47 protein-coding genes (1 of these 47 cut by a window edge) are annotated in these 57,671 nt (G+C 65.3%); 10 read left to right on the top strand and 37 right to left on the bottom strand.

Annotation, left to right across the window (positions count from 1 at the left end):
* Positions 1–148: 148 nt before the first annotated feature.
* On the top strand, positions 149–421 hold the full coding sequence (locus tag U8330_RS01120; protein ID WP_323103289.1) for a hypothetical protein: 273 nt from the start codon (positions 149–151) through the stop codon (positions 419–421).
* A gap of 113 nt (positions 422–534) precedes the next feature.
* Here U8330_RS01120 and U8330_RS01115 read toward each other — a convergent pair whose 3' ends face one another.
* Positions 535–2,067 (bottom strand): YifB family Mg chelatase-like AAA ATPase, encoded by a 1,533-nt coding sequence (locus U8330_RS01115; protein WP_323103288.1) that lies wholly within the window; start codon positions 2,065–2,067, stop codon positions 535–537.
* Between the two features lie 154 nt (positions 2,068–2,221).
* Positions 2,222–3,169 carry a glutathione synthase gene (gshB, locus tag U8330_RS01110; RefSeq protein ID WP_323103287.1) on the bottom strand — a complete coding sequence of 316 codons (948 nt, stop codon included), beginning with the start codon at positions 3,167–3,169 and terminating at the stop codon, positions 2,222–2,224.
* 257 nt (positions 3,170–3,426) lie between these two features.
* Between gshB and U8330_RS01105 the strand changes: the two genes are divergently transcribed.
* On the top strand, positions 3,427–3,957 hold the full coding sequence (locus tag U8330_RS01105; RefSeq protein WP_323103286.1) for a hypothetical protein: 531 nt from the start codon (positions 3,427–3,429) through the stop codon (positions 3,955–3,957).
* A 9-nt stretch (positions 3,958–3,966) separates the two neighbouring features.
* Here U8330_RS01105 and U8330_RS01100 read toward each other — a convergent pair whose 3' ends face one another.
* From U8330_RS01100 to U8330_RS01075, 6 genes are all read right to left on the bottom strand, one after another.
* Positions 3,967–4,941 (bottom strand): YbhN family protein, encoded by a 975-nt coding sequence (locus U8330_RS01100; protein ID WP_323103284.1) that lies wholly within the window; start codon positions 4,939–4,941, stop codon positions 3,967–3,969.
* Positions 4,942–5,093: 152 nt separating this feature from the next.
* Positions 5,094–6,491, bottom strand: coding sequence for a dipeptidase (locus tag U8330_RS01095; protein ID WP_323103282.1), 1,398 nt, complete (start codon positions 6,489–6,491; stop codon positions 5,094–5,096).
* 124 nt (positions 6,492–6,615) lie between these two features.
* Positions 6,616–7,047: a MarR family winged helix-turn-helix transcriptional regulator gene (locus U8330_RS01090; protein ID WP_323103280.1), complete on the bottom strand. Its 432-nt coding sequence runs from the start codon at positions 7,045–7,047 to the stop codon at positions 6,616–6,618.
* A gap of 332 nt (positions 7,048–7,379) precedes the next feature.
* The gene (locus tag U8330_RS01085) at positions 7,380–7,763 is read right to left on the bottom strand and encodes a hypothetical protein (protein ID WP_323103279.1); all 384 of its coding nucleotides are present in this window, start codon (positions 7,761–7,763) and stop codon (positions 7,380–7,382) included.
* Between the two features lie 37 nt (positions 7,764–7,800).
* On the bottom strand, positions 7,801–8,100 hold the full coding sequence (locus U8330_RS01080) for a hypothetical protein (RefSeq protein ID WP_323103278.1): 300 nt from the start codon (positions 8,098–8,100) through the stop codon (positions 7,801–7,803).
* 118 nt (positions 8,101–8,218) lie between these two features.
* Complete coding sequence (locus U8330_RS01075; RefSeq protein WP_323103276.1) at positions 8,219–8,431, bottom strand: hypothetical protein; 213 nt, start codon at positions 8,429–8,431, stop codon at positions 8,219–8,221.
* Between the two features lie 221 nt (positions 8,432–8,652).
* Here U8330_RS01075 and polA point away from each other — a divergent pair, with 221 nt between their 5' ends.
* Positions 8,653–11,664, top strand: coding sequence for a DNA polymerase I (polA, locus tag U8330_RS01070; RefSeq protein WP_323103274.1), 3,012 nt, complete (start codon positions 8,653–8,655; stop codon positions 11,662–11,664).
* 23 nt (positions 11,665–11,687) lie between these two features.
* A complete protein-coding gene (locus tag U8330_RS01065; protein WP_323103273.1) occupies positions 11,688–12,671 on the top strand; it encodes an isopenicillin N synthase family dioxygenase in 984 nt (327 codons plus the stop codon).
* Between the two features lie 3 nt (positions 12,672–12,674).
* Here the strand turns inward: U8330_RS01065 and U8330_RS01060 are convergent, their stop codons facing one another.
* From U8330_RS01060 to dut, 4 genes are all read right to left on the bottom strand, one after another.
* Positions 12,675–13,289, bottom strand: coding sequence for a TetR family transcriptional regulator (locus U8330_RS01060; protein WP_323103272.1), 615 nt, complete (start codon positions 13,287–13,289; stop codon positions 12,675–12,677).
* A 78-nt stretch (positions 13,290–13,367) separates the two neighbouring features.
* On the bottom strand, positions 13,368–16,508 hold the full coding sequence (locus U8330_RS01055; protein ID WP_323103271.1) for an efflux RND transporter permease subunit: 3,141 nt from the start codon (positions 16,506–16,508) through the stop codon (positions 13,368–13,370).
* Positions 16,509–16,517: 9 nt separating this feature from the next.
* Positions 16,518–17,864, bottom strand: a complete 1,347-nt coding sequence (locus U8330_RS01050; RefSeq protein ID WP_323103270.1) for an efflux RND transporter periplasmic adaptor subunit — start codon at positions 17,862–17,864, stop codon at positions 16,518–16,520.
* A gap of 300 nt (positions 17,865–18,164) precedes the next feature.
* Positions 18,165–18,629: a dUTP diphosphatase gene (gene dut / locus U8330_RS01045; protein ID WP_323103268.1), complete on the bottom strand. Its 465-nt coding sequence runs from the start codon at positions 18,627–18,629 to the stop codon at positions 18,165–18,167.
* A 159-nt stretch (positions 18,630–18,788) separates the two neighbouring features.
* Between dut and U8330_RS01040 the strand changes: the two genes are divergently transcribed.
* Complete coding sequence (locus tag U8330_RS01040; protein ID WP_323103266.1) at positions 18,789–20,372, top strand: peptide chain release factor 3; 1,584 nt, start codon at positions 18,789–18,791, stop codon at positions 20,370–20,372.
* On the opposite strand, the gene U8330_RS01035 is transcribed toward U8330_RS01040, so the two are convergent.
* From U8330_RS01035 to U8330_RS00990, 10 genes are all read right to left on the bottom strand, one after another.
* Entirely contained in the window at positions 20,351–21,616 is a 1,266-nt protein-coding gene (locus tag U8330_RS01035) for a glycosyltransferase (protein WP_323103264.1), read from the bottom strand. The genes U8330_RS01040 and U8330_RS01035 overlap by 22 nt on opposite strands.
* Positions 21,617–21,718: 102 nt before the next feature.
* Positions 21,719–23,092: an alpha,alpha-trehalose-phosphate synthase (UDP-forming) gene (otsA, locus tag U8330_RS01030; protein ID WP_323103262.1), complete on the bottom strand. Its 1,374-nt coding sequence runs from the start codon at positions 23,090–23,092 to the stop codon at positions 21,719–21,721.
* 116 nt (positions 23,093–23,208) lie between these two features.
* Positions 23,209–23,985, bottom strand: a complete 777-nt coding sequence (gene otsB, locus U8330_RS01025; protein ID WP_416236789.1) for a trehalose-phosphatase — start codon at positions 23,983–23,985, stop codon at positions 23,209–23,211.
* Between the two features lie 77 nt (positions 23,986–24,062).
* Positions 24,063–24,758, bottom strand: coding sequence for an HAD-IA family hydrolase (locus U8330_RS01020; RefSeq protein WP_323103260.1), 696 nt, complete (start codon positions 24,756–24,758; stop codon positions 24,063–24,065).
* Positions 24,759–25,006: 248 nt separating this feature from the next.
* Positions 25,007–25,411, bottom strand: a complete 405-nt coding sequence (locus tag U8330_RS01015; RefSeq protein ID WP_323103259.1) for a GFA family protein — start codon at positions 25,409–25,411, stop codon at positions 25,007–25,009.
* A gap of 41 nt (positions 25,412–25,452) precedes the next feature.
* Positions 25,453–26,259, bottom strand: coding sequence for a 5-deoxy-glucuronate isomerase (iolB, locus tag U8330_RS01010; protein ID WP_323103258.1), 807 nt, complete (start codon positions 26,257–26,259; stop codon positions 25,453–25,455).
* A 57-nt stretch (positions 26,260–26,316) separates the two neighbouring features.
* Positions 26,317–27,231, bottom strand: coding sequence for a myo-inosose-2 dehydratase (gene iolE, locus U8330_RS01005; RefSeq protein WP_323103257.1), 915 nt, complete (start codon positions 27,229–27,231; stop codon positions 26,317–26,319).
* A gap of 11 nt (positions 27,232–27,242) precedes the next feature.
* Positions 27,243–29,093 (bottom strand): 3D-(3,5/4)-trihydroxycyclohexane-1,2-dione acylhydrolase (decyclizing), encoded by a 1,851-nt coding sequence (gene iolD / locus U8330_RS01000; protein ID WP_323103256.1) that lies wholly within the window; start codon positions 29,091–29,093, stop codon positions 27,243–27,245.
* 58 nt (positions 29,094–29,151) lie between these two features.
* Positions 29,152–31,086: a bifunctional 5-dehydro-2-deoxygluconokinase/5-dehydro-2-deoxyphosphogluconate aldolase gene (locus U8330_RS00995; RefSeq protein WP_323103254.1), complete on the bottom strand. Its 1,935-nt coding sequence runs from the start codon at positions 31,084–31,086 to the stop codon at positions 29,152–29,154.
* A gap of 81 nt (positions 31,087–31,167) precedes the next feature.
* Positions 31,168–32,031 carry a MurR/RpiR family transcriptional regulator gene (locus U8330_RS00990; RefSeq protein WP_323103253.1) on the bottom strand — a complete coding sequence of 288 codons (864 nt, stop codon included), beginning with the start codon at positions 32,029–32,031 and terminating at the stop codon, positions 31,168–31,170.
* 204 nt (positions 32,032–32,235) lie between these two features.
* Here U8330_RS00990 and U8330_RS00985 point away from each other — a divergent pair, with 204 nt between their 5' ends.
* Positions 32,236–33,063: a class II glutamine amidotransferase gene (locus tag U8330_RS00985; RefSeq protein WP_323103252.1), complete on the top strand. Its 828-nt coding sequence runs from the start codon at positions 32,236–32,238 to the stop codon at positions 33,061–33,063.
* A gap of 3 nt (positions 33,064–33,066) precedes the next feature.
* On the opposite strand, the gene coaBC is transcribed toward U8330_RS00985, so the two are convergent.
* The 7 genes from coaBC to ubiE form a co-directional block, all read right to left on the bottom strand.
* A complete protein-coding gene (coaBC, locus tag U8330_RS00980) occupies positions 33,067–34,299 on the bottom strand; it encodes a bifunctional phosphopantothenoylcysteine decarboxylase/phosphopantothenate--cysteine ligase CoaBC (protein WP_323103251.1) in 1,233 nt (410 codons plus the stop codon).
* 101 nt (positions 34,300–34,400) lie between these two features.
* Positions 34,401–36,941, bottom strand: a complete 2,541-nt coding sequence (locus U8330_RS00975) for an HWE histidine kinase domain-containing protein (protein WP_323103249.1) — start codon at positions 36,939–36,941, stop codon at positions 34,401–34,403.
* Complete coding sequence (locus tag U8330_RS00970; protein WP_323103248.1) at positions 36,931–37,461, bottom strand: biliverdin-producing heme oxygenase; 531 nt, start codon at positions 37,459–37,461, stop codon at positions 36,931–36,933. Before U8330_RS00970 ends, U8330_RS00975 begins: the two co-directional genes overlap by 11 nt.
* A 125-nt stretch (positions 37,462–37,586) precedes the next feature.
* Positions 37,587–39,530: a MacB family efflux pump subunit gene (locus tag U8330_RS00965; RefSeq protein WP_323103246.1), complete on the bottom strand. Its 1,944-nt coding sequence runs from the start codon at positions 39,528–39,530 to the stop codon at positions 37,587–37,589.
* A 9-nt stretch (positions 39,531–39,539) separates the two neighbouring features.
* Positions 39,540–40,850 carry an efflux RND transporter periplasmic adaptor subunit gene (locus U8330_RS00960; protein WP_323103245.1) on the bottom strand — a complete coding sequence of 437 codons (1,311 nt, stop codon included), beginning with the start codon at positions 40,848–40,850 and terminating at the stop codon, positions 39,540–39,542.
* A gap of 114 nt (positions 40,851–40,964) precedes the next feature.
* The gene (gene ubiB, locus U8330_RS00955; protein ID WP_323103244.1) at positions 40,965–42,539 is read right to left on the bottom strand and encodes a 2-polyprenylphenol 6-hydroxylase; all 1,575 of its coding nucleotides are present in this window, start codon (positions 42,537–42,539) and stop codon (positions 40,965–40,967) included.
* 45 nt (positions 42,540–42,584) lie between these two features.
* Positions 42,585–43,361 (bottom strand): bifunctional demethylmenaquinone methyltransferase/2-methoxy-6-polyprenyl-1,4-benzoquinol methylase UbiE, encoded by a 777-nt coding sequence (gene ubiE, locus U8330_RS00950; RefSeq protein ID WP_323103242.1) that lies wholly within the window; start codon positions 43,359–43,361, stop codon positions 42,585–42,587.
* Positions 43,362–43,575: 214 nt separating this feature from the next.
* Here ubiE and mutM point away from each other — a divergent pair, with 214 nt between their 5' ends.
* The 3 genes from mutM (at position 43,576) to dnaA (ending at position 47,427) form a co-directional block, all read left to right on the top strand.
* Positions 43,576–44,469, top strand: coding sequence for a bifunctional DNA-formamidopyrimidine glycosylase/DNA-(apurinic or apyrimidinic site) lyase (mutM, locus tag U8330_RS00945; protein WP_323103241.1), 894 nt, complete (start codon positions 43,576–43,578; stop codon positions 44,467–44,469).
* Positions 44,470–44,687: 218 nt separating this feature from the next.
* The gene (gene rpsT / locus U8330_RS00940) at positions 44,688–44,954 is read left to right on the top strand and encodes a 30S ribosomal protein S20 (protein WP_323103240.1); all 267 of its coding nucleotides are present in this window, start codon (positions 44,688–44,690) and stop codon (positions 44,952–44,954) included.
* 910 nt (positions 44,955–45,864) lie between these two features.
* On the top strand, positions 45,865–47,427 hold the full coding sequence (gene dnaA / locus U8330_RS00935) for a chromosomal replication initiator protein DnaA (RefSeq protein ID WP_416236788.1): 1,563 nt from the start codon (positions 45,865–45,867) through the stop codon (positions 47,425–47,427).
* Between the two features lie 67 nt (positions 47,428–47,494).
* Here dnaA and U8330_RS00930 read toward each other — a convergent pair whose 3' ends face one another.
* Positions 47,495–48,895 carry a M17 family metallopeptidase gene (locus U8330_RS00930; protein WP_323103239.1) on the bottom strand — a complete coding sequence of 467 codons (1,401 nt, stop codon included), beginning with the start codon at positions 48,893–48,895 and terminating at the stop codon, positions 47,495–47,497.
* 139 nt (positions 48,896–49,034) lie between these two features.
* On the opposite strand from U8330_RS00930, the gene U8330_RS00925 reads away from it, so the two are divergent.
* Positions 49,035–49,871 (top strand): tetratricopeptide repeat protein, encoded by an 837-nt coding sequence (locus U8330_RS00925; RefSeq protein WP_323103238.1) that lies wholly within the window; start codon positions 49,035–49,037, stop codon positions 49,869–49,871.
* 122 nt (positions 49,872–49,993) lie between these two features.
* Here the strand turns inward: U8330_RS00925 and U8330_RS00920 are convergent, their stop codons facing one another.
* The 7 genes in view from U8330_RS00920 to cpaB are tightly spaced (at most 52 nt apart) and all read right to left on the bottom strand, a layout consistent with a single transcriptional unit that may run on beyond the window.
* Complete coding sequence (locus tag U8330_RS00920; RefSeq protein WP_323103237.1) at positions 49,994–50,962, bottom strand: type II secretion system F family protein; 969 nt, start codon at positions 50,960–50,962, stop codon at positions 49,994–49,996.
* Positions 50,963–50,976: 14 nt separating this feature from the next.
* Positions 50,977–51,981, bottom strand: a complete 1,005-nt coding sequence (locus U8330_RS00915) for a type II secretion system F family protein (protein WP_323103236.1) — start codon at positions 51,979–51,981, stop codon at positions 50,977–50,979.
* Between the two features lie 10 nt (positions 51,982–51,991).
* Positions 51,992–53,473 carry a CpaF family protein gene (locus U8330_RS00910; protein WP_323103234.1) on the bottom strand — a complete coding sequence of 494 codons (1,482 nt, stop codon included), beginning with the start codon at positions 53,471–53,473 and terminating at the stop codon, positions 51,992–51,994.
* Between the two features lie 36 nt (positions 53,474–53,509).
* A complete protein-coding gene (locus U8330_RS00905; RefSeq protein WP_323103232.1) occupies positions 53,510–54,799 on the bottom strand; it encodes a CpaE family protein in 1,290 nt (429 codons plus the stop codon).
* Positions 54,800–54,843: 44 nt separating this feature from the next.
* Positions 54,844–55,536, bottom strand: coding sequence for a CpaD family pilus assembly protein (locus tag U8330_RS00900; RefSeq protein WP_323107075.1), 693 nt, complete (start codon positions 55,534–55,536; stop codon positions 54,844–54,846).
* A 52-nt stretch (positions 55,537–55,588) separates the two neighbouring features.
* Positions 55,589–57,133: a type II and III secretion system protein family protein gene (locus tag U8330_RS00895; RefSeq protein WP_416236787.1), complete on the bottom strand. Its 1,545-nt coding sequence runs from the start codon at positions 57,131–57,133 to the stop codon at positions 55,589–55,591.
* A gap of 20 nt (positions 57,134–57,153) precedes the next feature.
* Positions 57,154–57,671, bottom strand: partial view of a Flp pilus assembly protein CpaB gene (cpaB, locus tag U8330_RS00890; RefSeq protein ID WP_323103230.1) — the 3' portion only. 301 nt of this gene lie beyond the right edge of the window; 518 of the gene's 819 nt are visible here — the last part of the coding sequence; its start codon lies beyond the right edge, outside the window; the stop codon is at positions 57,154–57,156.

Below are 57,671 nucleotides of genomic sequence, written 5' to 3'. Positions count from 1 at the left end.
CGCCGCGTGCTCCATTGACAAGTGCCGCGTGGATTGCGAGCGCTAGATGATGGACACCGGTGCCGCGCCTGCGCGGCGGATCGGGGAGGCGCGCAGCACGATGCCGGCACCGCCCTTGAGAAGAGCGACCGGCAGAAGGAGGAAGGCCATGGCGAACGACAATGAACCGGAGATGGAATATTCCGAACTGTCCGGGGAATTCACCGAGGATGGCGTGACTGTTCTCGTTGATATTTCCCGTCCGGCCGGCACGCAGCTCGACTGGCGCCTGATGGTGCTGACCGAGGAAGAGGACGTGACCGAATGGGAAGAGCCCTTCGCCACCGACCGCGAAGCCTTCGACGAATTCCTGGCGACCGTTGCACGCGAAGGCATCCACTCCTTCTTCACCGATGCGGACGACAGCCCGACCCTGCAATAGCCGCTTCTTATCCCTGCCTTATTGCTCAGCCGGCGTCCGCTCGGTCCACGTGAGCCTGCGCCCGATACCGACCGGGCGGGCTTGGAGGGCGGATCGACGCTCCCGGCGCCTCGTCACGCCGCGCTCGACAGGCGATCTCCGGCGACGCGGTAGGCGATGGCTTCGGCGAGATGCACCCGGCCGACATGCGGCGCCTCGTCGAGATCGGCCAGCGTCCGCGCCACCTTGAGCACGCGGTGATAGGCCCGTGCCGAAAACTTCATCCTCTCGGCGGCGTCGCGCAGGAGTTGCAGCCCACCGGCATCCGGCTCGGCAATCTGCTCCACCAGTGCCGTGCTGCAGCGCGCATTGGAGGTTACGCCCGGAAAACCGAGCCGAAGGAAGCGGTCGGTCTGCAAAGCACGCGCCCTGGCCACCCGGGCTGCAACGGTGGCGCTGGTTTCGGCCGGGCGCGGACGCAACAGATCTGCGGCGGCGACGGCCGGCACATCGACGCGGATGTCGATCCGGTCCATCAGCGGCGCGGAGATGCGCGCCTGGTAATCGGCCGCGCAGCGCTGGCCGCGGGTGCAGACATGGCCGGGTTCGCCCGCCATGCCGCAGCGGCAGGGATTCATGGCCGCGACGAGCTGGATCGCCGCCGGGTAGGAGACCCGGTGATTGGCGCGGGCGATGATGCACTCGCTTGTTTCCAGCGGCTGGCGCAGCGCATCCAGCACCTGCGGCGAAAACTCCGGAAACTCGTCGAGAAACAGCACGCCGTGATGGGCGAGCGAGGCCTCGCCCGGCCGTGCGCGGAGGCCGCCGCCGACAAGCGCCGCCATGGTGGCGGAATGGTGCGGCGTGCGGAAGGGCCGGCGATCAGACAGCTTGCCGCCGGGCAGCGCGCCGGCGATGGAGTGGATCATCGACACTTCGAGCAGCTCGGCAGGCGCCAGCGGCGGGAGGATGGAAGGAAGCCGGGCGGCGAGCATCGACTTGCCGGACCCTGGTGGGCCGACCATCAGCAGATTGTGATTTCCAGCCGCCGCCACTTCCAGCGCCCGCTTGGCGCTCTCCTGCCCCTTGATCTCGGCGAGGTCCGGCAGGTTGGCGGCAAGCGCGCGTGTCGCCGGCTCGGGCCGCGAGAGAACCTGCGTGCCGCGAAAGTGGTTCGCGAGCGCGATCAGGCTGCGCGGCGCCAGGATGTCCACCTCCGCCCCTGCCCAGGCCGCCTCCGGGCCACAGGCTGCAGGGCAGATGAGACCGAGCCCCAGCGCATTGGCTCCGATGGCGGCGGGCAGGGCACCCGCGACAGGCGCCACGGTGCCATCGAGGCTCAGCTCGCCGATCACCACATAGGCGCTTAGCGCATCCGCCGGAATGGCTCCCAGCGCCGCCATGAGACCGAGCGCGATCGGCAGGTCGAAATGGCTGCCCTCCTTGGGAAGATCCGCCGGAGCGAGATTGACCGTGACCCGCTTGGCCGGCATGGCGAGGCCCGAGGCATGAAGAGCAGCCTGCACGCGCTCCCGGCTTTCGGCCACGGCCTTGTCAGGCAGGCCGACGATCTGCATGCCGACCTTGCCCGGCGCGACCATGACCTGGACATCGACCGGGACGCCCTCAATGCCCTGAAATGCGATCGTTCTGACTCTCGCGACCATCGCCCGCCACCGCTCCGTTGCCGTCCATTAGAGAAGACTTGCACAGAAGCAGGGGTAAAACAAGAACAATGATCGAACGATCACACGCAGGCATGCCGCATGGGTTGAAACAGGTTGCAGAAAACCGGAACAAACGCGCTGCTGTGCGCGCTGGTCAGGCCCGCTTCGCCTCGATCGCGTCCCAGAGCAGCGCGGCGATATCGGCGCCGCCGAAGCGCTTGACCTCGCGAATGCCGGTCGGCGAGGTGACGTTGATCTCCGTCAGCTTGTCGCCGATCACATCGATGCCGACCAGCAGGAAGCCGCGGTCGCGCAAGGAAGGGCCGATGCGGGCGCAGATCTCCTCCTCGCGCGCCGTCAGCTCCGTCGCCTCGGCCCGGCCGCCGACATGCATGTTGGAGCGGCTGTCGGTTTCGGCGGGCACGCGGTTGATCGCGCCGACCGGCTTGCCATCGATGAGGATGATGCGCTTGTCGCCCTTGCGCACCGCCGGCAGATATTCCTGCGCGATGAAGGGTTCGCGGAACATCTGGCCGAACATTTCGAGGAGCGAGGACATGTTGCGGTCGTCGCGCGTCGAGTGAAACACGCCGGCCCCGCCATTGCCGTAGAGCGGCTTGAGGATGATATCGCCCATCTCCTCGCGGAAGCGAGCGATCTCCTTGGGGTCCTTGGTGATCAGCGTGCGCGGCATCAGGTCGGGAAATTCGGTGACGAAGATCTTTTCCGGCGAGTTGCGCACCCAGGCGGGATCGTTGACCACCAGCGTCTTCGGGTGGATGCGCTCCAGAAGGTGGGTGGAGGTGATATAGGCCATGTCGAAGGGCGGATCCTGGCGCAGCAGCACCACGTCCATGGTCGACAGATCGACCCGCTCCGGCGCGCCGAGCGTGTAATGGTTGCCCTTCTCGTCGCGCAGCTCCATCGGCTCGACGGTGGCGATGACCGCGCCATCGCGGAGCGACAGCTGGTCCGGGGTGTAATGGAACAGCTTGTAGCCGCGGTTCTGTGCCTCCAGGCTCATGGCGAAGGTCGAATCGCCGGTAATGTTGACGGTGGAGATGTGGTCCATCTGCACCGCGACGTTGACGATTGCTGCCATGTGAGAGCCCCCTTGGTCGGAGCTTCCCATGTAGAAGCGCGGCCGTGAGAAGGCAAGGCGGCCGCAGTGCGGCGACCGGCTTGCACGATGCGGAAGGCGAGCCGCGCGCTGTCTCTCTCGCGCCGAGCAGCTCCTGCAGAAAGGCGGGCGGTTGATGGACGCGGACGAACAGCCGCCTTATCTCCGACCGCGGCCGATGATCGCAGTGCCGACACAATCGGCCTTTCAACTGGATGCGCCTTCAAGGAGTGCTGCTGATGAACCGTTTCCTGACCGCCCTCGGCCTGGCCGGCGCCACCTTTTTGGCCGTCCACGCGCTGGCGCCGCTGTCCGCCTCCTCGCCCTTTACCGGCACCGCCCAGGCACAGGACGTGCCTTATGTGGATGATCGCTCCGATGGCGCGGCGCTGGTGCGCTCGCTCTACAATGCGATCGCCCGCCAGGAATATGCGCGTGCCTACAGCTATTTCGGCGATCGTCCGCCGGCCGGTGACTATCAGAGCTTCGTCGCCGGCTACAAGGACACGGTGGATGTGAAGGTGAAGACCGGCGCCGTGACGCAGGAAGGCGCGGCCGGCAGTGTCTATACGCCCGTTCCCGTGGCCGTCCGCTCGGTGGACAAGGGCGGCCGCGAGCGGGTCTTTGCCGGCTGCTACATCACCCGCATCGTCAACGCCGCCGTGCAGGAACCGCCCTTCACGCCGCTGCATATCGAAAGCGCCGAGCTGGAGGAGGTGAAGACCGCCTTCGACGACGCGGTGCCGAAGGTCTGCCACACGCCGTCCTGAGGGGCGGCGTCAGGGCGCGGGATCGGCGCCGGCTGCCAGCCCCTTCTCGGCGCGCCGCCTGGCCACGAACTGGCCGCGCTCGAAAATGACGACGACGACGAGCGCGATGACGAAGGGGACGACGAGGTACAAGAGACGGAAGACGGCGAGCGCCGCCAGGACCGAGGCCGGCGGCAGCTCCGGCAGGGCGGCCACGAACATCAGCTCCAGCACGCCGATGCCGCCCGGGGCATGCGAGAGCAGCGCCGCCGAGAACGACGCCAGGAACACGCCGAGCACCACCATATAGCCGGGATTGCCAGCCTCGGGCAGGGCGAAATAGATGATCGCCGCCGCCCCCAGGAGCTCGATCGGCGCGATGAAGAGCTGGCGGATGGCAAGCGAGGCCTTGGGATAGTCCAGCCGGAACCAGCGGGTGCGAACGGGCCGGAAGCCGACCACGCTGCCGATGAGATAGAGCCCGATCAGCAGCAGGATGACGACCGCCGTCGAGATCGAGGCCTCGATCGGCACGACGCTCGCAAAGCGCTCGACGATCTCCGGCTCGATGAGGAGCACGATGGCCGAAAGCAGAAGTGTGCCGAGCGCGAAGGTGAAGGAGCAGAAGGCGACGAGAATGCCGATCTCGCTGACCGTCAGACCCTTCGATCCGTAGGCGCGATACCGCACGACCGCGCCGGAAAACACCGAAGCGCCGATCGTGTGCGACAGGGCATAGGCGGTGAAGGAACAGACGGTGATGAAGACCAGCGAGATGCGATGGCCGAGATGTTCGAGCGCCAGGTGATCATAGGCCGCCAGCGCCGCATAGGCCACCAGCGTCGAGGCGCCGGCCAGAAGCCAGCCATGCAGCGGGATCGCCGTCAGACTATCCCAGAACTCTTCGACCGAAAGGCCGCGCAGCTCGTGGTAGAGGCCATAGAGCGAGAAGGTGATGGCCGCCAGCCCGATCGCCGGCCAGATCAGGGCCTTGAGCGTCTTCATGGGGCGCTCGGTCCGCGCCGTCGTCCGGAAATGCATGTCATGCGCGAATGAGACCATCTGGCACCGCCAGGGTCAAGGGCGAGCGGACCGGGCAATCGGTCACGAAAGGGTCAGAGGAAGGTCATCCAACCCTTTCGCAGGAGAGCACGGCCTCAGGGCTTGGCGGCACCGAGAGCAGCGAGGATGCGGATCCAGGAGCGAATGCCCTTGGCGAAGGATTGCAGCTCGTATTTCTCGTTCGGCGAATGGATCCGGTCATCGGAAAGACCAAAGCCGACGAGCAGCGATTCCATGCCGAGCAGCGACTGGAAGTCGCCGACGATCGGGATCGAACCACCCATGCCGATCACCACGGCCGGCTTCGGCCATTCGTCCGATAGCGCCGTCTTGGCGGTGGTCAGCACAGGCGAATCATAGGGCAGCTGGATGGCCGGCGATCCGCCATGTTCGTGGAACTCGACCGAGCAATCGGCCGGCAGCTGAGAGCGCACATAGTCGCGGAAGGCCGAGCGGATGGCATCGGGATCCTGCTTGCCGACCAGGCGGAAGGAGATCTTGGCCGAGGCCTTGGCGGCGATGACCGTCTTGAATCCCTCGCCCGTATAGCCGCCGGTAATGCCGTTCACCTCGGCGGTGGGGCGGGCCCAGGTCAGCTCCAGCACCGAGCGGCCCTTTTCGCCCGAGGGGATCGAGAGGCCAATCTCGCCGAGGAAGCTTTCCGCCGTCTTGCCGAGGCTTTCCCAAGACGCCTTGATCTGGCTCGGCGTCTCCTCCACTCCGTCGTAAAAGCCGGGCAGCGTCACGCGGCCCGTCTCGTCATGCAGGCCGGCCAGGATCTTCGCCAGGATATGAACCGGATTGGCGGCCGCGCCCCCGAACATGCCGGAGTGGAGATCGCGATCGGCGGCGATGATCGTCACCTCCTCGCCCACCAGCCCGCGCAGGCCGGCGGAGATCGCCGGCGTTTCCCGGTCCCACATGCCGGTGTCGCAAACCAGCGCATAATCGGCCTTCAGTTCCTCGGCATGGGCATCGAGGAAGGGCTTGAGCGACGGCGAGCCGGACTCCTCCTCGCCTTCGAACAGAATGGTGACGCGGCAGGGCAGGCTGCCCGCAACAGCCTTATAGGCTCGGCAAGCCTCGACGAAGGTCATCAGCTGGCCCTTGTCGTCGGAGGTGCCGCGGCCGGTGATGACCGTGCGGCCGGGGGAAAGCTCCTTGATCGACGGCTCGAAGGGATCGCTTTCCCACAGCGCCAGCGGATCGACCGGCTGCACGTCGTAATGGCCGTAGAACAGCACATGCGGCGCATCCGGACGCGCCCCATCATGATGCGCCACCACCATGGGATGGCCGGGCGTGTCGTGCAGGCGCGCGGTGAAGCCGAGGCCGGAGAGATCGTCCACCAGCCACTGGCCGGCCTTGCGGCAGGCCTCCTTATAGGCCGGGTCGGTCGAAATCGAGGGAATGCGCACGAGCGCGAACAGCCGCTCCAGGGCTGCATCGAGTGTCTGATCCGCCTTGGCGAGTACGCCGTTAAGTTCCGTCATTGCCTGCTCCTTCGCATGAGGCGCCACGCGTGAAAGGCCCGTTGAGACCGGGCGGCGCGTCGCCGGCGCGGACCCTATCGCATCTTCCCCAGCAGAGACAGGGAGAAGACGCGGCGAAAGCCGCTCAGTCGCGCAGGCCGTTCAGGATCGCCATCCGCATGTATTCCTTCATCAGCTCGCGCTCGAAACGGCGAAAGCCGGACAGCAGCGCCTCGTCGGCCGACATGGCGGCGGCGATCGCTTCGCCCTGCATGGCGCGGGCCTTGTCGGAGAGGAAGATCTGCTGGGCCCGCCTATCGGTCGGGTGGCGGCGCCGTTCGATCAGCCCGTCGCGCTCCATGCGGGCGAGCGTGTTGGCGATCGTTGCCTGCTCTGCATCCAGCCGGTCGATCAGCTGGCGCTGCGTCAGCCCCTCCTCGCTCCACAATTCGAGCAGGATGGGAAACTGCCCCGGCGCGAAGCCGAGTTTCCGGCCCCTTTCCTGCAAGGCGCGGGAGAAGGTTCGGGCCAGCAGGCTGGCGAGATAGGTCGGCGACTCCATCCGGTCGAAAGCCATGATCTATCGGTACGCCGCACAAACGACGAAGACAAGACAGCCTGCAATGGAGGAGAAGATGTAAGCCAGTCCGGACAAAGAAAAACCGCCGTGGCGGAGGCGGAGCCACGACGGTTTTTGATGTTGGACAAAGGCCCGGAGAGGGGGATAGGCCTTTGTCCTCGCATCTGGTTTCGGCGGGGGACAGGCCTTGACCAGACGACGGCGCTTGTGCAGCGGCCGTTGGTCAGGATTTGTGGCTCCGAATATGGCTTTTCAAGGGAAGTCCGGCTTCCCCTTTATTACAAATTCGTAAGCTTCGTGTGAGGTTGGCGTGATCGCGAGACCGCAGGTCAGGTACGCATGCGCTTGCGTTCCCTGACACAGAAGACGGCGACTCTAACCACGGCCAGAGCGAATGTTGCAGCCACGAACTGGATGAGCGCCATGTCGAGGGCGTTCCCGCTCCAGCCACCGATGACAACGAAGAGCAAAGTCCCTGTCAGAACAGAGGAAAGCAGTAGCGATCCAAGCAGCCGAACCAGGTGACGCGGCGTGGTCTGCTCTCCACGCCTAAGGCGGCTTAGACCAAGCTCCGCGAACAGGAAGAGAACCGCGATCGTCATGTTTCTGATGATCTCGATACCGTTCTTTCCGAACCAGACGCTTGCAGCCCCGAAGACCAGCATGAAAACGATATTATCTGCCCAAACCCAAGCTCTGGCTTTCCACTCCATCCACGTGACCCTTCAGATGCGCCGGACTATGAGCACGTCAACGGCTGCGGTTGCGGCGAACGAGCACGAAAATGACCATGTATATCCCCGTCATGAAGACGACCGTCTTCACAAATTCCGGCAGCAGGCTGACAAGCGGATGATTGGAGTGTGGACCGACCACGATCATACACGCAGCGAACAAAGTAGAAAAAAGAATGACAAATTCGAGTTGAGTACCGATACTTCTGGTTGCGTCTTTCTCCGAGGGAAAGAACTGGCGCAGCCCTCTCAGAGCAAGGGGGAAGAGAACGGCGACCAGCATCTTTTTTAAAGATGCTCGTTCCATCGTCGCCATCGGACCAAGCAAGAAAGCCGATGAACAGTCCAAGGGCACTTGACCAAGCATAGGCGAGCAAAATTTCTTTCCGGTCCATAGATTCCCCGATCCAACCATTTCGGCGAATGCTGACGTTTCACCGTCTATCAACGCTAGATTTCAATCGGTCCACGTTGTCAGCAACCGCCGCGATACCCAAACCCAGGACGAAAAAGAACGCCGCCCAGCCGGGGATCGAGGCAAAACCGTCAATGCCAAAGCTAATGTAAATCACCGTCAGTGCCCCGGTCATTTCCAATGCGAAACTGAGGCCTGCCCGGCTGTAGGACAGGAGAGAAGCGAATTTCATTGCGGCAACCTCCAGATCAAGTCCGGACTTGCCTGAGACCCAAGCGCTCTTCAGGCAGAGGCAATTTGACAGGAATACCCAGCAGGCGGTGCCGACCGAGAATTATAAACATCTAAAATAAATAAGATCGGACTTTTCGTCAATCCTCATTGCGGCCGGATGCTCACGAGCCAGCCCCGAAATGATGGACCTTTGCCCCCACCCGCGCTATCCCTTGCCCCATGAAAAAAGGCGATCATCTTTTCCTCGTGGACGGCTCGGGTTTCATCTTCCGGGCGTTCCATGCCATCCCCCCGCTCAACCGCAAATCGGATGGCTTGCCGGTCAATGCCGTGTCCGGCTTCTGCAACATGCTGTGGAAGCTGCTGACGGATGCGCGCGACACGTCGGTGGGCGTGACGCCGACCCATTTCGCGGTCATCTTCGACTATTCCTCGAAGACCTTCCGCAATGCGCTTTATGACAAGTACAAGGCCAACCGCACGGCGCCGCCGGAGGATCTCATCCCGCAATTCGGGCTGATCCGCCATGCGACGCGCGCCTTCAACCTGCCCTGCATCGAGATGGAGGGCTTCGAGGCGGACGACCTGATCGCCACCTATTCCCGCATGGCGGAGGCCGTCGGTGCGGATGTGACGATCGTCTCCTCCGACAAGGACCTGATGCAGCTCGTGACCCCTGCCGTCTCCATGTATGACAGCATGAAAGACAAGCAGATCGGCATTCCCGAGGTCGTCGAGAAATGGGGCGTGCCGCCGGAGAAGATGATCGACCTGCAGGCGCTGACCGGCGATTCGACCGACAATGTGCCCGGCATTCCCGGCATCGGCCCCAAGACCGCCGCCCAGCTGCTCGAGGAATTCGGCGATCTCGACACGCTGCTGGCGCGGGCCGGCGAGATCAAGCAGGTCAAGCGCCGCGAGAATATCATCGCCAATGCCGAACTGGCGCGCCTCTCCCGTGAACTCGTGACGCTGAAGACCGATGTGCCGGTGGAAATGCCGCTCGACGCGCTCGATCTCCACCCGCAGGACGGGCCGCGGCTGGTGGCCTTCCTCAAGGCCATGGAGTTCACGACGCTGACGCGCCGCGTGGCGATCCTGACCGATACGGATGCCGAAGCCGTGGAGCCGGCCAGCGTGCCGGTGGAATGGGGCGCTGCCGCCCATGGGCCGGACCTCGACAAGGGCGAGGCGGCCGGAGCGGCCGCCAAGGCCGACGCTGCCGAAACGGGCGAGGAAACGGCGGCTGACGCGGCCGAGGTGCTGCGCGATGCCCCGCCCCTGCCCGACACCGGCCCTTCGCCGCAGATGCTGGCCGATGCCCGCGCCCAGGCCTTCGCCTCCGCCCCGATCGATCGCTCGACCTATGCAACGATCCGCGATCTCGCGACGCTGGAAAGCTGGATCGCCGCGGCGCGCGAGGCGGGGCTGGTCGCCTTCGATACGGAGACCAATTCGCTCGATGCGATGCAGGCCGATCTCGTCGGATTCTCGCTCGCCATTGCGGACAATGCCAAGGATCCGTCCGGGCTTGCGGTTCGCGCCGCCTATGTGCCGCTGCTCCACCGCCAGGGGGCCGGAGACCTGCTCGGCGGCGGTCTCGTCGAAGGGCAGATCCCGGTCGGGCAGGCGCTGGAGCGGCTGAAGAGCCTGCTTGAGGATCCCGCTGTTCTCGTCGTCGCCCAGAACCTCAAATATGACTATCTCGTCATGAAGCGCCATGGCGTCACCATTGCCCGCTTCGACGATACGATGCTGATGTCCTATGTCAGCGATGCGGGTGCCGGCACGCATGGCATGGATACGCTCTCGGAGAAGTGGCTCGGCCACCAGCCGATCGCCTTCAAGGATGTGGCCGGCAGCGGCAAGTCGATGGTGACCTTCGACCATGTGCCGATCGACAAGGCCACGGCCTATGCGGCGGAAGATGCCGATGTCACGCTGCGCCTCTGGCATGTGCTGAAACCCCGCCTTGCCGCCAAGAAGCTGGTCCGCGTCTATGAGCGGCTGGAGCGGCCGCTGGTGCCCGTTCTGGCACGGATGGAAGAGCGCGGTATTTCGATCGACCGGCAGATCCTCTCCCGCCTTTCCGGCGAGCTCGCCCAGGGCGCAGCGCGGCTTGAGGACGAGATCTACCAGCTTGCCGGCGAGCGCTTCACCATCGGCTCGCCCAAGCAGCTGGGCGATATCCTGTTCGGCAAGATGGGCCTGCCCGGCGCCTCCAAGACCAAGACCGGCCAATGGTCCACCTCCGCACAGGTGCTGGAAGATCTGGCGGCCGCCGGCCACGACCTGCCGCGCCGCATCGTCGACTGGCGCCAGCTCACCAAGCTCAAATCCACCTATACCGATGCGCTGCCGGGCTTTGTGCATCCCGAGACCCACCGGGTCCACACCTCCTTCGCGCTCGCCGCCACCACCACCGGCCGGCTTTCCTCCTCCGAGCCGAACCTGCAGAACATTCCGATCCGCACCAGCGAAGGCCGCAAGATCCGCACGGCCTTCGTCTCCACGCCCGGCCACAAGCTGATCTCGGCGGATTACAGCCAGATCGAGCTGCGCGTGCTTGCCCATGTGGCCGACATTCCGCAGCTGCGCCAGGCCTTCGCCGAAGGGATCGACATCCATGCCATGACGGCATCCGAAATGTTCGGCGTTCCCGTCGACGGCATGCCGAGCGAGATCCGGCGGCGCGCCAAGGCCATCAATTTCGGCATCATCTACGGGATTTCGGCCTTCGGGCTCGCCAATCAGCTGTCGATCGAGCGATCGGAAGCGGGCGATTACATCAAGCGCTATTTCGAACGCTTCCCCGGCATTCGCGACTATATGGACGCCACCAAGGCCTTTGCCCGTGCGAACGGCTATGTGGAAACGATCTTCGGGCGGCGGGCGCATTATCCGGATATCCGCTCCTCCAATCCCTCGATGCGCGCCTTCAACGAGCGGGCGGCGATCAATGCCCCGATCCAGGGCTCGGCCGCCGACATCATCCGCCGTGCCATGGTCAAGATGGAGCCCGCGCTCGCCGAGGCCGGCCTTGCCGAGCGGTGCCGCATGCTGCTGCAGGTGCATGACGAGCTGATCTTCGAGGTGGAGGACGAGGATATCGACCGGGCGATCCCGGTCATCGTCGCGACGATGGAGAACGCCGCCATGCCGGCGCTCGACATGCGGGTGCCCCTGAAGGTGGACGCCCGCGCCGCACAGAACTGGGACGAAGCGCACTGATTGACGCCGCACAGGAGACAGCCATGGCCGACGCATCCTTCCCCATCTTCGACCTCAGCGCCTTCGAGCGTGCCACGCCGGAGGCGCAGCGGGCCCTTGGCCGGGAGGTGGATGCGATCTGCCGCAGCACCGGCTTTCTGGCGATCGCGAACCATGGCGTTCCCCAGGCGGTGATCGACGGGGTCTGGGACAAGGCGAAAGCCTTTTTCGACCTGCCGGCCGAGCAGAAGCAGAGGGCGCGAGCGCCCTACAAGGGCTATCCCTACGGCTATCTCGGCCCGGAGCTCGAGGCCCTTGCCAAATCCCGCAATGTCGAGACGCCGCCCGATCTGAAGGAGAGCTTCAACGGTGGCCCGCTCTCCCGCCCGGAGTCGATGACCGATCCGGAGGCGCTTGCCTTCTGCTATGCCGAGACGATCTGGCCGGACGCGCCGGACGGATTCCGGGAGGCCTGGACGGCTTACTATAAGGCCATGGAGGACCTCGCCGCACGGATCATGCGGCTCTTCGCAGTCGCGCTGGATCTGCCGGCGGACTATTTCGCTCCCTATCTCGACGCCCCGATCAGCGCGCTGCGGGCGCTCAACTATCCGCAGCAGACGGTGGCGCCAAAGCCGGGGCAGCTGCGCGCCGGCGCGCATACCGATTATGGCAGCCTGACGATCCTGCTGCCGCAGACGGGCTCGCGCGGGCTGGAGATCGTGACGCCGGATGGCGCCTGGACGCCGGTGCCGCCGGTGCCCGGCGCCTTCGTGATCAATATCGGCGACCTGATGGCGCGCTGGACCAATGACCGCTGGGTTTCGACGCTGCACCGTGTCGTCAATCCGCCGCCGGAAGATGGCGGGCTCGACCGGCGCCAGTCGCTCGCCTTCTTCCACCAGCCGAACTGGGATGCGGAGATCGTGACGCTGCCCGCCTGCCGGCCAGCCGAGGGAGAAAGCCCCTATCCGCCGGTGCGCTCCGGCCCCTATCTGATGAGCAAGTTCAAGGCGACTGCGGCCTGATCCTCAAGGCCGGGTGCGAAAACAGGAGAAGAGCTGTTCGAGCCCTTCGCCGCCCTGTGCCGCCAGTCCGAAGCGGTGGCCGAAGAGCAACCATTCGCTGCAGAGCCCCTTCATCATCCAGCGCAGGGCGCGTGCCGCGCTTTGCGGTGTCCATTCGGTGCTCAGACGCCCCTTCTCGGCGGCGGCCTGAAACGCCTGTTCGAGCAGGGATGTATGAAAATCATCGATTTCCTGCTGGCGCGCGAGCACCGGCAGCAGCTCGGAATCATAATTGCAGCGCAGCAGGATCGTGAGGATGCGCTGGCGCTGCGGATCGTTTTCCATCACCGCCAGCCAGTCGGCCGCCGCCTTCTGGATCAGCGCCAGCGTATCGGCCCCCGGATCGGCGGCATCCTGCAGGATCATGTCTTCCTGCGGCATGGGCACGGAATTGTGGAGTGCCAGAAACAGATCGCTCTTATTGGCGAAATGCCAGTAGATCGCCCCTCGCGTCACCCCGGCGGCCTTCGCCACATCCTCGAGCGTCGCGTTGGAGACGCCCTTGTCGAAGAACACCTGTTCGGCCGCGCGCAGGATGCTGGCGCGGGTTTCCTCGGCATCAGCCTTGGTGCGCCGCATGGGACCCTCGTTTGCTGATGCACCACCGCACCGGTGCGCCGGGCAGGCCGCGCCTGCCCGGATGGGAAAAGACCCTGCTCACTCGCCCGGAGCCGCCACACCGGGACCGGTCGCCTCCGTCTTCTTCTTGCCACGCGTGAAGAGCCGCATGATGAAGACGAAGAAGACCGGCACGAAGAAGATCGCGAAGATCGTCGCCGTGATCATGCCGCCGAGCACGCCGGTGCCGATCGCGTTCTGGCTGGCCGCCGAAGCCCCGGTGGCGATCGCCATCGGCACCACGCCGAGCGTGAAGGCGAGCGAGGTCATGAGGATCGGCCGGAAGCGCAGATGCGCCGCCTCGATCGTGGCATCCAGCAGCGACTTGCCCGCCTCCATCTGCTCCTTGGCGAATTCGATGATCAGGATCGCATTCTTGGCCGAAAGACCGATGATCGTGATCAGGCCCACCTTGAAGTAGACGTCGTTGGACATGTCGCGCAGCATGACCGCCAGCACCGCGCCGATGACTCCGAGCGGCACGACCAGCATGACCGAGATCGGGATCGACCAGCTTTCGTAAAGGGCTGCCAGGCACAGGAAGATCAGCAGGCAGGAGAGCCCGATTAGCAGCGGCGCCTGCGAGCCCGACTGGATTTCCTCGCGCGACTGGCCGGTCCATTCATAGGCGAAGCCGTTGGGCAGCTGGCCGGCCAGACGTTCCATCTCGGTGATCGCATCGCCCGAGGAGAAACCCGGATTGGCCTGGCCCGAGATGCGGATCGACGGATAGCCGTTATAGCCGACCGTCTGTGCCGGGCCCGTCTGCCACTCGAAGCTCGCAAAGGCCGAGAGCGGCACCATGCCCCCATTCGAATTGCGGACATTGAGCTTCAGAAGGTCGGCCGGCTGCATACGCTTCGTCTGGTCCGCCTGCACGGTCACACGCTGCAGGCGGCCGGCATTCGGGAAGTCGTTGACATAGGTCGAGCCGAGATTGGTCGAAATCGTCGAATTGATGTCTGCGAAGGCGACGCCGAAGCTGTTGGCCTTCTCGCGGTCGATGACGACGTTGAGCTGGGCCACATCCGGCAGACCATCGACACGCACGCCGGAGACGACCTGACTCTGCGCGGCAAGGCCGAGCAGCTGATCGCGGGCGGCCGCAAGCGCGGTATCGCCCTGCCCGCCGCGATCCTGCAGGCGGAACTCGAAGCCGTTGGTGGTGCCGAGACCCTGGATCGGCGGCGGGGAGAGCGCGAAGCTGATCGCATCCTTGATCCGGCTCATGGCGATGGTGGCGCGCATGGCGATGGCCGAAGCCGCATCCTGCGGCCCACGCTCGCTCCAGTCCTTCAGCGTCACGAAGGCGAGCGCGGCATTCTGGCCGGAGCCCGAGAAGGAGAAGCCGTTGACCGCGATGATGCGATCGACCGCCTTCTCGCCGGAGAAGATGCCTTCCACCTGCTTGATGACATCCGTGGTGCGATTGGCGGTCGCTTCGGCCGGCAGCTGCATGGAGACGATGGCAAAGCCCTGGTCCTCGTTCGGCAGGAAGCCGGAGGGAAGACGCATGAACAGATAGCCCATGGCCGCCACGATCACGAGATAGATCAGCATGAAGCGGCCGGTGCGGCGCACGAGCCAGGAGACCCAGCCGCTATAGCCATGCGAGGTGCGGTCGAAGCCGCGGTTGAAGAGCCCGAAGAAGCCGCGCTTCGTGCCGTGATGCCCCTTCGGCACCTGCTTCAGGAACGAGCCGCAGAGCGCCGGGGTCAGGGACAAGGCAAGGAAGGCCGAGAACAGGATCGACACGACCATGGTCAGCGAAAACTGCTGGTAGATGACGCCGACCGCACCGGGGAAGAAGGCCATGGGAATGAACACGGCCGACAGCACCACGGTGATGCCGATGACGGCGCCGGTGATCTGGCCCATCGCCTTGCGCGTCGCCTCCTTCGGCGTCAGCCCTTCCTCCGACATGATGCGCTCGACGTTTTCGACGACGATGATCGCGTCGTCGACGAGAATGCCGATCGCCAGCACCATCGCGAACATGGTCAGCACGTTGATCGAGAACCCCACCGCATACATGACCGCACAGGTGCCGAGCAGCGCAACCGGCACGACGATCGTCGGGATGAGCGTGTAGCGGATGTTCTGCAGGAAGAGGAACATCACGAAGAACACCAGCGCCATCGCCTCGAGCAGGGTGTGGATGACCTTCTCGATCGACACCTCTACGAAGGGGGCCGTGTTGTAGGGGATCGAATATTCGAGACCGGCCGGGAAGAAGCGGGCGAGTTCGTCCATCCGCTGTTCGATCAGCGTCGCGGTCTGGAGCGCGTTGCCGGTCGGGGTGAGCTGCACCGCGATGGCGGCCGAGGGCTGGCCGTTGAGGCGCGTCGAGGTATCGTAGCTCTGGCCACCGACCTCGATCCGCGCCACATCGCGCAGGCGCACGGCCGAGCCGTCCTGATTGGCGCGCAGCACGATGGCGCCGAACTCTTCCGGCGTCGTCAGCTGACCCTTGACCAGCACGGGGGCGCTGATCTGCTGTGTGATCGGGTTCGGCTGGGCACCGATCGACCCGGCGGCGATCTGGGCGTTCTGCGCCTGGATTGCGGAGGTGATATCACCCGTCGTCAGGTTCAGGCCGACCATCTTGTCCGGATCGAGCCAGACGCGCATCGAGCGTTCGGAGGAGAAGAGCTGCGCCTGGCCGACGCCCTGGATGCGCTGCACCTCGTTGAGCACGTTGCGGCTCAGATAGTCGCCGAGGCCGATCGCGTCCATGGCGCCGTCGGTGGAGGTGAGCGAGATGATCAGCAGGAAGCCGGAACCGGCTTCGTCCACCTGGATACCCTGCTGGGTCACCGCATCCGGCAGACGCGGCTCGACACGGCGCACGCGGTTCTGCACGTCGACCGCCGCATCACCGGAATCCGTGCCGGGTGCGAAGGTGACGGTGATCTGGGCCGAGCCGGCGGCATTCGAGGTCGACTCGAAATATTGCATGCCCTCGATGCCGTTCAGCTCATTTTCGATGAGCTGGGTGACGCCCTGATAGGTCTCGGTCGAGGACGCACCGGGATAGGTCGCCGAAATGGTGATCTGCGGCGGGGCGACGCTCGGATATTGCGAAATGGGCAGGAACGGGATCGCGATGATCCCGGTAATCATGATGAACAGGGCGACGACCCAGGCGAAGATCGGCCTGTCGATGAAGAAACTGGGCATGGGCCGTCCTCACTCTGCCTGGGTTGCCGGAGCGGCACCGCCGCCGCCCTGACCGGCGGGTGCCGCAGCCCCGCCTTCCGCTTTCGGCGCTGCGGATCCGCCCTCGGCGGCTGCAGCCGGCTCGGCGCCGGCCGCCGCGCCGGTGGCGCCCTCGGCATTGGCCGGCGCACCTTCCGGCTTGGTCGGCGTGTCGTCGTTGGCGCCCTGGGGCTTCGGCGGCTGCCAGTCGGTCGGCTGCACCGGCGCACCGGGCGCGATCTTCTGGAAGCCTTCGACGATGACCTTCTCGCCGGCCTTCAGGCCACTTGAAACAACCCAGCGGCTATCGACGACACGGCTGGTGGTGACCGGGCGCATCTCGACCTTGTTCTCCGCGCCGACGACGTAAACCAGCGCCTTGCCGGCCGTATCGCGCTGGATGGCCTGTTGCGGCACGGCGATCGCCTCACGCTCGATCCCCTGCGTCACCAGTCCGCGGACATACATGCCGGGCAGGAGATCACCCTTGGTGTTGGGAAATTCGCCGCGCAGCGTCACCTGGCCGGTGGTTTCATCCACCGCCGCTTCGGAGAACAGCAGCTTGCCCTTGTCCGCATAAGGCGTCCCGTCATCGAGCAGCAGCTGAACGGCGGCCTCGTTCGGGCCGGTCATCAGCTGGCCATCCTGCAGCGCATTGCGCAGGCGGATCAGGTCGGTCGCCGTCTGGGTGAAGTCGGCATAGACCGGATCGAGCTGCTGGATGGTCGCCAGGTTCTCCGTGCCGTTCTGCGTGACCAGCGCGCCCTCGGTGATCAGCGCCCGGCCGATCCGCCCGGCGATCGGCGCCGTCACATTCGTATATTCGAGGTTCAGCCGCGCGGAGGCGACGCCGGCCTCGGCCGAGGCGACGTCGGCATCCGCCTGGGCGAGCTGGGCCACCGCATTGTCGAGATCCTGCTGGGCGGCGACATTGGAGCGGCTGAGCTGGCGCTGGCGGTCGGCGGTAACGCGTGCCTGATCCTGCACGGCCTTGGCGCGGGCAAGCGTCGCCTCTGCGCTCTTCATCTGCACCTCGAAAGGCTTCGGATCGATGCGATAAAGCACATCGCCTTCCTTCACCGTCGTGCCCTGTTCGAAAACCCGCTCGACGATGATGCCGGACACGCGCGGCCGCACTTCCGCGGTGCGGGTGGCCGCCACGCGGCCCGGGAGCTCGTTGGTGATGGGCAAGGCTTCCGCCTTCGTGGTGATCACGGCCACTTCGGACGGTGGGCGCTGCTGCTCCTGGCCACCCTGCGCCTTCTGCTCTTCCTGCTGGCAGGAGGAAAGGACAGCGGCGGAAAGAAGCACGGCGAGCGTAAGACGGTGGATCCGCATGGAACTCTCATGAGAAAGTCCGGCGTTGGACAGAGGGAGCTGACCAATGGCCGGATGTGGCGAAAGGGGGCCCACGGGACGGGGACAACCGTGGGATCAGGCCTATACAAACAGGAATGTATGTTTGTAAGTCAATACGGTCTTATCATGGTGCAATGCACAAAGATGTGAAAGCGTGATCTTACTGCAACGCCCGAACATCCGGGGCGGCATCCGCAAACCCGGACTCCGGCTTTTCCCGTAAAGAGCTAGGCGGCTTGATGCGATCGGCAATGTTGGAAGCGGACAGAGCCGAGAGGCTCAGACGCCGGTAGAGCCGAAGCCGCCGGCGCCGCGTGCGGTGTCGCTGACCGCAATCGCCTCGATGCACCGCGCCTGGACGACCGGAGCCAGAACGAACTGCGCGATGCGCATGCCGCGGGTGACAAGAAACGCTTCGTCTCCGTGGTTGATGAGCAGAACCTTCAGCTCGCCGCGGTAGTCGCTGTCGATCGTGCCGGGCGTGTTGAGGCAGGTCACCCCGTGGCGGGCGGCAAGTCCCGAGCGCGGCCGCACCTGGCCTTCATACCCCGCAGGGATCTCGAAAACGAAGCCGGTCGGGAGTAGCGCGCGCGACCCTGGCGCGAGCGTCAGCGGCGCATCCTCCGGCAAGGCGGCGCGCAGATCCATGCCGGCGGCGCCTTCCGTCTCATAGGCCGGCAGCGGCAGGCCGGCGCCATGCGGCAGCCGAAGGAGGGGCAGAGAGGGACCGAGAACATCGCGCATGAGAAACTCCGAGCGGAAGACGTGTGCATCAGCGCTGCCGGGCTCTGCGCCTTCGGGGACCAGAAGGGCGCACCGGTGGATCAGGCCGTCGCCGTTGCAGGGTCAATTGCATAAAGCGGGCGGGACCGCTAGATAGGCGGCAAAGACAGGACATCCCCCATGGTTGAAACTTTGGCAGAGGCGGTTTCCCGCCGCCGCACCTTCGCGATCATCGCCCACCCGGACGCCGGCAAGACCACGCTGACCGAAAAGCTGCTGCTGTTCGGCGGCGCGATCCAGCTCGCCGGCGAAGTCAAGGCAAAGAAGGACCGCATCCAGACGCGCTCCGACTGGATGAAGATCGAGCGGGAGCGCGGCATTTCGGTCGTCACCTCGGTCATGACCTTCGAATATGACGGCAATGTCTTCAACATCCTCGACACGCCGGGCCACGAGGATTTTGCCGACGACACCTATCGCACCCTGACGGCGGTGGATGCGGCGGTCATGGTCATCGACGCCGCCAAGGGCATCGAGCCGCGGACGCTGAAGCTGTTCGAAGTCTGCCGCATGCGCGACATCCCGATCATCACCTTCGTCAACAAGATGGACCGCGAAAGCCGCGATCCCTTCGAGATTCTCGATGAAGTGGAAGAGAAGCTGGCGCTCGACACCGCCCCGGTCACCTGGCCGATCGGCCGGTCCAAGACCTTCTGCGGCTCCTATAACCTTGCCGACAGCACGGTGCGCGGCTCCGACACGGACGTGGTGCCGACCGAGGTCAATGGTCCCGAGACAGTGGCCGACCGGCTTCCCGAGAACGAGCGCAGCGCCTTCATCGACGAGGTGCTGCTGGCCGCCGAGGCCTGCCGCCCCTTCGACCGCCAGTCCTTCCTCGAAGGCCATATGACGCCGGTCTTCTTCGGCTCGGCGCTGCGCAATTTCGGGGTGCGCGACCTCATCAATGCGCTCGGCGATTTCGCGCCGCCGCCGCGTGACCAGGTGGCGGACACCCGCACCGTTCATGCGGCCGAAGACAAGATGACGGCCTTCGTCTTCAAGATCCAGGCGAACATGGACCCGAACCATCGCGACCGCATCGCCTTCGCCCGCATCTGCTCCGGCAAGCTGGAGCGCGGCATGAAGGCGCGGCTGGCACGAACCGGCAAGCAGCTCGGCCTTACCGCCCCGCAATTCTTTTTCGCCTCGCAGCGCCAGCTGGCGGATACGGCCTATGCCGGCGACGTGGTCGGCATTCCCAACCACGGCACGCTGCGCATTGGCGATACGTTGACGGAAGGCGAAGCGCTGGTCTTCCAGGGCGTGCCCAACTTTTCGCCGGAAATCCTGCGCCGCGTGCGGCTTGAGGATGCGATGAAGGCCAAGAAGCTGAAGGAGGCCCTGCAGCAGATGGCGGAAGAGGGCGTCGTCCAGCTCTTTTCGCCGGAGGACGGCTCGCCGGCGATCGTCGGCGTGGTCGGCGCGCTTCAGCTCGATGTTCTCAAGGAACGTCTCTCGGCCGAATATGGGCTGCCGGTGTCGTTCGAGATGGCACGCTTCTCGGTCTGCCGCTGGATTTCGGCAGACAATCCCGCCGATCTGGACAAGTTCATCACCACCAAGCGCGGCGATATCGCCCGCGATCTCGATGGCGATCCGGTGTTCCTGGCCCAGGACAGCTTCTCACTGCGTTACGAATCCGAGCGCGCGCCGGCCATCCGCATGGTCGCGATCAAGGAGTATCACGTCGCCAAGGCGGCGTGATCGCGCGCCGTGGCGCCGGCCTGCTTCATCAGCCTGGCCCGGTGAGCATAGACATCGTCCTCGTTATAGAGGCGGCCGCTTGCGGCTGCCTCGTCGACCAGCCTCGCCAGCGCCTGCCGGTCTGCATGGAGATCGCGGACGCAGGCGGTCAGCGCCGCCACATCGTCCTGGGGGACGAAAAGACCGCCGCCCCGCGCATCGACCAGGCCCTTCGGATAGGCTGTTTCATAGCCGACCAGCGGGCAGCCCGACACGAGCGCCTCGATCAGGCAACGGGGGGATTCCGGGGTCTTGTGGCAGAAAAGCAGAAGATCGCTCTCGCGCATCGCCCGCAGCAGAACTGCGCGATTTCCTTCGAACCCGTGAAGGACGACCTGATCCGTCAAGCCCGACCGCGCGACCCGCTCCTGCATCCGGGCCAGGTCCGGCCCGTCTCCGATCCAGGTCGCGCGGAAGGGAATGGACTGGAGGTCCAGCGCCTCGAGAACCGAGAGCCAGTCTCCCGGCCCCTTCATGGGTGCGGCGCGACCGACATAGAGAATGGTCAGCGGGCTCTTCTCCAGAATGCGCGCACGCTTGGCGGCCAGAGCCGCATCGTCGATCTCGTCGGCCACGCTCGTGTGGGTGTCGTAGGTGCAATGCGGAGAGGGGGCGAAGCGGGCATAGTAATCATAGGTGTCCCGTCCCTGCAGCAGCGCCACCGTGCTGCGCGACAACAGAGAGCGGATCCGCCGGTCGAAGAGCGGCAGTGCCACACGCCAGAAGAGGCGGGATTTGAACGACGCCTCCTTCATCTCCCGCGCCACGATCAATGGCTCGACACGGTCCAGCCAGGCGCTGTAGGCCCGGTCTTGGCGGATGGCCTCCTTTGCGGCAAGCGCAGGCCAGTCGCCGTTGAGCCCGCCAAGCGTGAAGCAGAGATGGCTGTGGGCCGCGATCTCGCGCCGGATCAGGTCCATGACAGGGCGGCGATGGCGAGCCATCTCCTGCATCCGATAGGCGCGCGGCAGCGCCAGAACCCGGCAGTTCTGCGCGCCGGGAAACGTGGAGAGATCAACCCACTGGGACGAACTCGCTTTCGCAGACCCGGCCTCTTCCTCCATGCCGATATAGGTGACTCTCTCGAAAGCCTTGCACCATTGAACGATGCCGGCAGCCGTCTGGTCGTCGATCTGCGGCCCGGCGGGCCCTTTCCGAATGGGGACATGGGTGACGAGCAGAAGAGACGATGTAAGTGCGTGCAAACCCTGCTCCTCGGATTTTGGAAAAAAGATCCATACACAAGAGCATCTTAAACTCCAGCCTGTTCTCGTGCTGCGCCGCCGGCAGCCGCGCCGGGCTGGGGACTAGTCGGTCAGGTCCTTCAGAAAATCTGTGCACCAGCGCGAGACATCATGCTCGAGCAGGAAGTCCATCATAATCTGCCAGCGCTCACGCCGCTCGGAGGCGGGCATGGACAGCGCCCGGGCCAGCGCATTGGCCGTGCCCTCGATATCGTAGGGATTGACGAGCAGCGCCCCCTTGAGCTCGCGCGCGGCCCCGGCAAAGCGGGAGAGCACGAGGACGCCTGGATCCTCGGGATCCTGGGCGGCGATATATTCCTTGGCGACAAGATTCATGCCATCGCGCAGCGGCGTGACCAGGCCGACACGGGCCAGCCGATAGAGACCCGCCAGGATGGGGCGGGAGATCGAGCGGTTGATGTAGCGGATCGGCACCCAGTCGACCGTGCCGAGCGCGCCGTTGACCCGGCCGGCCTGCTCGGCCACCGTGCGCTGCATCGCCTCGTATTCCGGCACTTCGGAGCGTGACTTCGGCGTGACCTGCAGATAGGTGACGCGGCCCTGCTGGCCCGGATTGGCGTCGATGAAGCGCTCGAAGGCGTCGATGCGCTGGGTGATGCCCTTCGAATAATCCAGCCGATCGACGCCGATGATCAGGTCGCGCCCCTCGATGCTGGCGCGCGCCTTCTTGACCATCGTGTTCTGCGCGCTCTTACGGGCGAATTCGGCGAAGTTCTTCGTCTCGATGCCGATCCCATAAGCGCCGCCCTTGAAGATGCGGCCATGGGCGGAATAGCGGCCGGGATTGATTTCATTGCCGATCCCCTCGCGCCGCAGACCGCCGGCAAAGTTTTCCAGATCGTGATCCGTCTGGAAGCCGATCAGATCGTAATGCGAAAGCCCGCGCATGATCTCCTCATGCACCGGCATGGCGAAGAGCACGTCGGCGGGTGGCCAGGGAATGTGCAGGAAGAAGCCGATCCGGTTGGTCACGCCCATCTGGCGAAGCTCGGCCGCCAACGGGATCAGATGATAGTCGTGAATCCAGATAACGTCGTCGTCCTTCAACAAAGGTGCGAGACGCTGGGCGAAGAAGCGGTTGACGCGGAAATAGCCGGCCATTTCCTTGCGGCCATATTCGGCGAGATCCAGCCGATAGTGGCAGATCGGCCAGAGCACCCGGTTGGCGAAGCCGAAATAATATTCGTCGACATCCTTCTTGGTGAGGTCGGTCAAGGCATAGGTGATCTTGCCGCGCTCCTGGAGATCGAGCGCCTCGGGCTCTTTGGTGCCGCTCGACTTGCCGGACCAGCCCATCCAGATCCCGCCGCGTTCTTCGAGCGCCGCCTGCAGCGCAACGGCCAACCCCCCGGCCGGCGCCGTGCCTGCCTTTTCGGGCACGGGCACACGGTTGGAAACGACGATCAGACGACTCACGGGTCTTTCTCCTTTCTTGAAGAAGACCGGCACGCATCACACGTGCCGGCCTCTCATCCTGTCTTGCCCTAATCCCTGCCCGGCCGTCCCCCGACCTGCACAGGATCCTAAGCTGGCTAAATCTCCGCCACGCTCTCAAGCGCCGCGCGCAGCGCCGATACGCTCTCGATCGTCGCCCGTGCCGCCGTCGGCGCGTCGGCTGGGCCGATGCGGATCGAATGGCCGCCGAGCCTATTCGCCACCGCGAACATGGCTTCGTCGGTCACGTCGTCACCGATCGCGACCGGCAGGCGCCCGGCAAAAGGCGGCTCAGCCAGGAAGGCGCGCAGCGCTTCCCCCTTACTGGCGCTGGCCGGCCGCAGTTCCACGACCATCTTGCCGAACTGCAGGACAAAGTCCGGTCCTGCCTCTCGCGCCGCCTCCTGCATCAGAGCCTCCACCGCCCCTCGGTGCTCGGGCGCCAGGCGGTAATGCGCGCCGAGAGCCGCGCCCTTGTCCTCGATCAGAACGCCGTCGAGAGAGGACGCGCGCTTCTGCACATCCCGCTTCAGCTGGGCGAAGGCCGGAGGAATGTCCGGTCGACAAATGGAACCGTCCGGCGTCCGCCGCTCTGCGCCGTGCAAGCCTGCGATCGGCAGGGAGAGCGGCGCGAAGAGCTGGTCGGCAAAAGGTAAGGCCCGACCGGTGACGAGCGCCAGCGCGCCGCCCAGGCGGGCAGAGAGCGCCGCCAAAAGCTGCGGCAGATCCGGGGGAACGACGATCGCCTCCGGGGTTGGCGCAAGCTCCAGCAGCGTGCCGTCAATATCGAGGAACAGCGCGTAGCGGGCGGGCGCCTCCGCCACCGGGGCGAGCGGACCAGCGTGGTCGGATCGTGAAGACAAGGGGTTCGCCATGCCCGGATAGCTAGGACTCCGGGCAGGCACGGCAACCCTTGGCCTGCGCCGCCGGCGGCAGCGCGGGCCGATGCGGCTCAAAGCGTGCGGCGGATCGACAGGCGGCCATCCGCCCCGACGACGGCTTCCACACCCTCATAGCCGGGGATCTGCAGATGGGTGGTTTCAAAAGGGTGCTCATGCGTGGCGGTGATGACGACGACATCGGCGCCTGCCGATTCGCCCGCCATGACGCCCGCGGCCACATCTTCGAACACCAGGCAATCAGCCGGATCGAAACCGAGACGCTCCGCGCCGAGCTTGTAGCAGTCCGGCGCAGGCTTGCCCTGTGCGACATCTTCCGAGGTCACCAGGAATTTCGGCGGCGTCAGGCCGGCCTTGGCCATGCGCGCCTTGGCAAGCGCAAGCGGCGAGGAGGTAACGATGGCCCAGCGATCGGCCGGCAGGTTGCGCACGAAATCGAGCGCGCCCGGGATCGGCACGACACCCTCGACATCGACGATTTCGGCAGCCGTGACCTTGGCAGCCTCGACCGCCGGATCGACACCCGGCAGGTTGAGCTGGCTGATCGTGTCGATGCCACGCTTGCCATGCATGAAGGGCAGGAAGGTCGCGACATCGAGCCCATGGTCGATCGCCCACTGGCTCCAGACCCGCTCGGCTGCCGCGATCGAATTGAGCAGGGTGCCGTCCATGTCGAAGAGGAAGCCGGAAAAGCTCTTCTCGAACGTCGGATGGGTTTCGACAGGCAGGGCGGAGGCAGGGGAGGACACGTCAATCTTCCTTTCGGATGGCGGGGCAGACCGATGCGCGGGAGAAGCAGCGGCCGGCAGGGAGGGTTCCCCCGCTTACGAAAGTCAGGCGAGGAAAGCAAATGACGATCCTGCGCCATCGCCCATTCCGCAGCCCCGCAACGCACTCACCGCCCCTCGACCGCAAGCCGCAACCCCATCAGCGCAAAGGCAGCCGCAACGCTGCGCTGCAGCCACAGGAGAAGCCGCGGCCCGCGTTCTTGGATCTCTCACTCGCCAGCCGTCGCCGGCAAGGCGGCGATGCTGTCCAGCCAGTCGGCGGAGGAGCGGCACCATTTCTGCCGCTTCGGCGGCAGTGCGGCGCGCTGATGGATCGCGCCCCAGCGGATGCCGACCACCTCGGCCGCAGCTCCCTCACCGGTGGTGAAGAGCGGCGTGCCGCAGGTGCCGCAGAAGAGCTGCAGGCGCGGACGGCCGCTCTCGCTGCTTTTCACATAGGTCCGGGGCGTGCCGCGCGTCATGCTGAGGCGGCTGCGCGCCACCGGCACGGTGATACGAAAGGCGGTGCCGGTCAAAACCTGGCAGTCGCTGCAATGGCAGATGGAGACCTGATCCGGGTCGATCTCGGCCGAAAAGGCAATCTCGCCGCAATGGCAATTGCCGTCGATCTTCATCTCAGCCTCCCGATCTGGTTCAGACGGGAAGGATAGTGCGTTCAGACGCCGGTGAACAGCCAGGCATGCTCCGGCGCATTGTGAAACTTCCACACGCGCTGCGGACCGGCCATGACGTTGAGATAATAGGACTGATAGCCATGGATCGCCGCGACGGGATGATAGCCCTTCGGAACGAGGACGACATCGCCATCCTCGGCGGCGATGGTCTCGTCGAGCGAGCGGTCATCGGTGTAGACGCGCTGCATCACGAAGCCCTGCGCCGGATCGAGCCGATGGTAATAGGTTTCCTCGAGCAGGCTTTCGGCCGGCAGGGCGTCCTGATCGTGCTTGTGGGGCGGGTAGGAGGAGGTGTGGCCGCCGGGGGTGATCACTTCGACGACGAGAAGCGACTGCGCCGCGCCGTCATCCTCCGGCATGATGTTCGTCACGTAGCGGGTGTTGGTGTCCTTGCCGCGCGTCATCTGCGGGTGACGGCCGGGCGCGATCACCTGCGCCTTGAACCCCTCCCCGCCCGGCGCGGAACAGACGCCGAGCTCGAGCGCGGTCGTCGCCACCACGTGCCAGTGGCTGCCCTTCGGCACATAGACCGCATAGGGCGCTCCCTCGAAGGGCGACATGCGATCGCCGAGTTCACCGAACTCCACGCCATCGACCGTCACCCGCGCCTTGCCGGCGACAAGCACCAGGCAGACCTCGCGCTCGCCCGTTTCGCCCTCTGCCCCCTCTCCGGCAGAGAGCCGGTGCAGGGCAAAGCCGACATGGGTCCAGCCGGCGCTTGCCGGGGTGATGTCGTGGACAAGGCCGGTCCTGGCGCGTGGTTTGACGTGAAGGGGCGATCGGCTCATCAGACATCTCCAGTCCTCAATGCAGGCGCTGCGCCGCGAAGGGCGGCGAAGCGAGGTTCAGGCGGGGAAACCCTGGGTTTCCACCTCATAGCCCGCAGCAGTCATCACCCGCATCAGCTCGGCATGGCCGATCTCGGCCATCTTCTGCGGCGGCGCGTTGCGCGGGTCCTGCTCGGCTTCAACGACGAACCAGCCCTCATAGCCGTGATCGGCCAGGCGCTTGACGATGGCCGCGAAATCGAGCGAGCCGTCGCCCGGCACGGTGAAGGCGCCCAGTGCCACGGCATCGAGGAAGGACTGGCGGCTGCGGTCGAGCCCGTCGACGACCGAGCGACGGATATCCTTCACATGCACATGGTTGATGCGCGCATGGTGCTTGTCGATCGCCCGCAACGGATCGCCGCCGGCAAAGGCCAGATGGCCGGCATCGAGCAGCAACGGGATGCCGGCGCCGGAGGCCTTCATGAAGGCATCGAGCTCGGCTTCCGTCTCGACCACGGCGGCCATGTGGTGGTGATAGGAGAGCGGCATGCCCTGCTCGGCGCACCATTCCCCGAATTCGGTCAGCCGCCTGCCATAGGCGGCCATCTCGTCATCGGAGAGCCGCGGCTTGGTGGCGAGCGGCTTGGAGCGATCGCCCTGGATGGAGCGTCCGACTTCGCCATAGACGATGCAGGGCGCATTGACCGCCTTGAACAGCTCGATCATCGGCTGGATGCGGTCCTTGTTGGCGGAGAGCTCCTCGTCGACCAGCGTGCCGGAGAACCAGCCGCCGCACAGCGTCACGTCCGCGGCCTTGAGGATCGGCAGCATGACCGCCGGGTCATCGGGGAAGCGGCGGCCCTTTTCCATGCCGGTGAAGCCTGCACTGCGCGACTGGCGCAGGCACTCCTCCAGCGACACATCATCGCTCAACTCCGGAAGGTCGTCGTTCCACCAGGCGATGGGCGACATGCCGAGCTTTGCTTTCATCGATACACTCCTCAACCGGCGCGCTGGGCAGCGAGCGCCTTCACATAGGCATCCCGCGCGGCCTGGACCTGCGGGCGTTCGGACACTTCGGGCACGGCCACATCCCACCAGTGTCCGCCTTCATCGGTGGTGATCAGCGGATCAGTGTCGATGACGACGACGGTGGTGCGGCTTTCCCCGGCCAGCTCATGCAGCGCCGTTTCGAGCTCGGCGACGGAGGCCACCTTGCGGGTGACTGCCCCCATGGCCGCTGCGTGCGCGGCGAAATCGATTTCCGGCAGCGCGACGTGATGCGTGTCCTTCAGAAGATTGTTGAAGTTCGCACCGCCGGTCGCCATCTGTAGCCGGTTGATGCAGCCATAGCCCGCATTGTCGAGGAGGACGACCGTCAGCTTGGCGCCGAGCATGATCGACGAGGCGATCTCGGCATTGAGCATCATGTAGCTGCCGTCTCCGACCATGACGACGACATCGCTGTCCGGCTTGGCGAGCTTGACGCCGAGGCCGCCGGCGATCTCGTAGCCCATGGTCGAGAAGCCATATTCCATATGATAGCTGCCGGGCGCGCCGGCCCGCCACAGCTTGTGCAGTTCTCCCGGCAGGCCGCCGGCGGCGCAGACCAGGGTCGTGTTGTCCGGCCGGGCGCGCAGGATCGCGCCGATCACCTGCGCATCGGACGGCAGGACGGCATTGGTGGCGGCAAGGGCCTTGTCGGCAGCGACGAGCCATTCGGCCTTGCCGGCCTTGGCATCCGCGCTCCAGGCAGGCGGAGCCTGATGTCCGGCGAGGTCGGCCGAAAGCTCTTCGAGCCCGACCTTGGCATCGGCCACCAGCGGCAGGGCGCGGTGCTTGGCGGCATCGAAGGGCTGGATGTTGAGGCCGACGATCTTCAGGCTCTCGTTCTTGAACAGCGCCCAGGAGCCGGTGGTGAAATCCTGAAGGCGCGTGCCGACGGCAAGAACCAGATCGGCGGTTTCCGCCAGCCGGTTGGCGGCTGAGGTCCCGGTCACGCCGACCGAGCCCATGTTCAGCGGATGATTATGCGGAAGCGAAGACTTGCCGGCCTGCGTTTCGACCACCGGAATGCCGTGCGTCTCGGCAAAGCGGGCGAGCGCCGCGCTGGCCTGCGCATAGAGCACGCCGCCGCCGGCAATGATGACGGGCTTGGTGGCGCTCTTCAGCAGCGAGACGGCTGCCTTCAGTTCGTCCTGATCCGGGCGCAGCCGGCGGGGGATCCAGATCGTCTCCTCGAAGAAGCTTTCCGGATAATCATAGGCCTCGGCCTGCACATCCTGGCAGAGCGACAGCGTCACCGGCCCGCATTCGGCGGGATCGGTCAGCACCTGCATGGCGCGGCGCAAGGCGGGGATGATCTGCTCGGGCCTTGTGATGCGGTCGAAATAGCGGGAGACGGGGCGGAAGCAGTCGTTGACGGTGACCGTGCCATCGCCGAAATCCTCGGCCTGCTGCAGCACCGGATCGGGGCGGCGATTGGCGAAGACATCGCCCGGCAGCAGCAGCAGCGGCAGACGGTTGACATGGGCGAGCGCCGCCGAGGTGACCATGTTCAGCGCGCCGGGGCCGATCGAGCTCGTGCAGGCCATGAAGCGCCGGCGGAAGCTCGCCTTGGCATAGGCGATCGCGGCATTGGCCATGCCCTGCTCGTTCTGCGCGCGATAGGTCGGCAGGGTGTCGCGCACGCCATGGAGCGCCTCGCCAATGCCGGCGACATTGCCATGCCCGAAGATCGCGAAGACGCCGCCGAAGATCGGCAGGGTCTCTCCATCGATGATCGTCATCTGCCGCGTCATGAAGCGCGCCACGGCCTGGGCCGTGGTCAGGCGAACGGTGGTCTGGCTCATAGTCTCCTCCTGCGCGCCCTTGGCCGGCGCCTTCCCGATCCTGTCGCCTTTCCGGCGATCAGGCTGCCTGTTCCGTTGCAAGTCCCGACCAGAGATCGACCAGCGCGCCGAAGCGATTGGCCATATCGGCGACGGCCTCCTCGTCGCCGATCCGCCCGTCCAGCCAGGCGCGCCCGGCTTCGGCGAAGATCGTGCGGCCGACCGCAAAGCCCCGCACGGTGCGGGAGGTGCGGGCTGTCGCAAATCCTTCCTTCAGCGCATCGTAAGGCGCTTCCAGGCCGAGAAGAACCACCCCGCGGCAGAAGGGATCGCGCGTTTCGATGACGCTGTCGATCGCATCCCAGGCCGCACGGCTCGCCTGCGGCTCCAGCTTCCACCAGTCGGGCTTCAGCCCTTCGTCGTAAAGTTCGGTCAAGGCGCGGGCAATGGTCTGGTCGTCGACCGGACCGGCCTTGCTGGCGATGATCTCGATGAGAATATCCCGGCCGACCTTGCGGGCGGCTTCGAAGGCGGAGCGCAGCTTGGCGATCTGGGTCGCCTTCATCTCCGCCGGATCGTCCGGATGGTAGAAGCTCAAGACCTTGATGCAATGGTCCACGGGCCAATCGATAAGCCGGCTACCGAGGTCCTGGCTGAATTCGAACTGCAGCGGGCGGGAGCCGGGCAGCTCGATCGGCTTGCCGATCCAGAAGTCATGCTTGCCGGCGGCAAACAGCGCGTCACGGCCATATTTGTCGTCGATCAACATGCCGAAGCCGGGGCGGCCCTTGGCGATCCGCGCGGCAGCTTCGACGGCAAGAACCTTGAAGGCCGGAATCCGGGCAAGCTTTTCCGCATCGCCCGCCGCCATGTCTTCCAGCTGGCTGCGATGGTCGATGGCGAGCGCCATCAGGCTCGGGATCGCGCGGCGCCGCGTCGTCGCCCAATGCACATGGTTGATCGCCGCATCCTTGCGCAGCGCCCGCTCCGGGCTGCCATGCTGGAGGAAGAACTGCAGTTCGGTCCAGGTCGGAATTTCCGGCGCGCAGAGCAGGCGAGACACGGCAAAGGCGCCGCAGGCATTGGCCCAGGTGGCGGAGGTCGCATGCGGCTCGTCCCGCAGCCAGCCGCGCAGGAAGCCGGACATGAAGGCATCGCCGGCGCCAAGCACGTTGTAGACTTCGATCGGGAATCCCTTGCCGACGATCCCGTCCTCCAGATCGTCGGAGATCGGCCCGTCATAGACGATGCAGCCCATCGGCCCGCGCTTGAGAACGATGGTGGCGGCGGAATGGGCGCGGATGGTCTTCAGCGCGGCCAGCAGGTCGCTCTCGCCGGACGCGATCAGCACCTCTTCCTCGGTTCCGACGATCAGGTCGCAATCGGCAAGCACGGTGCGCAGATGCGCGGAGACGCGGTCGGAGGCGATATAGCGGTTGTCGCCGGCATCATGGCCCGCCAGACCCCAGAGATTGGGTCGGTAGTCGATATCGAACACGACCTTGGCGCCCGCTGCCTTGGCGATGCGGATCGCCGTGCGCTGGGCAGCATCGGTGTTCGGCCGCGAAAAATGGGTGCCGGAAACGAGAACGGCGCGGGCGGAGCGGATGAAGGCCTCGTCGACATCGGCCTCATCAAGCGCGTTGTCCGCACAATTGTCGCGGTAGAAGAGCAGCGGGAAGGAATGATCGTTCTCGACGGCCAGGATGGCAAGCGCCGTCAGGCGTTCAGGATCGGTGACGATCCCTTTGGTCTCCACCCCTTCGCGGGCCAGCTGCTCGATGATGAAGCGGCCCATCTGCTCCTTGCCGACGCGGGTCAGGAGTGCCGAGCGCAGGCCGAGCCGGGCGGTGCCGACGGCAATATTGGTGGGGCAGCCGCCGACCGATTTGGCGAAGCTCGCCACATCCTCGAGCCGCGTGCCGATCTGCTGACCATAGAGATCGACCGAGGCCCGGCCGATGGTGATGATGTCGAGCGACAGCTTCGACTCCGCATTGCTCCCCTGGCTCACGGTCGCTCCTCCTGCTTCTCCGCCCACCTATGCTTTTGTCCGATAAAACATAAATTCCTTTTCTCAGTCAAGATGGAATTTTCATTCCGTTTCTGGACGGGTTCCCAGTTGTCTCCGCTTCTCGGCGACGGCAACGGTCAGCGCCATGGCGAAGGCCATGCTGGCCGAAAGCGAGCGGAAGCCCGCATGATCGGCTTCGGCGATCTCGAACCAGACGCGGGAGGACTCTGCCAACGGCGAAAAGGCGGAATCGGTCAGCGACACCACCGGCACGTGGCGCGCAGCGAGCAGCCGCGCCTGGTGAATGCTTTCGGGTGCGTAAGGCGAAAAGCTCACGGCGAAGGCGGCATCCTTCCGTCCTGCCATGGCCAGCACGTCCTCGTCGATCCCTGCGGCCGTGCCCACCGTCTGATGGCGGATCTTCAGCTTGCCGAAGGCATAGGCCATGTAGCTGGAGATGGGATAGGAGCGGCGCTTGGCAACGAGATAGATGGTCTCCGCCCGGGCGAGAATGGTCACCGCCTCCTCGAAGGCCGCCGGATCGACGGCGCCGGCCAAATTGTCGAGCGAGCGGTGCCCGGCCGCCACGAAGCCATTGAGGATCGCCCCGCTTTCCAGCTGGCTATGGCCGTTCTCGCCCAAAGCCCGAAGACGCTCGTCATAGCCCGGCGTCCGCTCCCGCAGCCGGGCCCGAAAAATCTGCTGCAGGCTGGAGAAGCCGACGAAGCCGAAATGCTGGGCGAAGCGCACCAGTGTCGAGGGCTGCACCTCGGCGGAGGCCGCGATGCTGGCTGCCGTGCCGAAGGCGATCTCATCGGGATTGTCGAGCGCATAGGCGGCCACCTGCCGCAGCCTTTTCGGCAGCTGCGCCTTCCGCTCCAGGATCGCCGCCTTCAGCGTGTCGAAATCCTGGGGAAGCGGCGTATCGGTCTCCGGGGCGGGCATGCGAGGTCCTGAGTGGTGACGGGTACGCGAACACTAGCGTTGGTTTTGCGCGAAGAACAGAACATTCGTTCCATTCGGTGGATCGGAAAGAGGATGCGCCGCCGACGGCCGCATAGTTAACGCATTTTTACCATGTTGGGGCGGATGATGCCGGCCGGCGGGAGAGCGGACGTCCCGTGATTCGCGGATGAAGAGGACGATGCCATGTGCCGTTGGGCGGCCTATCGCGGAGAGGCGATCTATCTGGAGGAACTGGTCTCCTCGCCCGCCCATTCGCTGATCGAGCAATCCCATTGCGCCACCCGCGCCAAGACCGCCACCAATGGCGACGGCTTCGGCATTGCCTGGTATGGCGATCGCGAGGAGCCGGGCCGCTACCGCGATATCCTGCCTGCCTGGTCCGATTGCAATCTGAAAAGCCTGGCGCGGCAGATCCGCTCGCCGCTGTTTCTCGCCCATGTCCGCGCTGCCACCGGCGGCGGCACGCGGCGCGACAATTGCCACCCCTTCGTCCACGGGCGCTGGTCCTTCATGCACAACGGCCAGATCGGCAACTTCGAAGCGCTGCGCCGGCCGATGGAAGCCATGCTGGACGATGCGCTCTATGCCGCCCGCACCGGCACGACGGACAGCGAACTGCTGTTCCTGATGGCCTTGCAGTTCGGGCTCGACCGCGATCCCCTGGCTGCCATCGCCGAAACGCTCGGCTTCGTCACCCGCCTGGCGGAGCGTCTGGGCGAACCGCTGCTGCTGCGCTTCACCGCCGCCTTTTCCGACGGGCGCGATCTCTATGCGGTGCGCTATGCTTCGGATGCCTATGCCCCGACGCTCTATGCCGCGCCGATGGGTCCGCAGGGCGGCTACTGCCTCGTTTCCGAGCCGCTCGACGACGATGATACGGTCTGGGTGGAAATCCCGAGTGGAACGGCAGTCATCGTCGGCGAGAATGGCGTGGATGTTCAGCTGTTCGATCTGGAAGAGACCGTTGCTGCCCCTTCGATCGGCCCGATGACCCTGTCCCGCCGCGCCTGAGACTCACTCGGCCAGGAGCTTTGCGAGCCGCTCGGCCAGGCGATGGGCGACCTCGTCCTTGTCCATCTCCGGCCATGCCTCTGCACCGGCATCGGTCACCAGCGTCACGCTGTTGCGCGCGCCGCCCATGACCCCGGTTTCCGGCGAAACATCATTGGCAACGATCATGTCGGCGCCCTTGCGGGCGAGCTTCAAGCGGGCGTTGGCGAGAAGATCGTCCGTTTCCGCCGCAAAGCCCACCACCAGCCGAGGCCGTTGCCCATGGTGGCCGATGGTCCTGAGGATATCCGGATTTTCCGTCAGTTGCAGCGGCGGCGGAGCTTCGCCCGGCGTCTTCTTGATCTTGCCATGTGCGGCATCCGCCACCCGCCAGTCGGCAACGGCGGCGACGAAGACCGCGAGATCGGCCGGCAGCGCCGCCTCCACCGCCGCCAGCATGTCGCGCGCCTGCTCGACATGGACGACGCGGACCCCTGCCGGGTCCGGGATCGTCACCGGGCCGGAAACGAGCGTCACCTCGGCCCCGAGGCGGGCCAAAGCGGCGGCAATGGCATGGCCCTGCTTTCCGGAGGAGCGATTGGCGATGTAGCGCACCGGGTCGATCGGCTCGTGCGTCGGCCCCGAGGTGACGACCGCCTTGCGCCCCTTGAGAGGCTGCGGTGCGGACGGAGCCGTGCCCGTCACGAGCGCCTCGGCGGCGGCGACGATCTCCAGCACCTCGACCATTCGCCCCTCGCCCGCCTCGCCGCGTTCGGCCATTTCGCCGCGGCCGGGCCCCACGAAGCGGATGCCGTCTTCCACCATCCGCGCCACATTGCGCCGGGTTGCCGGATGCGCCCACATATGCGGGTTCATGGCCGGCGCGGCCAGGACCGGGCGATCCGTGGCCAGCAGCACGGTGGAGGCAAGATCGTCGGCCAGCCCCTGCGCCATCTTGGCGAGCAGATTGGCGGTTGCCGGCGCGATCAGCACGAGATCGCAGCCGCGCGCCAGGCGGATATGCCCGACATCCTGCTCATCCTCGCGCGAGAAGAGCTCGGTGAACACCTTGTCCGCCGCCAGGGCGCCGACGGCGAGCGGAGTGACGAAAGCCTGCGCCCCTTCCGTCATGATCGGGCGAACCTGCGCGCCGCGTTCGCGCAGCCGGCGAATGAGATCGAGGCTCTTGTAGACGGCGATGCCGCCGGCGAGGATCAGCAGAATCCGCTTGCCGGCAAGGGGAGAAGCATGAGGCACGAACGGATCCCTCGAAAGACGGTCGGCCCGCCCGATCCCGCGGGCGCGACCTTTTGGCAAGGCTACCGCAAATCCGGCTGGCCGGGTACCACCCTGTCGCTTCAGCCTTCGACGGGAGCCAGGATGGTCGTCAACGCGCCGATCAGCTGGTCGCGGTCGTAAGGCTTACGGATGATTGGCGCGGCGGCGAGACCCTCCGGAATGGGGGCGCTGTTGCCATAGCCGGTGGCAAAAAGGAAGGGCACCGACCGGCGCGACAGTTCCTTGGCAACGGCGATCGAGGTCCCATCCCCGAGGTTGACGTCGAGCACGGCCACATCCGGGTTGAAGCTCGAAAGCTTGATCAGCGCATCCTCGACGGAGGCCGCCGTCAACACGTTTTCCAGGCCGAGATCGGCCAGCATGCCTTCGACATCCATGGCGATCAGCATCTGGTCCTCGACCAGCAGGATGCGCAGCGCAGGATCGAGCGGATCGGCGATGACCGGAGCGCTGGCGATGACACCCTTGACCGCCTTGGCCCGCGGTTCGGCCAGTGCCACATGGCGGGCCGGAAGAAGGAAATCGCCTTCGACGCCGGTCGGCGCATAGGTCACCGTCGAGCGTCCGCCGAGATCATAGGGGATCGACCGGTCGATCAGCGCGCTGCCGAAGCCGACGCGGGTGGGCGGACGCACCGACGGACCACCCGCCTCGCGCCAGGCGATGCGGCACTCGCCGGCCTCCGTGATCTGCCATTCGACCGTCAGCCGGCCGCCTGCGGACGACAACGCACCATATTTGGCGGCATTGGTCGCAAGCTCGTGCAGCACCAGCGCCATGACCGAGAAAGCACGGGAATCGAGCGAGACGGCCGGACCGACCAGCTGGATCGTGTTGGCGGAATGGCCATAGGGGGTCAGCTCCGCCTCAAGCAGCTCGCGCAGCATGCCGCCGCCATCGCCGCGCACCACCTGGTCATGGGCGAAGGCCAGAGCCTGGATGCGGCCCTGAAGGGAGGCCACGTAATCCTGCAACGTGCGCCCGTCGCCAACTGGCTGGCCGACCAGCGACTTGATCAGCGCCAGAATGTTCTTGACGCGGTGGTTCAGCTCCTCGTTCAGCATGCGCTGGCGCACATCGGCGCGGCTGCGCTCCTCGGCCATCAGCTCGCTGTGATGCAGGCCGATTTCCACCAGCGCCGTGCGGGTCACTTCGGCGATCTCGCGGTCGGCATCGTTCCAGGGCTGGGCCTGGAGGTCGACCGTTTCCTTCCAGATCGCAAAGCTCTTGCGCGGCGTCAGCCGGTCCCCGAGCGGACCTGTCTCGTAGGACTTGTCGGGATTGCCTGCCCAGTTCAGCGTGCGCACCAGTTCCTTGCGGAAGAAAAACAGATAGTCGCGGTGTGTCTGCGTCAGCGGTACGGCCAGGACGCCGGCTGCCTTGTCGCGGAAGGCAACGGCCTGCGGCATGCGCTGGGTCAGCGAATGGGTCGCGAAGATCTGGTTGCCGGCCAGACCGTCCATCAGGGCAGCAAGCGCCGGAATGGCGGATGCCGGAGGGACAGAGCCGAGCGCCGTGAAACTGCCATCCATCCAGAGCCCGATGCCGTCGCACTCGATCAGCTTGCCGAAATCGGCCAGATGATCGCGCATCACGTCGCGCATGTCGGAATGATGCGAGGCCAAGCGCAGGAAGCGGTCGATCGAGGCCCGCGCGCGGCCGGCCGTTTCCAGCCGGCGCTTCTGCATCAGCGAATTGAGATGCAGGGAGAAGAACTCCCCGAACATTTCCGCCGCCACGCGCTGCGGCATCGGCAGGACATGCGGGGAATAATGATGGCAGGCGATCAGTCCCCAGAGCTTGCCGTCCAGAATGATCGACACGGACATGGAGGCGCCGACGCCCATGTTGCGCAGATATTCGCAGTGGATCGGGGAGACCGAGCGCAGATGGGCGAAAGAGAGATCGAGCGCCTCGCCCGACCCGTCGAATTGCGGATGGATCGGAACGCGAAAGCCGTTCGAATCGCCAACGATGCGGATCGTGTTCTGCAGGTAGAGGATGCGGGCCTGCTGGGGAATGTCGCTTGCCGGGAAATACTGGCCGAGAAAGCTCTCGAGATCACCCCGCTTCGCCTCGGCAATCACCTTGCCGGAGCCGTCATGCTCGAACTGGTAGATCATCACCCGGTCATAGCCGAGCATGCCGCGCACCAGCCGGGCGGACTGGCGCATCAGCAGGTCGATTTCCGCAAGCTCGGCAATCCGGCCGATCAGCGTGCGGGCGAGCTGGAGCGGCTGGGCGGTGGCCGCCGGCTCGAACTCGATGATGACGGTGGCCTTGTAGATGTGGATCGCGATATCGAACCGGCCGGTCGGCAGCGTGAAACCGGTGAGGAGCGCCGGCCGCCCGCCATCCTTCAGCGAAGCGACCGCATTGCGCAGCGTATGGGTTGCCTCGTAGCCGATCAGGGATTCGAGCGGGACGCCGTTGATTTCGCCGCTCAGCCCCAGCATTTCGGCCGTGTTGCGCGAATGGCGCAGCACCTGGCCGGCGCGTGCATCGCAGGCGATCAGGCAGCCGTGCGGCTGCACGCTGCCCGGAATGTGGATCGGCTCGCGATCGCAATTGGTCAGATCGACCGTCTGGTCAGGCTGCATGAAACGCTCTCTTGAAGGCCTTTTCGGCAACGGTGAAAGCTGCCGTCGAGGCCTCGGCGACGCGATCGATCTCGATGGCCTCGGTCGCTTCGAGAAGCGCGAGAAAGCGAGGCCACCGATCGGTGACGGCGGCCTGCGCCGCCAGATGCCGCGCGCCGAAGCTTTCGGTCAGACCGAGAGCCTTGGCGCGGCGGTAGAGAAGACGGGCGCCGAGCGCCGAGCCTTCCAGCACATAGAGCATGCCCAGCATGGCCTCCGGCGTTTCGGCAATCGTCGGCGCCGCCACCGGCGTGGCGGGGGCCATGCCGAGATCCGCGCAATCTCTCAGGATCAGGGCGCCGATACTGTCGGAACCGAAAGGCGCAAGCCGCGCGGGCCAGGGCGCAGCAGCCATGGCCTGCTCGACCGGCAAGCGGAAGGCGCTCATGCCGAAGAGATAGGTCTTGTAGGCTTGAAGGTCGTCGAAACCGCCGATCGTCCCGTCGAGCGAGGCATGCGCCGCGGCGGTGCGATCGCGCAAAATGGCCCTCCGGGACCGATCGTTCATACCTGTATCCACTGCCGTAAAATCTTAGAAGGCGCCCCAAACAGCACCAAATGCAAAGGAAGGCAAGTTGTTCCGTCAGCCAAAGGTGTCATTTCCGGTCATGCGGCCGACAATGCAACGGCCGGCTGGAGGCGGGAAGCGTTGCGCGCCGGCAGGTAGCCGAAGACGAGGCCGGTGAGGAAGGCGCTGGCAAAGGCCAGCGCCACCGGCCCGACGGCAAAGGTCACCGGAACGCCGAAGGCCTTGGCGATGCCCCCAATTGCCAGTCCCAAGCCGACGCCGATGAGACCGCCCAGCGCGGAAACCACCAGAGCCTCGACGATGAACTGGGTCAGGATGTCGCGGCTGCGCGCGCCCGTCGCCATGCGGATGCCGATCTCGCGCGTCCGCTCGGTGACGCTGACCAGCATGATGTTCATGACCCCGATCCCGCCGACGATGAGGGAGATGGCGGCGATCGAACCCAGGAAGATCTTCAGGATGTTCGAGGTCTCCGTGAAGGTCTCGCGGATGACGGCGAGATTGGCGATTTGCGTGTCCTGGCGGCGATGGCGCTCGTCGAGCAGGGCCTGGATCTGGTCCTGGGTGATGTTGATGGCGCTGTCGTCCTTCACCTGCACGGTGATGGAGCGGACGTTGCGCGCGCCGAAAAGCCGCAGATTGCCGGTCGGCAGCGGCACCAGCACCGTATCGTCCTGGTCGTTGCCGCCCGCCGTCGCCCCTTTCGCAGCCATGACGCCGATCACCTGAAAGGGGATGTTCTTGATGAGGATATATTGTCCCAGAGGGTCGCTGTCGGGAAAAAGCGTCTCCGCCACGGTCTTGCCGAGCACGGCCACGGTCGCGAAACTGTCCATGTCTGCCGGCGCGATGAAGCTGCCCTCGGCGAGATTCCAGCTCTTGGCGGCGGGAAACTGCGGCACCGTTCCGTTGACGGTCGTCTGCGTATCGAGATTGCCAGTGCGCACCGTCAGCGAGCTCGACATTTCCGGCACGGCAAAGGCAATGTTCGGCAGCTCCAGGATCGCATCGGCATCGGCCGGCACGAGCGAAACCACGCTGCCGCCGTCGCCGCCGCGAAAGCCGGCCATGTTCGGTCGGATGACCAGCAGATCGGAGCCCATGGCCGCAATTCGGCTCAGCACCTGATCCTGCGCACCCGTGCCGATCGCCAGCATGGCGACCACGGAGGATACGCCGATGACAATGCCGAGAAGGGTCAGCACCGTGCGGAAGAAATTGGCCTGAAGCGCCCGCAGAGACATGCGCACCGCTTCCGCAATGTCGGTCACCAGCGCCGCACGGCCGACCTCGGTGGCGAAGGGCTTCGGCAGGGGACGCGCGGTTCGCACCAGGCGCCGCGGCAGCCGGTCGGCGACGATTAGCCCATCCTTGATCTCGATGACGCGATCGGCGGATTCGGCGAGTTCCGGCGCATGGGTGATGATGATGACCGTGTGGCCCTCCTCGTTCATGCGCCTCAGCGTCGCCATCACGTCGCGCCCGCTCTGGCTGTCGAGCGCGCCGGTCGGCTCGTCGGCGAGAATGATCTGCCCGCCGTTCATCAGCGCCCGGGCAATCGAGACCCGCTGCTGCTGGCCGCCGGAAAGCTGGTTTGGGAGATGATCCAGCCGGTCGCCGAGCCGGAGTTCCGTCAAAAGCGCGCGGGCCCGCTCCTCCCGCAGCCTCGCCGGAACGCCGGCATAGATGGCCGGGATCTCGACATTCTCCTGCGCGGTCGAGGTCGGAACCAGATTGTAGCTCTGGAACACGAAGCCAAACATCTGCCGGCGTTTCTCCGCCAGCTGATCGGCATCGAAGCGCGACACGTCCTCGCCGTTCAGCAGGTATCGTCCGCCGCTCGGCTGATCGAGGCAGCCGAGAATGTTCATCAGCGTCGATTTGCCCGAGCCCGACGCGCCGACGATCGCCACGAATTCGCCCGGCGCGATATCGAGCGAGACACCGCGCAGCGCCTCGACCGGCACATCGCCGGTCATGAAGGTCTTGCGGATCGACTGGAGGGAGATGATGGGGGTCATGGCGCGGCCTTAGAACATCGGCGGCATGCCGCGCATGCGGTTGCCGTTGCGGCCGCTGCCGCGGGACGAGCCGGAAGCCTGATCGTCGGCGCCGGAGGCAACCACGACGCGGTCGCCTTCGGAAAGACCGGAGCGGATTTCGGCGCGCACGCGGTTGCGGATACCGGTCTCGACGCTGCGGCTCTCGCGCCGGCCATCCGCAGTCAGAACGGTCACCTCGGCCTTGCCGGCCTCACCGCTGCCCTTGAGGGCTGCTACCGGCACGGTCAACACATCGCGCGCCGCGCCGCGCACGAAGAAGACCTGCGCCGTCATGTTCATCATCAGCCGCCCATCCGGGTTGGGCACATCGAAGAGGGCATAATAGAGAACGACATTGTTCTCGGTCGACGGCGTCGGCTTGATCTGCCGCAGCGTGCCCTCATAGCGCTCGCCCGGCTGACCGAGCAGCGTAAAATAGGCCTCCATGCCGAGCTTCAGCTTGCCGATATCGGCCTCCGACACCTCCGCTTCCACCGTCATGGTGGAGAGATCGGCAATGGTGACGATGGTGGGGGCGGATTGATTGGCGTTGAGCGTCTGGCCTTCCTTCGCCACCACATCGACGATCGTGCCGGCCATGGGCGCATAGATCTTCGTGTAGCCGAGCGAGATGCGCGCGTCTTTCAGTGTTGCCTGCTGCTTGCGGATCTGTGCCTCCAGCCCCGCGACGCTGGCATCCGCCGTAGCGCGGGCCGCCACCGCTTCGTCGAGCGCCGAGCGCGCGGCGCTGTTGCCGGCCACCAGGTTCTGCTGGCGCTGGAGATTGGCCTCCGCCAGCACGACCTGCGCCTTCTTGTCGATCATCTGCGCGTCGAGATTGGCAAGTTCGGCCTCGGCGATCTCGATCTGCGTCTCGATCGAGGCGGAATCGATCTCGGCGACGAGGTCGCCGGCCTTCACCCTGTCGCCGATCTCGACCTTCACGCTTTTCAACTGGCCGGACACCTGCGCGCCGACATCGACATCCTGGATCGGGCTCAACAGACCGGAGGCGGTGACGCTGTTTTCGATATCGCCGCGGATCACCGCGTCCGTCACCACGGCCTCAGCCGCCGGTGTCGCGCCGTAGCGCTGCCAGGCAAGCACACCGCCCCCTGCAACAAGCAGAAGAAGAACCAGAAGGCCGATCCACCGACCACGCCCGCGCCGCCGCCGGCGGGCCGGCACGGGCGGCGCCGGCTCCGGCCGAGGGGGCTCTGGCCGGGCGGGCTCTGCAGGCTCCGCTGGTTCAACGATCTTGGGATAGGCGTCCGCCATCAGCGCTCCCTTGCTTGCCATCGAGGGTCTCGTCTGCCTCGAAAGCTAAGGGCCAACTGCGGTCAATTGAAGTCGCGCGGCATTACATCTTTGTCATCTTGCCGCTTTTTCGTTTCCCGATGTTTCCGCCGGCTTCTAGAGAAGGTGCCAGGTGATCACCACCAGGCAGAGCGCGATGACCCAGAGCGCCAGACGACCGGAGCGGCTGTGGCGGGCTTCCGCCCGGCCGATCGCCTCGGCCGTCGCCGAATCGAACTTCAACCCGTGTTCGGCCATATCCGTCAGATCGCGCGAGAAGCGCTCGGACTTGGCGACGATATCGGGCGCCGCCTCGGCAAAGCGCAGCGCCGCGTGCAACCCGTCGCGCAGATCGACCGCGATCCGCTTCGGACCGAGATTGTCGCGGATCCAGGCGCCGACGACAGGCTCGGACGCCTTCCACATGTTGAAGCGCGGATTGAGCGACCGGGACACGCCCTCCACCACCACCATGGTCTTTTGCAGCATGACCAGCTCGGGGCGGGTTTCCATGTCGAAGAGCTCGGTCACCTCGAAGAGCAGCGTCAGGAGCTTCGCCATGGAGATGGTTTCGGCGGGCTGGCCATGGATCGGTTCACCGATGGCGCGGATCGCCTGAGCAAAGCTCGCCACATCATGATGCGCGGGAACATAGCCGGCTTCGAAATGCACATCCGCCACCCGGCGATAATCGCGCGTGATGAAGCCGAACAGGATTTCGGCCAGGAAGCGACGCTCCTTCTTGCCGAGCCGCCCGACAATGCCGAAATCGACCGCAACGATCATGCCCTGGCGATCGACCAGCAGATTGCCCTGGTGCATGTCGGCATGGAAGAACCCGTCGCGCAGCGTGTGGCGCAGAAAGGACTGGATCAGCGTTTCGGCGAGCCGGTTCAAATCATGGCCTGCCGCCCGCAGCGCCTCGATATCGGCCATGCGGGTGCCGTCGATCCACTCCATGGTCACGACATCGCGCCCGGTGCGCTCCCAGTCGACCTTCGGCACGCGAAAGCCTTCGTCCTGCGCGGTGTTCTCGGCGATCTCGGAAAGCGCCGCGGCCTCGAGCCTGAGGTCCATCTCGACCTTGGTGGTCTGCTCGAGCGTCTTCGTCACCTCGACAGGGCGAAGCCGGCGCGTATGGGGCAGGAACCGCTCCTGCATGCGGGCGACGAGATACATGGCCTGAAGGTCATGGGCGAAGCGCTGGCGCACGCCGGGCCGCACCACTTTCACCGCCACCTTTTCCAGCTGGCCGTTGCGCTCCACCATGGCCGGGTGGACCTGGGCGATCGAGGCCGCTGCGATCGGATCCTCGAAGCGCACGAAGAGCGCGTCCATCGGCCGGCCGAGCGATCCTTCGATCGAGGCGCGCGCCTCGCTGATCGGGAAGGTGGACATGCGGTCCTGAAGGAAGGCGAGATCGGCGGCGAACTCCGCGCCCACCACATCCGGCCGCGTGGCGAGGAACTGGCCGATCTTCACATAGGACGGACCAAGCCGCCCGATCGCGCGCGACAGGCGGTCGGCCCGCACCTCGAACTGTGCATGGCGACGTTCCAGAAGTCCGGCCGCACGCTGGAAGAGCCGCGCCATGGGGGGCAGGTTTTCCGGCGGAATGGCGGTGATGACGCCTTCGCGCGCCAACACCCAGCCGATGCGCAGGAGCCGGAGATAGGTGGCGGGCGAATTCATCGCGCGGCACCCCCGCAAGGTGTCTGTCGTGTCGAAGGCATCCGCTCAGATCTTCCAGCCGGAGTGCAGCGCCGCGATGCCGCCGGTATAATTGGTGTAGGTCACGCGGGAAAAACCGGCCGCCTCGATCATCCGGGCGAACTCGGCCTGCGCCGGGAACTTGCGGATGGATTCCACGAGATATTGATAGGGCTCGGCCTCGCCGGTGATCATCTGGCCGAAGCGGGGAATGGCGTTGAAAGACCAGGCATCATAGACCTGGTCCAGCACCGGCATGTCGACCGCGGCGAATTCCAGCACCAGCAACCGACCGCCACGCTTGAGCACCCGATAGGCTTCGCCCAGCGCGACGTCGATGCGGGGCACGTTTCGGATGCCAAACGCGATCGTATAGGCATCGAAATGCCGGTCGGGGAACGGCAGGGCTTCGGCATTGGCTTCCACGAAATCGAGATGGGAGGAAAGCCCGCGCTTTTCCGCCCGCTCGGCACCGACGGCCAGCATGGAGCCATTGATATCGAGCACGGTCGCATGCGCCTTGCGATCCGAGGCCTCGATGATGCGGAAGGCGATATCGCCGGTGCCGCCCGCCACATCCAGCACGCGGTAGGTCTCGCTGCGGCGCGGATTGAGCGCGGCCACCATGGAATCCTTCCAGACACGGTGCAGGCCGACAGACATGACGTCGTTCATCACGTCATAGCGCTTGGCGACCTTGTGGAAGACGGTGTTGACGAGACCCTGTTTCTCGCCGACTCCCACATCGCGAAAGCCGTACGAGGTCTCCATGCCGCCATCCGCCGAGGTCCGCTCGTCCGCCATTCACCGTCTCCTTGCCTTCATGCCGGCGCCCCGCTCTCATTCAGAACGAAGGCTGCATCGGTCTTGCCGGGGGGACCATAGCGAATCCCGCCTTCGGACACTATCTCTGGTGCATCGCCCGCCGATGCAAGAGGCATGCGAGGGAGATAGGGCGGCGGCCGCCCGCTCCCAGCACCACCCCGATCTATTCCACCGTTCAGTCAGGATCGCACTCATGCCCGAACTGCCCGAGGTCGAAACCGTTCGCCGCGGCCTCGCCCCCACCATGGAGGGCGCCACGATCGAGGAGGCGGAGCTGCGGCGGGGCGACCTGCGCTTTCCGTTTCCGCCGGATTTCGCGGCGGCGCTCAGAGGCGGGCATATTGTCGCGCTGTCGCGCCGGGCGAAATATCTGCTGATCGAGCTCGAGGATGGGGCGGTCATCATCGCCCATCTCGGCATGTCGGGCTCCTTCCGGATCGAGACCGACGAGGAGCCGGCGGAAACGCCGGGCGACTTCCACCATCCCCGTTCCAAGGACAGCCGCCACGACCATGTGATCTTCCATCTTCGAAAGCCGCAGGGGCGATACCGCATCGTCTATAATGACCCGCGCCGCTTCGGCTTCATGGATCTTGCCCGTCGCGAGACGCTTGCCGACCACCCCTTCTTCAAGGGGCTTGGAGAAGAGCCGACCGGCAACGGGCTCGACGCCCATCGTCTGGCTTCCCGGTTCAGGGGCCGGGCCCAGCCCTTGAAGTCGGCGCTGCTCGACCAGCGCGTCATTGCCGGGCTCGGCAATATCTATGTGTGCGAGGCGCTCTGGCGATCGCGGCTCTCGCCCATGCGCGCGGCCGGCACGCTGACAGACGAGGCGGGAGGCCCGCAGCCGCAGCTCGTGGTGCTGACCGAGGCGATCCGCGCGGTGATCGCCGACGCGATCGAGGCCGGCGGCTCGTCGCTGCGCGACCATATCCAGACGGATGGCTCGCTCGGCTATTTCCAGCACAGTTTCGCCGTCTACGACCGGGAGGGCGTCCCCTGCCCGCGGCCGGGCTGCGACGGCACGGTCGAGCGCTCGGTCCAGGCCGGCCGCTCCACCTTTCATTGCCGCCGCTGCCAGCTTTGACAACCGCCGCCGCCCCAGCCCCCGCAGAGCCGCAGCATGACAGGGCCGTGAAATAGCGCGTTGACGAAAAGCCCGATCGAGGCTATACGGGCGCCCACAGTTTGGCGGGCCGCTTGATCGGACCTGTCAATTGCCCCCGATGAGCTTGGATGACAGGTCTTAGCGACCCGACACGGCGCAGCGGGGGTGTTTTGTCAGTTTGAACAGAGAGACACCCGATGGCCAATACAACTTCTGCGAAGAAGGCGACCCGCAAGATCGCCCGCCGCACGGAAATCAACAAGTCCCGCCGGTCGCGCGTTCGCAGCTTCATCCGCAAGGTCGAGGAAGCGATTGCTTCCGGCGATCAGGCTGCTGCTCAGGCCGCTCTGAAGGCCGCCCAGCCGGAACTGGCACGTGCTGCCACCAAGGGCGTCATGCACGCCAACACGGCATCGCGGAAGGTTTCCCGCCTGGCAAGCCGCGTGAAGTCGATCTCCGCCTGATCAGGGCGCGACGCTTCATCCCGCATCGCTTCTTTTCGAAAGCCCGGCCTTTAGCCGGGCTTTTTGATTCCGGGGCGTGAGACCTAGGCGAGTCGCACGCGACGACAAGACCATGTCAGCAAAGTGACAGAATTTTTTACATATAATCAGCGCCTTAAGCAGGGGTTGCCATTTCTTGCCGAGCCCTAGGTCGGCGGAAGATGACAATTCAGAGTCAAGCGAATTTTTATTTTTTTGGCATTTCGCAGCCCGCTTTCAATCGCTAAAAACAAAGTGATTGATTCGACTGCGATTCTCAAATCACCCCTCTCGGTCCATACAAAAGGCGGCCATTGAGTCAACGCCCGAGCGCCTGCGAGCGCGAAAAATGGCGATTGATCTTGGGGACTGATCCTGCCTAAATGCCCTCCACGACAGGCCCGGGTGACGACCCTTCGTCCCTCGGGGAGCGCGCTGCTTCCAGCAGGGCATTCCTCGTCCGGGCATGTCGACAGGTGGATGTCGAACGGCTTCATCCTCTCAGTTTCAGCGTTTTCGCCCGTGCCACCCTTGGTGCGCGGACGATTTTTCGCGCTCTGAGGTTGAATTGCGGGAGACGATCCACCGACACGGCTGCAACTGGGCTGAACCGACCGACAGGGGAGGCAGCCGGGCAAGGCACCGATGGCCGGAGGAAAACGGGGTTCCTCCGCCGACGGCCGAATGACAGGCGGCCGGCGATCCTCAGAGGTCGCCGGAGGCAGGCAACGCAGAGCCGCTGGCCGATAAGGCGGCGGCGAAGCGAGGCTGATGACCGGGGCGCCGACCAGAGAGGGCGACGCTTCGGGAAAACCGTCCCATGGACAGGACGGAGCAAGGACTGCCGCCGGAAACGGCGGTGACAGGGGACGCGAGTGATGGAAGGCGGCACATGCTGATGAATTCGGGGACACGGGAAACCGCATTCGCAAAGGGCGAACTGACGGCGTCCATGGATGACGAACGCCAGAGCGAGACAGCAGGAGATCGGGTCATCATGAAGCAGGGCGCTCTGTTCGAACGGGTGAGCGCGCTTCTGAAAGCCCAGGTTGGTCCGGACGTCTATGCCAGCTGGTTCGGTCGGCTGAAGCTGCATTCGATCTCCAAGAGCGTCGTGCGCCTCTCCGTGCCCACGACCTTCCTGAAGTCCTGGATCAACAACCGCTATCTCGATCTGATCACCACGCTCTTCCAGCAGGAAGATGCCGATATCTTGAAGGTCGAGATCGTCGTGCGCAGCGCCACCCGCGGCGCGCGTCCGGGCAGCGAGGCCGATGCCGTCGTCGCCGCCGAGACCCCGGCGCCCGCACCGCAGACCCGCCGGGCCGGTGCCCAGGCGATCGGCCAGCAGAGTGCGGCCATCGCTGCCGCGCAGCAGCCCGCCCGCCCGCAGCAGCCGGCCGCAGCGCCGCTGTTCGGCTCGCCGCTCGATCCGCGCTACACCTTCGCAAGCTTCGTGGAAGGCTCGTCCAACCGCGTGGCGCTTGCTGCCGGCCGCACGATCGCCGAGGCCGGTGCCGGCGCCGTGCGCTTCAACCCGCTCTTCGTCCACTCTTCGGTCGGGCTCGGCAAGACCCATCTGCTGCAGGCGATCGCCACGGCGGCCATTCGCAGCCCGCGCAATCCGCGCGTCGTCTATCTGACGGCCGAATATTTCATGTGGCGCTTCGCCACCGCCATCCGCGACAACGATGCCCTGTCGTTGAAGGAAACGCTGCGCAACATCGATCTCCTGATCATCGACGACATGCAGTTCCTGCAAGGCAAGTCGATCCAGCATGAATTCTGTCACCTGCTCAACATGCTGCTCGACAGCGCCAAGCAGGTCGTCGTTGCCGCCGACCGCGCGCCGTGGGAACTGGAATCGCTCGATCCCCGCGTCCGCTCGCGCCTACAGGGCGGCGTGGCAATCGAGATGGAAGGCCCGGATTACGAGATGCGCCTCGAAATCCTCAAGCGCCGCCTTGATGTCGTGCGCGAGGAAGATCCGAGCATCGACATTCCCGCCGAAATCCTCACCCATGTTGCCCGCGCCATCACGGCCAGCGGCCGCGAACTGGAAGGCGCGTTCAACCAGCTCCTGTTCCGCCGCTCCTTCGAGCCCGACCTGACGCTGGAACGGGTCGACGAGCTGCTGGGTCACCTCGTCAATGCCGGCGAGCCGCGCCGCGTGCGCATCGAGGATATCCAGCGTGTCGTGGCTAAGCATTACAATGTCTCGCGCCAGGAGCTCGTCTCCAACCGGCGGACGCGGGTCATCGTCAAGCCGCGCCAGATCGCCATGTATCTGGCGAAGACGCTCACGCCCCGCTCCTTCCCGGAAATCGGCCGTCGCTTCGGCGGCCGCGACCACACGACCGTTCTGCATGCCGTGCGCAAGATCGAGGATCTGATCGCCGGCGACACCAAGCTCAGCCACGAAATCGAGCTTCTGAAGCGGCTGATCAACGAATAGGCGGCCAAGCCGCTGACTGCGCAAGGGCGTCGGAGCGATCCGGCGCCCTTTTTTGCGTGTCCGCAGCTCAGAGGCCGTTACGGATCAGCTGGTAGAGCGCGCGGATTCCCTGCCCCTCGCCGCCGACGACAGGCGCATGCGCGCGCTCGGAGGGCGACCAGCCGAAGATGTCGAGATGCACCCAGCGCGGCGCCCGCTCGACGAAGCGCTTGAGGAACAGCGCCGCGGTGATCGCGCCCGCCATGCCGCCTGCCGGCGCATTGGTGAGATCGGCCACCTTGGCGGTGACATCCTTCTCATATCCCTTGAAGAGCGGCAGCCGCCAGAGCGGATCGGCGACGCTGAGGCTCGCCTCCGTCAGGCGGACAGCGAGCGCCTCGTCATCGGTGAAGAAGGGCGGAAGATCCGGCCCCAGCGCCACGCGCGCCGCCCCGGTCAGGGTCGCCATGTCAACGATGAGATCGGTCTCCTCTTCATCGGCCAGCGCCAGCGCATCGGCCAGGATGAGACGCCCTTCCGCATCCGTATTGTCGATCTGCACCGTCAGGCCCTTGCGCGACCGGTAGATATCGCCCGGGCGGAAGGCATTGCCGGCAATGGAGTTTTCAACGATCGGCAGCAGCACGCGGAGATCCACATCAAGCCCGGCATCCATGATCATCAGGGCCAGCCCCATGACATTGGCAGCACCGCCCATGTCCTTCTTCATCAGCAGCATGGAGGCCGCGGGCTTGATGTCGAGCCCGCCGGTATCGAAGCAGACGCCTTTGCCGACCAGGGTGATGCGCCGCCCGCCGCCCAGCCCGCCGCTGCGCCCACCGCGCCAGCGCAGATCGAGCAGGCGCGGCGCCTCGGCCGCCGCCCGGCCGACCGTGTGGATCAGCGGAAAGTTCTGCGACAGCAGATCGTCGCCTGCAATCGTGGTGACGGTGGCGCCATAGTGATGGGCAAGGCCCCGGACCACGGCTTCGAGCGCCTCAGGCCCCATATCGTTCGTGGGCGTGTTGATCAGGTCGCGGGCCAGGGTGACGCCGGCCAGCCGCCGGGCGAGATCGGCCTCGTCCACGCCTTCGGGAAGCGCCAGGACCGGCTGTTCGGCCCCGTTTGCCTTGTAGCGATCGAAGCGATAGCTGCCGAGACCGAAGCCAAGCGCAGCGGCATCGGCCGGCACGGCCTCTCCCACCAGCCGCCAGCGACCCTTCGGCAGGCTGCGGGCGAGCTTGCCCGTGGCAAACGGCGCCGGGTCGGCACCAAGGCCGAAGAGTGCGCCCTTGAGGGCTCCGTCCACGCCGGGCAGCAGCAGCAGGCCGCCGCTTTCGGCCTTGAAGCCGGCCGCTTGGGCAAAGGCTGCGACCTGCGGTTCGAGACCGCCCGCCTCGAGGAGATCCGGCGTCAGGACATGAACGGGCAAGCCCTCCCCTCCACGCGCGAAGGGAGAAGGGCGATCGATGGTGGCAAAGGGCGCCATGGCGGAACACTTTCGGAAAGGTCTGACGGAAGGAGGAATTAACACTCTGTTAGGGTTAACAGATTATTCATGGCGAGACGATGCGCCGTTTTCCAGTCTCTCGTGCCGGTGCTGCCCATTCCTTCCCGGAGCCCTGGCCATGGCGGCATGCAAACCTTCCCTTTCCTTGAGATCCGGCCTCCTCGCCGCCTCCGTGGCGCTGGCATTGACGGGGTGCGCCGGGCCGAAGAAGGAGCTGACGACCGGATCGGTCCCCGCGGGCTCCGCCGCCGTTTCGCCGGATCGCATGGCCGGGCTGAATGCCACCGAGTTGCACGCCGCGGCCGAGCGCTACGGAAAGGCTTATGAGGCAAATCCGAAGGACCGCAATGCCGGACTGAACTATGCCAATGTCCTGCGCATGAACGGGCGCAACGACCAGGCGCTGGCGGTGATGCAGCAGGTGGCGATCAACTACCCGACGGACCGGGACGTTCTGGCCGCCTATGGCAAGGCGCAGGCGGCGGCGGGTCAGTTGGAGCAGGCGCTGACCACGATCGGCCGCGCCCAGACACCGGACCGGCCCGACTGGCGGCTGAAATCGGCGGAAGGCGCGATCCTCGACCAGCTGGGGCGCTCGGGCGAAGCCCGTCTTCGCTATCGCGATGCGCTCGATATCGCCCCGAACGAACCGTCGGTGCTCTCCAACCTCGGCATGTCCTATCTGCTCGCCAAGGATTTGAAGACGGCGGAATCCTACCTGCGCACCGCCGCGCGCCAGCCGGGTGCCGATAGTGGTGTCCGGCAGAACCTGGCGCTCGCCGTCGGCTTGCAGGGTCGGTTCCAGGAGGCGGAGGCGATCGCTAAGGCCGAGCTGTCCGAAGTGCAGGCCACGGCCAATGTCGCCTATCTCCGCTCGGTTCTCTCCCAGCAGAACGCCTGGCAGAAGCTCGCCAAGACCGACAAGCCCGCCGGCAACGACGCCAACACCAACTGACAGCCCCTGCCGAGGATCAAAGGAAAGCCGCGACGGAACTCCGCCGCGGCTTTTTCCATGGGAGCGCCGAGGATCGCAGAGCCGTTTCAACCGAGGCCGATCGCTCCGATGTTAGACCGACCCTAGAATCGATCGGCCACCTGGATGCCGGCGGGGCCGAGAATGACCAGGATCAGCACCGGCAGGAAGAAGATGATCATCGGCACGGTCAGCTTCGGCGGCAGGGCGGCGGCCTTCTTCTCCGCGGCATTCATCCGCTGGTCGCGGCTTTCCTGCGCAAGCACGCGCAACGCCTGGCCGATCGGCGTGCCGTAGCGGTCGGCCTGGATGAGAGCCTGGCAGACGGCGCGCACATCTTCGATGCCGATGCGGATGCCGAGATTTTCGATCGCCTGGCGCCGATCGGGCAGATAGGAGAGCTCGGCGGTGGTCAGCACCAGTTCTTCCGCCAAAGCCGGCGAGGAGACGGCGATTTCATCCGCCACGCGGCGCATGCCGAGCTCCATGGAGATGCCCGATTCGACGCAGATCAGCAGCAGGTCGAGCGCATCGGGCCAGGCGCGGCGGATCGAGGCCTGGCGCTTCTTCATCTGGTTGGTGACGAGAATATTCGGCAGGTAGAAGCCGAAATAGCCGGCCAGCACCACGCCGAACAGCCGCACGCCGAAGGGGCGATCGGCGAAATTGCCGAGCACGAAGACATAGACGACAGCGAGCGCCAGAAACAGGAAGGGCAGGCAGAAGCGGGCGAAAAGAAACAGGTTCAACGCGTTCTGCGACCGATAGCCGGCACGTTTGAGCTTGTTGACCGTGTTCTCGTCCACCAGCGCCTGACGCAGGTTCAGCCGTTCGACCACCTGGCGGACGGAGGAGTTGTTCTGCGTGCGCAGGCTCGCCTTGCTGGAGGTTTCGCTGTGCAGCCGGGCGCGCTCGCGAGCGCGGATGACCTCGCGCTCGGTGGCGACCGCCTTCATGCGCTTGTCGAGATCGCCCCGTTCCAGAAAGGGCGCCGCGATCGTGTAGAAGGTCGCCAGCACCGCAAGGGCGACGAGGCAGGCGAAGATGACCTGCGGATGGACAAGAGCCTGCACGCTGCGCTTCCTCCTCAGATATCGAAATTGATCATCTGGCGCATGACGAAGACGCCGACGGCCATGACGACGGCGGAGATGGCCATGATCATGTGCCCACGCGGATCGGTGAACAGCACCATCATGTAATCGGGCGAGGTGAGATAGACGAGCGTGGCGACGATGAAGGGCAAGGCGCCGATGATCCAGGCGGAGGCCTTGGCTTCCATCGACAGGGCCTTGATCTTGGCCTTCATCTTGCGCCGGTCGCGCAGCACCTTGGAGAGGTTGCCGATCGCTTCCGACAGGTTGCCGCCGGATTGCGACTGGATGGCGATGACGATGGCGAAGAAGTTCACCTCGGGCCGCGGCACGGTGGCGATCATGCGGCCGCAGGCCTCGGCAATGCTGAGCCCGACCCCTTGGGAATCGATGACCCGGCGGAACTCGGACTTGACCGGCTCCTGGCCATCGGACGCGATCAGCCGCATGGCGTCCGCCAGCGGCAGGCCGGACTTGATCGAGCGGACCATCGTATCCAGCGCGTTCGGGAATTCCTCCAGAAATTTCTCGCAGCGCCGCTTGGTGAGGAAGGACACGACCCAGCGCGGAAGACCCAGCGCGCAAACGATGATGACGCCCACCATGGCGAAGAGATTGGCGGTCAGGATGAAGACGACCGTGCCGGCGAGGATTGCAAAGAGCGTCGAATAGATATGGAGCTGGGTTGGCGAGATACGCAGGCCCGCCTGCGTCAACCGCACCTTCATCGATGGCTTGGTGTTGCGCTCTTCCTGCTTCTTCTCGAAATCCTTCAGCGAATCCTGCACGGATTTGCGCCGCTTCGACATTTCCGCCATGCGGTCGCGCGCCGCCTTGACCTTGGTGCGGTCGCTTTCGGAAGCTTTGACCTTGCGGAAACGGGTCTCTGCCTTCTTCTCGGCCTCGATCTTGGGAAAGAGGATGACATAGGCAAGGCCGGCGGCGGAAATGCCGGCCAGCAGGATGACGGCGAGAATGCTCACATCGATGCCGAACATGGGCGCCGCCTCACATCTTTTCCATCGCGTCGAGCGTGGCCGCCAGGCGCTTGTCCTCGTTGAAGTAGCGGGCGCGATCCCAGAAATGCGGGCGGCCGATACCGGTTGGCTTGTGCTTGCCGATGATGCGGCCGTTGGCGTCCTCGCCCTCGATCTCGAAGCGCATCAGATCCTGGGTGATGATGACATCGCCTTCCATGCCGATCACTTCGGTGATGTGTGTGATGCGGCGCGAGCCGTCGCGCAGGCGGGCCGCCTGGATGATGACGTCGATCGAGCCGGCGATGATCTCGCGCACGGTCTTGGCCGGCAGGGTATAGCCGCCCATCGCGATCATCGATTCCATACGCGCCAGGCATTCGCGCGGCGTGTTGGCGTGGATCGTGCCCATGGAGCCGTCATGGCCGGTGTTCATGGCCTGGAGGAGGTCGAACACCTCCGGGCCGCGCACTTCGCCGACGATGATGCGTTCGGGCCGCATACGCAGGCAGTTCTTGATGAGATCGCGCATGGTGATCTCGCCCTCGCCCTCGATGTTCGGCGGGCGGGTTTCAAGCCGCACCACATGCGGCTGCTGCAGCTGCAGTTCGGCCGTGTCCTCGCAGGTGATGACCCGCTCGTCCGTGTCGATATAGCCGGTCAGGCAGTTGAGCAGCGTCGTCTTGCCCGAGCCGGTACCGCCCGAGATGACCAGGTTGCAGCGCACGCGGCCGATGATCTGCAGGAGGACCGCGCCCTCCGGCGTGATCGCCCCGAACTTGACGAGCTGGTCGAGCTTCAGCTTGTCCTTCTTGAACTTGCGGATGGTGAGCGCGGTGCCATCGATGGCGAGCGGCGGCGCGATGACGTTGACGCGCGATCCGTCGGGCAGGCGCGCATCGCAGATCGGCGAGCTTTCATCCACCCGCCGGCCAACCTGGCTGACGATGCGCTGGCAGATGGAGAGGAGCTGGGCATTGTCGCGGAAGCGGACCTCGGATTCGATCGTCTTGCCGCCGACTTCGATATAGGTGCGGCCGGCGCCGTTGACCATGATGTCGGCGATATCGTCGCGCGCCAGCAACGGCTCGAGCGGCCCATAGCCGAGCACGTCGTTGCAAATGTCCTCGAGCAGTTCCTCCTGCTCGGCGATCGACATCGCAAAGTTCTTGATGGTGATGATGTCGTTGACGATGTCGCGGATTTCCTCGCGCGCGCTCTCATTGTCGAGCTTGGCGAGCTGCGAGAGATCGATCGTGTCGATCAACGCCGAGAAGACCTGGGATTTCGTGTCGTAATAGCCCTCGTCACGCGCCGCACGCTTCTTCGGCGCGACGGGGGCGACACGCGGGGGAACCGCGGTCGATCGCACCGGCTCGGGCAAGACGGGCGTAGACGGACGCTCGGCCACGGCAAGGTCCGGCTGCGGTGCGGGGACGAGCGAGGCCGGCGGCGGCGCGGCAATCCCGCCGCCCGCCTTGCCGAAGCCTTCATTTCCACGTTTCCCAAACATGCTGATCCACCTGCTTTGCTGGCTTGAAAGACGCGTTTACTTGCGGCCGAGCTTGCCGAGCACCTTGGCCAGACCGGCGCGCTTGGCCTTCTTGGCAGTCACTCGGCCGGTCAGGAGATGGGCAAGCTGGGCGATGATTTCGGCGGTCGGCGCCTTCTTGTCGGTTTCCGCGATCATGCGGCCGCTGTTGGCAGCGGTACCGAACAGCACCGCATCGAAAGGAATGATGGCGGCGGGCTCGATTTCGAGCGATTCGCAGAAGTCGGTCGTGGCGATCTCGGGCCGCTTCGGCAGGCCGACCTGGTTGAGGATCAGATGCGGCGGCTTGTCGTTCGGCCGCAGCTTCTTCAGGACGTCGAGCATGTTCTTGGCATTGCGCAGATTGGCGAGGTCCGGCACGGCGGTGATCACCAGCTCGTCGGCATCGGCCAGCACCCGACGGGTCCAGTCGTTCCAGGCATGGGGAACATCGAGCACCGAAATCGGCGCATTGCGCTGCAGGATATCGAGCAGCGGCTGGAAGGCGCCGGCGTCGAAATCGAAGGCACGGTCGAGCATGGAAGGCGCGGCCAGAAGCGAAAGGTGCTCGGAGCATTTGGCAAGCAAGCGGTCGAGGAAGACCTCGTCCAGACGCTCCGGAGAGAACACCGCCTCGGACATGCCCTGCGGCGGATCCTGGTCGAAATTGATGTTGGCCGTGCCATAGGGCAGGTCGAGATCGGCCAGCACGGTCTCCGTCGAGAAAAGATGGGAGATGCCCCAGGCGCAATTATGCGCGAGCGTCGAGGAGCCGACCCCGCCCTTGGCACCGATGAAGGCGATGCTGCGGCCGAGCGGCGCGGCTTCGGGATCGACGAAGATCGCCGCGATGGCCGAGAGAATGTCCGGCATGGCGACGGGCGCCACCATATATTCGGAAATGCCGTTGCGGATCAGCTCGCGATAAAGGCCGATATCGTTGTAGCGGCCGATGATGATGACCTTGGTGCTCGGATCGCAGACGGCGGCGAGCGGCGCCAGCTCGTCCATCATCGCCTTCGGTTCGACGGCGGTTTCCAGGATGATCAGGTTCGGCGTCGGCGTGGTCGCAAACATATTGGCGGCAGCAGCGATCGTGCCGCTGTTGATCCTGAGATTGACCTTGCCCATCCGCCGGTCCTGGCCGCAGCGTTCCAAGGTGCGTAGCACGCTTTCGGATTCGCAGAAGGCATGGATCGAGATGCGCGGCAGCGGGCGCAGATGCTCGACATCCTGCGAGCCGACCGGCTCCGCCAGGCGCGCCGGCTCGCTGCCCATCCCGTCGATCTTATAGTCAATCGCGCTCATTGCCTTTGTCCCCCGAAGCCCTTCCGCCCGCCGGAAGGCTGTCGTCAGTTCGTGCCGATGGTGATCGTCGTCCCGCTCTTCACGCCGCGATAGTCGTCGATGACCTTGCCGCGCTGGAAGGCATCGATCGGCGTTTCCGCGCGCGGCCCGAGCAGGTCGGTCGGATTTGCGATCTGTGCGGCGAGGTTCGACTGCGTCGCGCAGCCGAAATTCTCGTAGTTCTTGTTGTCGATCGTGTTCTTGGCGAGGTCCGAAGGCCAGTTGCCGCAGGGCGCCGTGCTGGCGGCGATCGCCGTGAAGGAGAGACGCACCGGCGCCGCATCGCCGCTGCTGTCGGCCTGGTAATGGGTCTCGAGGATGCGGTTGGCCGGCACGCCGCCTTCGACGAGCGCCCGACGGATTTCAGGCCGCACGCCGTTGGCCGCTGCCGCATTCGGTGAGCCGGAGGGCAGCATGATCTGGACGACGCCGGTCGAGGCGCTGGCATATTTCTGGCCGAAACCCCGCACCACCTCGCGCGTTGGTGTGGTCAGCCGCCGCTCACCGACAGCGATCGGCAGGTCGATCGCCTTTTCGGTCTCGCCCACCACCACCGGATGGCGGGTGCGGTAATCATCCGGCAGGGCACCGGTCTGTGTCGCGTCGCGCGCACATCCGCTTGCCGTCGCCGCGATGACGAGGCTGAGTGCCGCGAGACGCAGACCGCCGAGCGAAGCGGCGAATTTCGATGTCGACATGGCGACGGGCCTTTCGGTGCGACGGATCGGGAGGGTCATGGTTTGGCCGTCCTCACTTGTAGATGAAGCCGACATTGCCGTGATATTGCCCGGTGGGCGCGGCAGCGCGGTTGCCATAGATGCGGTTGACCTCGCCGAGGAAGAAACCGGACAGGTCGTCGGCGGGATTGAAATTGTCGTCGGGTCGCGACAGCTCGCTGCGCGAGACGGGCCGCACCAGATAGGGTGTCGCGATGATCACCAGCTCGGTCTCGTTGCGCTGGAAATCGCGCGAGCGGAACAGCGTGCCGATGACCGGGATCTTCGAAGCGCCGGGCACGCCCGACATGGCCTGGCGAATATTGTCCTGCACGAGACCGGCAATGACGATCGAGCCGCCGGAGGGCAGTTCGACGCTGGTGGATGCCTCGCGCTTGCGGATCGACATATAGGTCTGGCCGGGAATGCCGATGGGCGTGCTGCGGCTGCGCGGCGCCTTGCGGGTGGCAAGGTTGCCGCTGACATCATTGCCTTCATAGGTCGGCTCGGAGACCTTGGTGGCGATCTCGAGGCTGATGCGGCCGGGGCTGAGCACGACGGGGGTGAAATCGAGGCCGATGCCATATTCGACCGTCTCGGTCTCGCGCGTGACCACGCCGTCCTCGATCTGCTGGTTGGAGGGAAGGCGATACTCGCCGCCGACGAAGAACTCGGCCTTCTTGCCGGAAATGGCGGTCAGGCTCGGCTCGGCCAGCGTGCGCATGACGCCGGCCTGCTCCATGGCGTTGATATAGTTCGCAATGCCGATCGAGCCGTCGGAAATGGACGAGGTGATGACCGAGGAGAAGGGGTTGACCGCGTTGCCGAGATTGGCGGGATTGGAGAAGAGGATCTGATCCGTGCCCTTGGAGATGGCGCCGGAGAAGCCGAGCTGCTTGAGGATCTGGCGTGAGACCTCCGCCACCGTCACCTTCAGCATCACCTGGTCTTCGCCCTCGATCTTCAACAGATTGACGATCTGCGAACGCTGGCGGGTTTCGGCGAAGATATCGGCATCGCCATTGTTGCCCTGGGCGGTGATGTTGCGGGTGGTCGCTTCACCGCCTTTGAGGAAGGCCTGGGCCAGTTCGACCACGCGGGTGGAATCGAGCGGCGTGCGCACCGTCCCGGTCAGCACGATGTTGTCCGAAACGATCTCCACCTTGATGTTTGAATCGGGCAGGAACCGGCGCAGATTGGCTTCGAGGTTCGAGATATCGCGCTCGATCTCGAGATCGAGGCTGACGATCTCGCGTCCGCCTTCGCCGAAGATGAAGATGTTGGTCTGCCCGACGGTCTTGCCGAACAGATAGATACGCCGGGAGGTGCGGGTCACGGCATCCGCGACGCTCGGATCGGCGACCAGAATGTCGCGTGCATCGTCCGGCAGGTCGACGACCACGGCCTTGTTCAGCCCGAGCTTGACCACCTTCTTGGCGCCCGGCCCGATATCGGCGATGCGGACGATCGTGTCGGCGGCCCGCGCCGGAGTCGGAACCATCGGCAGGCCGGAGATGGCGATGACGAGCCCCATGCTGCTGGCCAGCAGGCTCCGGATTGTCTTGCGAATACGGTTCACCGTCTGCTCCCGTTCGTGCATCACTGAGCCGCACCGCTCATGGAGGTGGATGTCCCGCTGTCCCTGACGATCGAGCCGGACTTGATGACCTGGATCTGGCCGCGCCCATCACCCTTCAGCAGATAGTCCGCGGCATTCGTATCGGGCTCCTGGGCATCGGCGACGCTGCGCAGCGCGAGCGACAGCCGCGCCGCCATCTGCTGGGCCACGGTGATGACCTGGGCCTGATCGGGTGTCAGTTCGAGCGTCGCCGTGGCGCCGACCACCGTCTTGCCGCCCTCGGGGCTTTCCTCGATCTGCTGGTCGATCGCCAGCACCCGCACGTTGGAGAGCACGGTTTCGGTCAGATACTGATCTTCTGCACCCCGGCGGACCATGATGACGTCGACACGGTCATTGGGCAGAACGAAGCCGCCGGCGCTGGTAGCCACGGTGATTTCGGTCGCGACGGCGCGCTTGCCGGAGGGCAGCAGCGAGGAGAGGATCTTGCTGGACGCATCGGCGATCTTTTCAGGCCGGATCGGTTCGCCGTCGAGCA

Source organism: Rhizobium sp. CC-YZS058, from assembly GCF_034720595.1.
Classification (GTDB): Bacteria; Pseudomonadota; Alphaproteobacteria; order Rhizobiales; family Rhizobiaceae; genus Ferranicluibacter.
Note: the sequence above shows the minus strand (reverse complement) of the source record. Positions and strands in the feature narration are given on the sequence as shown.

Bases quoted from the DNA above. Each gene is read 5' to 3' on its own strand.
- ubiB (WP_323103244.1), bottom strand. From the start codon at position 42,539: ATGAATTCGCCCGCCACCTATCTCCGGCTCCTGCGCATCGGCTGGGTG.
- U8330_RS00900 (WP_323107075.1), bottom strand. From the start codon at position 55,536: ATGTCGACATCGAAATTCGCCGCTTCGCTCGGCGGTCTGCGTCTCGCG.
- U8330_RS01015 (WP_323103259.1), bottom strand. From the start codon at position 25,411: ATGAAGATCGACGGCAATTGCCATTGCGGCGAGATTGCCTTTTCGGCC.
- U8330_RS00915 (WP_323103236.1), bottom strand. From the start codon at position 51,981: ATGTTCGGCATCGATGTGAGCATTCTCGCCGTCATCCTGCTGGCCGGC.
- iolD (WP_323103256.1), bottom strand. From the start codon at position 29,093: ATGAGCCAGACCACCGTTCGCCTGACCACGGCCCAGGCCGTGGCGCGC.
- U8330_RS01120 (WP_323103289.1), top strand. From the start codon at position 149: ATGGCGAACGACAATGAACCGGAGATGGAATATTCCGAACTGTCCGGG.
- otsB (WP_416236789.1), bottom strand. From the start codon at position 23,985: ATGGCGAACCCCTTGTCTTCACGATCCGACCACGCTGGTCCGCTCGCC.
- U8330_RS01065 (WP_323103273.1), top strand. From the start codon at position 11,688: ATGGCCGACGCATCCTTCCCCATCTTCGACCTCAGCGCCTTCGAGCGT.
- U8330_RS01095 (WP_323103282.1), bottom strand. From the start codon at position 6,491: ATGACGGAACTTAACGGCGTACTCGCCAAGGCGGATCAGACACTCGAT.
- rpsT (WP_323103240.1), top strand. From the start codon at position 44,688: ATGGCCAATACAACTTCTGCGAAGAAGGCGACCCGCAAGATCGCCCGC.
- U8330_RS00925 (WP_323103238.1), top strand. From the start codon at position 49,035: ATGGCGGCATGCAAACCTTCCCTTTCCTTGAGATCCGGCCTCCTCGCC.
- U8330_RS00930 (WP_323103239.1), bottom strand. From the start codon at position 48,895: ATGGCGCCCTTTGCCACCATCGATCGCCCTTCTCCCTTCGCGCGTGGA.
- polA (WP_323103274.1), top strand. From the start codon at position 8,653: ATGAAAAAAGGCGATCATCTTTTCCTCGTGGACGGCTCGGGTTTCATC.
- U8330_RS01075 (WP_323103276.1), bottom strand. From the start codon at position 8,431: ATGAAATTCGCTTCTCTCCTGTCCTACAGCCGGGCAGGCCTCAGTTTC.
- U8330_RS01085 (WP_323103279.1), bottom strand. From the start codon at position 7,763: ATGGAGTGGAAAGCCAGAGCTTGGGTTTGGGCAGATAATATCGTTTTC.
- U8330_RS01100 (WP_323103284.1), bottom strand. From the start codon at position 4,941: ATGAAGACGCTCAAGGCCCTGATCTGGCCGGCGATCGGGCTGGCGGCC.
- U8330_RS00985 (WP_323103252.1), top strand. From the start codon at position 32,236: ATGTGCCGTTGGGCGGCCTATCGCGGAGAGGCGATCTATCTGGAGGAA.
- U8330_RS00965 (WP_323103246.1), bottom strand. From the start codon at position 39,530: ATGACCCCCATCATCTCCCTCCAGTCGATCCGCAAGACCTTCATGACC.
- iolE (WP_323103257.1), bottom strand. From the start codon at position 27,231: ATGAAAGCAAAGCTCGGCATGTCGCCCATCGCCTGGTGGAACGACGAC.
- ubiE (WP_323103242.1), bottom strand. From the start codon at position 43,361: ATGGCGGACGAGCGGACCTCGGCGGATGGCGGCATGGAGACCTCGTAC.
- iolB (WP_323103258.1), bottom strand. From the start codon at position 26,259: ATGAGCCGATCGCCCCTTCACGTCAAACCACGCGCCAGGACCGGCCTT.
- U8330_RS01080 (WP_323103278.1), bottom strand. From the start codon at position 8,100: ATGGCGACGATGGAACGAGCATCTTTAAAAAAGATGCTGGTCGCCGTT.
- U8330_RS01050 (WP_323103270.1), bottom strand. From the start codon at position 17,864: ATGCGGATCCACCGTCTTACGCTCGCCGTGCTTCTTTCCGCCGCTGTC.
- gshB (WP_323103287.1), bottom strand. From the start codon at position 3,169: ATGGCAGCAATCGTCAACGTCGCGGTGCAGATGGACCACATCTCCACC.
- U8330_RS00990 (WP_323103253.1), bottom strand. From the start codon at position 32,031: ATGCCCGCCCCGGAGACCGATACGCCGCTTCCCCAGGATTTCGACACG.
- U8330_RS00960 (WP_323103245.1), bottom strand. From the start codon at position 40,850: ATGGCAAGCAAGGGAGCGCTGATGGCGGACGCCTATCCCAAGATCGTT.
- U8330_RS00975 (WP_323103249.1), bottom strand. From the start codon at position 36,941: ATGCAGCCTGACCAGACGGTCGATCTGACCAATTGCGATCGCGAGCCG.
- U8330_RS01115 (WP_323103288.1), bottom strand. From the start codon at position 2,067: ATGGTCGCGAGAGTCAGAACGATCGCATTTCAGGGCATTGAGGGCGTC.
- U8330_RS01105 (WP_323103286.1), top strand. From the start codon at position 3,427: ATGAACCGTTTCCTGACCGCCCTCGGCCTGGCCGGCGCCACCTTTTTG.
- U8330_RS01060 (WP_323103272.1), bottom strand. From the start codon at position 13,289: ATGCGGCGCACCAAGGCTGATGCCGAGGAAACCCGCGCCAGCATCCTG.
- dut (WP_323103268.1), bottom strand. From the start codon at position 18,629: ATGCGCGATGTTCTCGGTCCCTCTCTGCCCCTCCTTCGGCTGCCGCAT.
- dnaA (WP_416236788.1), top strand. From the start codon at position 45,865: ATGCTGATGAATTCGGGGACACGGGAAACCGCATTCGCAAAGGGCGAA.
- U8330_RS00905 (WP_323103232.1), bottom strand. From the start codon at position 54,799: ATGAGCGCGATTGACTATAAGATCGACGGGATGGGCAGCGAGCCGGCG.
- U8330_RS01040 (WP_323103266.1), top strand. From the start codon at position 18,789: ATGGTTGAAACTTTGGCAGAGGCGGTTTCCCGCCGCCGCACCTTCGCG.
- U8330_RS01055 (WP_323103271.1), bottom strand. From the start codon at position 16,508: ATGCCCAGTTTCTTCATCGACAGGCCGATCTTCGCCTGGGTCGTCGCC.
- mutM (WP_323103241.1), top strand. From the start codon at position 43,576: ATGCCCGAACTGCCCGAGGTCGAAACCGTTCGCCGCGGCCTCGCCCCC.
- U8330_RS00910 (WP_323103234.1), bottom strand. From the start codon at position 53,473: ATGTTTGGGAAACGTGGAAATGAAGGCTTCGGCAAGGCGGGCGGCGGG.
- U8330_RS01090 (WP_323103280.1), bottom strand. From the start codon at position 7,047: ATGGCTTTCGACCGGATGGAGTCGCCGACCTATCTCGCCAGCCTGCTG.